The 56,812-nt window shown below is 65.6% G+C and carries 50 protein-coding genes (1 of these 50 cut by a window edge); 26 read left to right on the top strand and 24 right to left on the bottom strand.

The window, feature by feature from the left end:
• Both I6F21_RS33420 and I6F21_RS33415 read left to right on the top strand, forming a co-directional pair.
• Positions 1-37, top strand: partial view of an HWE histidine kinase domain-containing protein gene (locus tag I6F21_RS33420; protein WP_225141516.1) — the 3' portion only. 2,510 nt of this gene lie to the left of the window's left edge; the window shows 37 of its 2,547 coding nt (coding positions 2,511-2,547); its start codon lies off the left edge, out of view; its stop codon occupies positions 35-37.
• Between the two features lie 268 nt (positions 38-305).
• A complete protein-coding gene (locus I6F21_RS33415; protein ID WP_036037221.1) occupies positions 306-2,315 on the top strand; it encodes a methyl-accepting chemotaxis protein in 2,010 nt (669 codons plus the stop codon).
• A 54-nt stretch (positions 2,316-2,369) separates the two neighbouring features.
• On the opposite strand, the gene I6F21_RS33410 is transcribed toward I6F21_RS33415, so the two are convergent.
• From I6F21_RS33410 to I6F21_RS33400, 3 genes are all read right to left on the bottom strand, one after another.
• Positions 2,370-3,050 carry a glutathione S-transferase family protein gene (locus I6F21_RS33410; protein ID WP_225141518.1) on the bottom strand — a complete coding sequence of 227 codons (681 nt, stop codon included), beginning with the start codon at positions 3,048-3,050 and terminating at the stop codon, positions 2,370-2,372.
• A 128-nt stretch (positions 3,051-3,178) separates the two neighbouring features.
• Positions 3,179-3,505: a hypothetical protein gene (locus I6F21_RS33405; RefSeq protein ID WP_036024861.1), complete on the bottom strand. Its 327-nt coding sequence runs from the start codon at positions 3,503-3,505 to the stop codon at positions 3,179-3,181.
• A 190-nt stretch (positions 3,506-3,695) separates the two neighbouring features.
• Positions 3,696-4,826, bottom strand: a complete 1,131-nt coding sequence (locus I6F21_RS33400) for a site-specific DNA-methyltransferase (RefSeq protein ID WP_036024862.1) — start codon at positions 4,824-4,826, stop codon at positions 3,696-3,698.
• Positions 4,827-5,244: 418 nt separating this feature from the next.
• Between I6F21_RS33400 and I6F21_RS33395 the strand changes: the two genes are divergently transcribed.
• On the top strand, positions 5,245-6,186 hold the full coding sequence (locus I6F21_RS33395; RefSeq protein WP_036006315.1) for a neutral zinc metallopeptidase: 942 nt from the start codon (positions 5,245-5,247) through the stop codon (positions 6,184-6,186).
• A 35-nt stretch (positions 6,187-6,221) separates the two neighbouring features.
• The gene (gene moaB / locus I6F21_RS33390) at positions 6,222-6,785 is read left to right on the top strand and encodes a molybdenum cofactor biosynthesis protein B (protein WP_036037229.1); all 564 of its coding nucleotides are present in this window, start codon (positions 6,222-6,224) and stop codon (positions 6,783-6,785) included.
• A 191-nt stretch (positions 6,786-6,976) separates the two neighbouring features.
• Here the strand turns inward: moaB and I6F21_RS33385 are convergent, their stop codons facing one another.
• Positions 6,977-7,936, bottom strand: coding sequence for a helix-turn-helix domain-containing GNAT family N-acetyltransferase (locus tag I6F21_RS33385; protein WP_225141520.1), 960 nt, complete (start codon positions 7,934-7,936; stop codon positions 6,977-6,979).
• 63 nt (positions 7,937-7,999) lie between these two features.
• Positions 8,000-8,575, bottom strand: a complete 576-nt coding sequence (locus I6F21_RS33380; protein WP_128263049.1) for a glycosyl transferase — start codon at positions 8,573-8,575, stop codon at positions 8,000-8,002.
• Positions 8,576-8,827: 252 nt separating this feature from the next.
• On the opposite strand from I6F21_RS33380, the gene I6F21_RS33375 reads away from it, so the two are divergent.
• Positions 8,828-9,670, top strand: a complete 843-nt coding sequence (locus I6F21_RS33375; protein WP_036024879.1) for an RMD1 family protein — start codon at positions 8,828-8,830, stop codon at positions 9,668-9,670.
• Positions 9,671-9,758: 88 nt separating this feature from the next.
• Here the strand turns inward: I6F21_RS33375 and I6F21_RS33370 are convergent, their stop codons facing one another.
• Together I6F21_RS33370 and I6F21_RS33365 are read right to left on the bottom strand one after the other, a co-directional pair.
• Entirely contained in the window at positions 9,759-10,931 is a 1,173-nt protein-coding gene (locus I6F21_RS33370; RefSeq protein WP_225141522.1) for an acetate/propionate family kinase, read from the bottom strand.
• Positions 10,932-10,933: 2 nt separating this feature from the next.
• Positions 10,934-13,348, bottom strand: coding sequence for a phosphoketolase family protein (locus I6F21_RS33365; protein WP_225141524.1), 2,415 nt, complete (start codon positions 13,346-13,348; stop codon positions 10,934-10,936).
• Between the two features lie 210 nt (positions 13,349-13,558).
• Between I6F21_RS33365 and I6F21_RS33360 the strand changes: the two genes are divergently transcribed.
• From I6F21_RS33360 to I6F21_RS33345, 4 genes are all read left to right on the top strand, one after another.
• Positions 13,559-14,722, top strand: coding sequence for a PA0069 family radical SAM protein (locus tag I6F21_RS33360; protein WP_109144977.1), 1,164 nt, complete (start codon positions 13,559-13,561; stop codon positions 14,720-14,722).
• A gap of 24 nt (positions 14,723-14,746) precedes the next feature.
• On the top strand, positions 14,747-15,202 hold the full coding sequence (locus tag I6F21_RS33355; protein ID WP_225141526.1) for a VOC family protein: 456 nt from the start codon (positions 14,747-14,749) through the stop codon (positions 15,200-15,202).
• A gap of 77 nt (positions 15,203-15,279) precedes the next feature.
• Positions 15,280-16,137 carry a ribonuclease HII gene (locus I6F21_RS33350; RefSeq protein WP_109144975.1) on the top strand — a complete coding sequence of 286 codons (858 nt, stop codon included), beginning with the start codon at positions 15,280-15,282 and terminating at the stop codon, positions 16,135-16,137.
• Positions 16,138-16,382: 245 nt separating this feature from the next.
• Complete coding sequence (locus tag I6F21_RS33345) at positions 16,383-17,891, top strand: glycosyltransferase family 39 protein (protein ID WP_225141527.1); 1,509 nt, start codon at positions 16,383-16,385, stop codon at positions 17,889-17,891.
• 122 nt (positions 17,892-18,013) lie between these two features.
• Here the strand turns inward: I6F21_RS33345 and I6F21_RS33340 are convergent, their stop codons facing one another.
• The gene (locus I6F21_RS33340; RefSeq protein WP_225141528.1) at positions 18,014-18,829 is read right to left on the bottom strand and encodes a uracil-DNA glycosylase; all 816 of its coding nucleotides are present in this window, start codon (positions 18,827-18,829) and stop codon (positions 18,014-18,016) included.
• Positions 18,830-19,067: 238 nt separating this feature from the next.
• Between I6F21_RS33340 and I6F21_RS33335 the strand changes: the two genes are divergently transcribed.
• From I6F21_RS33335 to I6F21_RS33325, 3 genes are all read left to right on the top strand, one after another.
• On the top strand, positions 19,068-20,729 hold the full coding sequence (locus I6F21_RS33335; protein ID WP_109144973.1) for an electron transfer flavoprotein-ubiquinone oxidoreductase: 1,662 nt from the start codon (positions 19,068-19,070) through the stop codon (positions 20,727-20,729).
• A 287-nt stretch (positions 20,730-21,016) separates the two neighbouring features.
• Positions 21,017-22,813, top strand: a complete 1,797-nt coding sequence (locus I6F21_RS33330; protein WP_036006357.1) for a tetratricopeptide repeat protein — start codon at positions 21,017-21,019, stop codon at positions 22,811-22,813.
• 84 nt (positions 22,814-22,897) lie between these two features.
• Positions 22,898-23,782 (top strand): 4-(cytidine 5'-diphospho)-2-C-methyl-D-erythritol kinase, encoded by an 885-nt coding sequence (locus I6F21_RS33325; protein WP_225141529.1) that lies wholly within the window; start codon positions 22,898-22,900, stop codon positions 23,780-23,782.
• Here I6F21_RS33325 and I6F21_RS33320 read toward each other — a convergent pair.
• From I6F21_RS33320 to I6F21_RS33300, 5 genes are all read right to left on the bottom strand, one after another.
• The gene (locus I6F21_RS33320) at positions 23,779-24,654 is read right to left on the bottom strand and encodes an alpha/beta hydrolase (RefSeq protein WP_225141530.1); all 876 of its coding nucleotides are present in this window, start codon (positions 24,652-24,654) and stop codon (positions 23,779-23,781) included. The two genes, I6F21_RS33325 and I6F21_RS33320, sit on opposite strands and share 4 nt — an antisense overlap.
• A complete protein-coding gene (locus I6F21_RS33315; RefSeq protein WP_057026303.1) occupies positions 24,647-25,279 on the bottom strand; it encodes a LysE family translocator in 633 nt (210 codons plus the stop codon). Before I6F21_RS33315 ends, I6F21_RS33320 begins: the two co-directional genes overlap by 8 nt.
• A 44-nt stretch (positions 25,280-25,323) precedes the next feature.
• Positions 25,324-26,586 carry a beta-ketoacyl-ACP synthase II gene (gene fabF, locus I6F21_RS33310; RefSeq protein ID WP_036006365.1) on the bottom strand — a complete coding sequence of 421 codons (1,263 nt, stop codon included), beginning with the start codon at positions 26,584-26,586 and terminating at the stop codon, positions 25,324-25,326.
• Between the two features lies 1 nt (position 26,587).
• A complete protein-coding gene (locus I6F21_RS33305; RefSeq protein WP_225141531.1) occupies positions 26,588-27,103 on the bottom strand; it encodes a helix-turn-helix domain-containing protein in 516 nt (171 codons plus the stop codon).
• A 382-nt stretch (positions 27,104-27,485) separates the two neighbouring features.
• On the bottom strand, positions 27,486-28,493 hold the full coding sequence (locus I6F21_RS33300) for a polyprenyl synthetase family protein (protein ID WP_036006386.1): 1,008 nt from the start codon (positions 28,491-28,493) through the stop codon (positions 27,486-27,488).
• A gap of 133 nt (positions 28,494-28,626) precedes the next feature.
• Between I6F21_RS33300 and I6F21_RS33295 the strand changes: the two genes are divergently transcribed.
• The 6 genes from I6F21_RS33295 (at position 28,627) to glyS (ending at position 34,281) form a co-directional block, all read left to right on the top strand.
• Positions 28,627-28,854, top strand: coding sequence for a DUF2007 domain-containing protein (locus tag I6F21_RS33295; RefSeq protein ID WP_008562067.1), 228 nt, complete (start codon positions 28,627-28,629; stop codon positions 28,852-28,854).
• Complete coding sequence (locus tag I6F21_RS33290; RefSeq protein ID WP_036006371.1) at positions 28,847-29,611, top strand: methyltransferase; 765 nt, start codon at positions 28,847-28,849, stop codon at positions 29,609-29,611. The genes I6F21_RS33295 and I6F21_RS33290 overlap by 8 nt, the downstream gene beginning before the upstream one ends.
• 216 nt (positions 29,612-29,827) lie before the next feature.
• On the top strand, positions 29,828-30,736 hold the full coding sequence (locus I6F21_RS33285; protein WP_225141532.1) for a S49 family peptidase: 909 nt from the start codon (positions 29,828-29,830) through the stop codon (positions 30,734-30,736).
• Between the two features lie 104 nt (positions 30,737-30,840).
• Positions 30,841-31,032, top strand: coding sequence for a hypothetical protein (locus I6F21_RS33280; RefSeq protein WP_036006375.1), 192 nt, complete (start codon positions 30,841-30,843; stop codon positions 31,030-31,032).
• A 211-nt stretch (positions 31,033-31,243) separates the two neighbouring features.
• On the top strand, positions 31,244-32,182 hold the full coding sequence (locus I6F21_RS33275; RefSeq protein WP_225141533.1) for a glycine--tRNA ligase subunit alpha: 939 nt from the start codon (positions 31,244-31,246) through the stop codon (positions 32,180-32,182).
• Positions 32,182-34,281, top strand: coding sequence for a glycine--tRNA ligase subunit beta (glyS, locus tag I6F21_RS33270; RefSeq protein ID WP_225141534.1), 2,100 nt, complete (start codon positions 32,182-32,184; stop codon positions 34,279-34,281). The genes I6F21_RS33275 and glyS overlap by 1 nt, the downstream gene beginning before the upstream one ends.
• A gap of 275 nt (positions 34,282-34,556) precedes the next feature.
• On the opposite strand, the gene I6F21_RS33265 is transcribed toward glyS, so the two are convergent.
• On the bottom strand, positions 34,557-34,910 hold the full coding sequence (locus I6F21_RS33265; protein WP_036006381.1) for a DUF1236 domain-containing protein: 354 nt from the start codon (positions 34,908-34,910) through the stop codon (positions 34,557-34,559).
• Between the two features lie 223 nt (positions 34,911-35,133).
• Here I6F21_RS33265 and I6F21_RS33260 point away from each other — a divergent pair, with 223 nt between their 5' ends.
• Entirely contained in the window at positions 35,134-35,289 is a 156-nt protein-coding gene (locus I6F21_RS33260; protein ID WP_008562090.1) for a DUF3096 domain-containing protein, read from the top strand.
• Between the two features lie 96 nt (positions 35,290-35,385).
• The gene (ppdK, locus tag I6F21_RS33255) at positions 35,386-38,301 is read left to right on the top strand and encodes a pyruvate, phosphate dikinase (protein ID WP_036024905.1); all 2,916 of its coding nucleotides are present in this window, start codon (positions 35,386-35,388) and stop codon (positions 38,299-38,301) included.
• Between the two features lie 175 nt (positions 38,302-38,476).
• On the opposite strand, the gene I6F21_RS33250 is transcribed toward ppdK, so the two are convergent.
• Positions 38,477-39,751, bottom strand: coding sequence for a multidrug effflux MFS transporter (locus I6F21_RS33250; protein WP_036006385.1), 1,275 nt, complete (start codon positions 39,749-39,751; stop codon positions 38,477-38,479).
• Between the two features lie 232 nt (positions 39,752-39,983).
• A complete protein-coding gene (locus tag I6F21_RS33245; protein ID WP_225141535.1) occupies positions 39,984-41,813 on the bottom strand; it encodes an aminopeptidase P family protein in 1,830 nt (609 codons plus the stop codon).
• A gap of 187 nt (positions 41,814-42,000) precedes the next feature.
• Here I6F21_RS33245 and I6F21_RS33240 point away from each other — a divergent pair, with 187 nt between their 5' ends.
• Positions 42,001-42,180 (top strand): hypothetical protein, encoded by a 180-nt coding sequence (locus tag I6F21_RS33240; RefSeq protein ID WP_036006393.1) that lies wholly within the window; start codon positions 42,001-42,003, stop codon positions 42,178-42,180.
• A 39-nt stretch (positions 42,181-42,219) separates the two neighbouring features.
• On the opposite strand, the gene I6F21_RS33235 is transcribed toward I6F21_RS33240, so the two are convergent.
• Positions 42,220-43,107 (bottom strand): 50S ribosomal protein L11 methyltransferase, encoded by an 888-nt coding sequence (locus I6F21_RS33235; protein ID WP_225141551.1) that lies wholly within the window; start codon positions 43,105-43,107, stop codon positions 42,220-42,222.
• Positions 43,108-43,261: 154 nt separating this feature from the next.
• On the opposite strand from I6F21_RS33235, the gene I6F21_RS33230 reads away from it, so the two are divergent.
• Positions 43,262-43,426, top strand: coding sequence for a Flp family type IVb pilin (locus I6F21_RS33230; RefSeq protein WP_036006397.1), 165 nt, complete (start codon positions 43,262-43,264; stop codon positions 43,424-43,426).
• 274 nt (positions 43,427-43,700) lie between these two features.
• Here the strand turns inward: I6F21_RS33230 and I6F21_RS33225 are convergent, their stop codons facing one another.
• Positions 43,701-45,311: an NAD(P)/FAD-dependent oxidoreductase gene (locus tag I6F21_RS33225; protein WP_036006399.1), complete on the bottom strand. Its 1,611-nt coding sequence runs from the start codon at positions 45,309-45,311 to the stop codon at positions 43,701-43,703.
• 218 nt (positions 45,312-45,529) lie between these two features.
• Between I6F21_RS33225 and I6F21_RS33220 the strand changes: the two genes are divergently transcribed.
• Entirely contained in the window at positions 45,530-47,809 is a 2,280-nt protein-coding gene (locus tag I6F21_RS33220) for a fused MFS/spermidine synthase (RefSeq protein WP_225141553.1), read from the top strand.
• Between the two features lie 106 nt (positions 47,810-47,915).
• Here the strand turns inward: I6F21_RS33220 and I6F21_RS33215 are convergent, their stop codons facing one another.
• From I6F21_RS33215 to I6F21_RS33200, 4 genes are all read right to left on the bottom strand, one after another.
• Positions 47,916-48,911 (bottom strand): glycerophosphodiester phosphodiesterase, encoded by a 996-nt coding sequence (locus I6F21_RS33215; protein WP_128263074.1) that lies wholly within the window; start codon positions 48,909-48,911, stop codon positions 47,916-47,918.
• Positions 48,912-48,949: 38 nt separating this feature from the next.
• A complete protein-coding gene (locus I6F21_RS33210) occupies positions 48,950-49,759 on the bottom strand; it encodes a L,D-transpeptidase (RefSeq protein WP_225141554.1) in 810 nt (269 codons plus the stop codon).
• Positions 49,760-49,922: 163 nt separating this feature from the next.
• Positions 49,923-50,684 (bottom strand): ABC transporter permease, encoded by a 762-nt coding sequence (locus tag I6F21_RS33205; RefSeq protein WP_036006407.1) that lies wholly within the window; start codon positions 50,682-50,684, stop codon positions 49,923-49,925.
• Positions 50,681-51,604, bottom strand: coding sequence for an ABC transporter ATP-binding protein (locus I6F21_RS33200; RefSeq protein WP_036006409.1), 924 nt, complete (start codon positions 51,602-51,604; stop codon positions 50,681-50,683). Before I6F21_RS33200 ends, I6F21_RS33205 begins: the two co-directional genes overlap by 4 nt.
• A gap of 285 nt (positions 51,605-51,889) precedes the next feature.
• On the opposite strand from I6F21_RS33200, the gene I6F21_RS33195 reads away from it, so the two are divergent.
• The gene (locus I6F21_RS33195; protein ID WP_225114525.1) at positions 51,890-52,609 is read left to right on the top strand and encodes a hypothetical protein; all 720 of its coding nucleotides are present in this window, start codon (positions 51,890-51,892) and stop codon (positions 52,607-52,609) included.
• Between the two features lie 31 nt (positions 52,610-52,640).
• Here I6F21_RS33195 and I6F21_RS33190 read toward each other — a convergent pair whose 3' ends face one another.
• Both I6F21_RS33190 and I6F21_RS33185 read right to left on the bottom strand, forming a co-directional pair.
• Positions 52,641-53,819, bottom strand: coding sequence for a cytochrome P450 (locus I6F21_RS33190; RefSeq protein WP_225141556.1), 1,179 nt, complete (start codon positions 53,817-53,819; stop codon positions 52,641-52,643).
• Between the two features lie 16 nt (positions 53,820-53,835).
• Positions 53,836-55,044 (bottom strand): ABC transporter substrate-binding protein, encoded by a 1,209-nt coding sequence (locus tag I6F21_RS33185; protein ID WP_225141558.1) that lies wholly within the window; start codon positions 55,042-55,044, stop codon positions 53,836-53,838.
• Between the two features lie 170 nt (positions 55,045-55,214).
• On the opposite strand from I6F21_RS33185, the gene I6F21_RS33180 reads away from it, so the two are divergent.
• Together I6F21_RS33180 and I6F21_RS33175 are read left to right on the top strand one after the other, a co-directional pair.
• A complete protein-coding gene (locus I6F21_RS33180) occupies positions 55,215-55,631 on the top strand; it encodes a MarR family transcriptional regulator (protein WP_225175229.1) in 417 nt (138 codons plus the stop codon).
• A 173-nt stretch (positions 55,632-55,804) separates the two neighbouring features.
• On the top strand, positions 55,805-56,749 hold the full coding sequence (locus tag I6F21_RS33175; protein WP_036006428.1) for a LysM peptidoglycan-binding domain-containing protein: 945 nt from the start codon (positions 55,805-55,807) through the stop codon (positions 56,747-56,749).
• Positions 56,750-56,812: the final 63 nt, after the last annotated feature.

Below are 56,812 nucleotides of genomic sequence, written 5' to 3'. Positions count from 1 at the left end.
TGCCCTCGGCAAATTGCAGCAGGCCGGCGCCCAATAGGCATCCCCTGACGAACAGCATGCATCGGCGTGCATGGCACAGCGGATTCGCATGCGGCTTTGCATAGCTGCCGCCAAAATCGGCAGATTTGGTGCGGGTCGAGATCGGGCGCGCGAGGAATTTGAAGGTTCAATTAAGAAGTGTCCCCCATTGTGTCGCGGTGCAGCGTAGGCCGCCAGGGCGCGGCGTGCGGCTGTCGGAGTGGCCGTGACGATCGCCGGAGTCGTTCGGCCCCTTTAATTCACATGCATCTGGGTGGACAGTGGGAATGCCGAAATTTCGTTTGCGGATCAGGGGACGCCTGTACGCAGGCTTCATGGCCCTGGTGGCGGTGGGTGTCGTGATGGCGGTGGTTGCCGTCTGGAATTTGCGGGACGTGCAGGATCAGGTCGCAAGACAATCCGCCCTCTCGGACAGCACGGCGCGGGTGCTGGAAATATCGGCCCATCTGCAGGCTATTCAGCGGGCCAATTTGCGCTACGTCTACGACGGCAACGAGTCCGCAATGAAGGAAGCGCAAGAGCGCGAGACCGCGGCGAGCGAGCTGCTCCGGGTCGGCGCTCAGGGGGCGCTCTCCGAGGAGCGGCGCGCGCTCTACAACGGCCTGATCGACGAGATCGCGAAAATGCGACGCCTGCGTGACAATCTCGGCGACGCCGTCAACGAGACGAGAACGGGCAAGGCGACGCTGCTGCCGAGTGGCGAGGACCTGGCCACCAAGACGAACAAGCTCGTCGACGTGGCGCGCGCCGCCGTCGATGAAGATACCGCTTCCCTCGTCGCCGATCTCGAATCCCGAATCCTGCTCGTGAGGATCGTAAATTGGCGTTTTCTGGCCCTTCGCGATGCGCAGGGCCCTGCGACCTTCAGGGCGAGCATCGACAGGGCATTACAACGGCTCGGGGCACTCGAAAAGAGCCCGCAGGCGGCGGCGTTGCGCGCCACGCTGGCGCCGGTGAAGACCTCGCTTGAAACCTACAAGACGGCGTTCGAGACGACCTCCGCAGCGATGCTTAAAGCGGACGAGATCTACCACAAGAGCCTCGCGCCCCTCATCGTCGACAGCATCGGCAAGCTCAAGGTGGCGGAAACGACGCTGAAGGAGGACTACCAGGCATCGCGCACCACCGCCGAGGCCGTGATCGCGGGAACGACGACCGTGCAGGAGATCGCCGGCGGCCTTGCCATCCTGTTCGGAGGCATCGTCGCCTTCCTGATCGCCCGCAGCATCGTCGGTCCGCTGACCTCGATGACGCAGGCGATGGGGCGACTTGCCGGCGGCAATCTCGAGGTCGAGATTCCCGGCCGGGGCAGGGCCGACGAGATCGGCGACATGGCCAAGGCGATCCAGGTCTTCAAGGACAACATGATCGAGACCGAGAGCATGCGCGCCGAGCAGGCCGAACTCGAGGCGCGGCAGGCCGAGAACCGCAGGAAAGACATGGCCAGGCTCGCCGATCAGTTCGAGCAGGCCGTCGGCGAGATCGTCAACACGGTGTCGTCGGCATCGGGCGAGCTCGAAGCCTCCGCCGGCACGTTGACGACGACTGCCGCGCGCGCCCAGGACCTCTCGACGGAGGTCGCCAGCGCTTCGCAGGAGGCCTCGGCCAATGTGCAGGCGGTCGCCTCTGCGACCGAGGAGCTCTCCTCCTCGGTCTCCGAGATCGCCCGCCAGGTGCAGGAATCCGCCCGCATCGCCACCGAGGCTGTCGGTCAGGCGAGCCGGACCAACGAGCGCGTCGGCGCGCTCTCCAAGGCCGCCGCGCGGATCGGCGACGTGGTCGAGCTCATCAGCACCATTGCCGGCCAGACCAACCTCTTGGCGCTGAACGCCACGATCGAGGCGGCGCGCGCGGGCGAAGCCGGCCGCGGCTTTGCCGTGGTCGCTACCGAGGTCAAGGCGCTCGCCGAGCAGACGGCAAGGGCCACCGGCGAGATCGCCCAGCAGGTCTCCGGCATCCAGGCCGCGACCGAGGAGTCGGTCGGCTCGATCCGGGAGATCAGCGGCACCATCGAGCGGCTGTCGGAGATCGCCTCGACGGTCGCAGCGGCCGTGGAGCAGCAGGGCGCGGCGACGCAGGAGATCTCCCGCAACGTCCAGCAGGCGGCCCAGGGCACCCAGCTCGTCTCGTCCAACATCGGCGACGTGCAGCGCGGCGCCTCCGAGACCGGCTCGGCCTCCTCGCAGGTGTTGTCGGCGGCGCGCTCGCTCTCGGCCGACAGCAACCGGTTGAAGCAGGAAGTCGCCAAGTTCCTCAGCTCGGTCCACGCCGCCTGACGTCTTGAAAGCAAGAGGCCACGCGGATGCGCGTGGCCTCGAACAGCGGCGCGATCAAGCCACCTTGGTCGTCATGTGCTTGAACATGTTGGCTCGCGCTTCGTCGTCCATCTCGGCCTTGAAGGTGAACTTGTCCTTCAGGGCGACTGCGCGCGCCGCCGCCGGGCGCGCCGAGATCTCGTCGACCAGCCGCTTCACATTCGGGTATCGCGCAAAGGCGTCGTCGCCGAGCTTGAACGGCACCATCCGCGCCCAGCCCCACAGCGCCATGTCGACGATCGAATAGCTGTCGCCGACCATGTAGCGGCGGTCCTTCAGGTGAGCGTCGAGGATCTTGTAGTGGCGGTCGGTCTCGTACTGATAGCGGTTATGGGCGTAGTCGTGGTTCTGGTCCTTCGGTGCGAAATGCTTGAAGTGCACAGCCTGACCGGAAAAGGGCCCGACGCCGCTCGCGACGAACATCAGCCAGGACAAGAGCTCGGCGCGGTTGGAGGGGAGGAATTTGCCGGTCTTCTCGGCGAGATAGAGCAGGATGGCGTTCGAATCGAACACGATGGTGCCGCCATCGTCGATCGCCGGCACCTTGCCGTTCGGATTGATCTTGAGGAATTCCGGCGTGAATTGCTCGCCCTTGCGGGTGTCGATCTTCACCGGCTCGAACGGCAGGCCGGATTCTTCGAGATAGAGCGCGACCTTGGTCGGGTTCGGTGATCCATTGAAATAGAACTTGAGCATCAAGCATCTCCCCGGTGTCTATATTGCCCCGCGCGGCCGCGGCCTCGTTGGGCGAGCCTGTCTTGCCTGAACCTCGCCCGAGAGAGCAACCGGCGAGTTTGCCGGGCGGTGTCTGCGCGGTACGCAGATCAGGCGGCGTAACAGAGGCCGATTGCCGCCGCGAGGACCATGGCCGCGCCCACGGCCTCCAGCCGCAGGCCGAGCCGCGCGGCGAGATGCATGTCGGAGGCCCGTGCCGCGCGCTCCGACCCGCGCGCATAGCCGTGGACGATAACGTCGTGGTTGAAATTGTCGTGCGCCTCGTTGCTGCTGGCGAGCCCGACGCAGATCACGAGCACGCCGAACAGCGCCAGGCCGAAGAATCCGAGCAGCGCGATCAGGAACATCGGAAACATGCCGATCAGGAAGATCGGCAGCAGCGGCACCAGCAGCAATGTCTCGGACTGTCGTCGCATGGGAGCCCAACCGGTCAGGAGGGGGCTAGTCGGGCGAATCTAGTCCTGGTTGGCGCGGCTTTCAACTCACGCCGCTGTCATTCCGGGGCGCGCCTCTTGGCGCGAGCCCGGAATCCATTGGGCGGCATGGGACGTGGCTCGATGGATTCCGGGTTCTCGCTTCGCGAGCCCCGGAATGACGGTGGGAAAGCTACTCCGCCGCCATTCCCGCGCGGATCTCGGCGCGCAGCTCGTCGATCAGCTTGAGGCCCTTCCTGGTCTCGACGTGCCAGAAGGTCCAGCCGTTGCAGGCCTGCGCGCCTTGCGCCACCGCGCCGATCCGGTGGATCGAGCCGACCTTGTCGCCAAGCATGATGGCGCCGTCGGCGCGCACCAGCGCCCCTAACTTCTTCTTGGCGTCGAACAGCTTGGTGCCGGGCATGATCATGCCGCGCTCGATCAGCTCGGAGAACGCAACGCGCGGCGCCTCGCGCGCGGTCATGAACGGGGCAAGGCTTTCTTCCGGCAACGGTTCGACCTTGGCGATGCGCGCCTCGGCCGCCTTGGCGTAGGTCTTGTCGCGCTCGAAGCCGACATAGGAGCGGCCGAGGCGCTTGGCGACCGCGCCGGTGGTGCCGGTGCCGTTGAACGGGTCGATGACGAGATCGCCGGGCTTGGACGAGGACAGCAGCACGCGCGCCAGCAGGCCTTCCGGCTTCTGCGTCGGATGCACTTTCTTGCCGTCGGCGCCCTTGAGGCGCTCCTCGCCGGTGCAGAGCGGGATCAGCCAGTCGGACCGCGCCTGCACGTCCTCGTTGGCCGCTTTCAGCGCCTCGTAGTTGAACGTGTAGCCCTTGGCTTTTTCGTCACGCGCGGCCCAGATCATGGTTTCGTGCGCGTTGGTGAAGCGGCGGCCGCGGAAATTCGGCATCGGATTGGTCTTGCGCCAGACGATGTCGTTCAGCAGCCAGAAGCCGAGGTCCTGCATGATGGCGCCGACGCGGAAGATGTTGTGATAGGAGCCGATCACCCAGATCGTCGCCGACGGCTTCATGGCGCGGCGTGCGGCGAGCAGCCAGGCGCGGGTGAAGTCGTCGTAGGCGGCAAACGAATCGAACTTGTCCCAGTCGTCGTTGACGGCATCGACATGGGATTCGTCGGGGCGCTTGAGGTCGCCCTTGAGCTGCAGATTGTAGGGCGGATCGGCGAACACCAGGTCGACGCTGCCTGCCTGCAGCTTCGACATCTCGGCGACGCAATCACCGACGATGATGCGATGCGAAGGGGACTCAAAATTTGTGCGGGGCGCCCTTGCAGACGCCCCGCGACGCGACTCTACCATGACTCAAGAACTCTGACTCAGGCGACGCTGTCGGCGACGCGGGACCAAACAACCGACTGCCCGTTACATTGAAGGGGCAAAGTAAAAATCGACTTAACCCGCCGCTTTCGTGAGCACTCCCCGCATGATCGTTCGCGCACAAATTGTTGCGCGCATTCGCCTTGTTTTACAGTGTATTTCGCGATTGCGCGGCTCGCGGGATCGATCGTGGCGGGAAAAAGGCTGTAAATTTCTCTCGGAAAAAACTGCTCGGCCCTCGGAAAAATTTGCTGGCATCGACAGGCTGTCGCACTAGGCAATTTTTGCCGGCCACGATATTGATAAAAGCAACGGAAATTTTACGTATGTGGCGCGTTGAGCTTTCGCGTTTCTGTGCGCCGTCGAAACTTAAATCAGGGACCCCAGAGGAAAGGCCGCCATGCGCTACGATGACTTCCGCCGCAGCGACGACATCGAGGATCGTCGCGACGAAGGTGGTGGCTTTGGCGGAGGCGGAGGCGGCGGGTTCGGCCTGCCGATGGGCGGTGGCGGGCTTGGCATCGGCACCATCATCATCCTCGGCCTGGTCGGCTACGCCTTCGGCATCGATCCCCGCATCCTGATCGGCGGCGCCGAGATCCTCTCCGGCGGCGGCCATGCGCCGACCTATCAGACCGATCGTCAGGCCTCCTCCGGCAAGCGCGGCGCGCCGACCGACGAGATGGGCAGCATGATCTCCGGCATCCTCGGCGAGCTCGACGATCGCTGGAGCGAGATCTTCCAGGCCAACGGCCAGTCGTACACCGGTCCGAAGATCGTGCTGTTCCGCAACGCCACCAATGGCGGTCGCTGCGGCATGGCGCAGTCGGCCATGGGGCCGTTCTATTGTCCGCCCGACCGGACCATCTTCCTGGACACCGCCTTCTTCCGCGAGGTCGAGACCCGCTTTCGCGGCTGCTCCGGCAAGTCGGCGTGCAATTTCACCACCGCCTACATCATCGCGCACGAGGTCGGCCATCACATCCAGAACCTGCTCGGCATCATTCCGCGCGTGACGCGGCTGCAGCAGCAGGTCGGCTCGAAGGCCGAGGCCAATGCGCTCCAGGTCAAGGTGGAGTTGCAGGCCGATTGTCTGTCCGGCGTCTGGGTCAACCGTGAGGCGAAGAAGCGTCCGAACTTCCTCGAGCCCGGCGACATCGAGGCGGCGCTGACCACGGCGAGCGCGATCGGCGACGACACGCTGCAACGCCAGGCCACCGGCCGCGTGGTACCCGACTCCTTCACCCACGGCTCGGCGGCGCAACGCAAGCAATGGTTCATGATCGGCTACCAGCAGGGCACGGTCCAGGCCTGCAACACGTTCGGTGCGGGGGCGTTGTAACGCGTCAGCCCCGGAACGACGAGCGAGGGTGAAGAATGGCCTCCATCGACGAATCCAAACAATTCATCCCGCTCAACATTGCGGTGCTCACGGTGTCCGACACGCGCGCGCTTGCGGACGACAAGTCCGGTCAGACCCTCGCCGATCGTCTCACCGCTGCGGGTCATCATCTCGCCGCGCGCGAGATCGTCACCGATGATGTCGAGGCGATCCGCGCCGTGATCCGCCGCTGGATCGCCGATAGCGGCATCGACGTCGTCATCACCACCGGCGGCACCGGCTTTACCGGGCGCGACGTCACGCCCGAGGCGATCGAGCCGCTGTTCGAGAAGCGCATGGACGGCTTCTCGATCGCCTTCCACATGCTGAGCCATGCCAAGATCGGGGCGTCGACGATCCAGAGTCGCGCCACCGCCGGCGTGGCGGGCGCGACCTACATCTTCTGCCTGCCGGGCTCGCCCGGCGCCTGCCGCGACGGCTGGGACGGCATCCTGGCGGCTCAGCTCGACTACCGCACGCGCCCCTGCAATTTCGTCGAGATCATGCCGCGGCTGGACGAGCATCTGCGCCGGCCGAAAGCGCAGGGCGCGACGGTGTGAGTTCTTGCTTTTCTTCCCTTCACCCCTTGTGGGAGAAGGTGGCGCGAAGCGCCGGATGAGGGGTTCTCTCCGCGCGCACCAATGCTTGTGGAGACATACCCCTCACCCAAGCGAGCTTGCGTTTGCTAGTTGACATGCCCTCTCCCGCAAGGGGAGAGGGCGCAGCCACGCGCATCTCGCTCGCTGCGAGATCAGAGATCCAGCTCCCACGTCTCGCCGACCAGGTCGGCACCGAAGCTGTGATGCGGCTCCGTCGCGACCAGCTTGAATCCCGCGCTTTGATAAATCCCGCGCGCAGCCACCAAAATGCTCTGCGTCCACAGCGTCATCTTGCTGTAGCCGCGCTCGCGGGCGCCCTGGATGCATTGCTCGACGAGGGCGCGGCCGACGCCGAGGCCCCGTGCTTTCTTCTCAACCTGCAACAGGCGGAGTTTGGCGATCTCGTCCGTGGCCTTGACCAGGAACACCGAGCCGACCGGCTCGCCACCGACCTCCGCGATCCAGCAGTGCTCGCGCGCGGCGTCGTAATTCCTGATGAACTGTGCGCAGATCTCGGCGACCAGCGCCTCGTAACTGATGTCCCAATTGTAGTCCGCAGCATAGGCGGCGCCCTGGCGGGAGATCACCCAGCCCATGTCGCCGACGCGATGGCTGCGCAGCATGAAAGAAGCGGGCGGGCTTCGGCGTTGCTCCAGCACGGCCTCGATCGTGGCCATCGCCTGCGTGAGCCGGGTCGCATCGCCAGGCGAAAGCTGAGCCAGCATCGCGGCGACCTCGTTTTGCGAGTTCAGGTTCAGCTTGGCGAAAGCCTGCCGGCCTTTGGCGGTCAGGCTGAGCTGGTACTGCCTGCGGTCCGCGGGCAGCGGCTTTCGCGTGATCAGCCCCTTCTCGTCGAAGCTCTGGACGATGCGGCTGAGATAGCCGGGATCGAGACCGAGCTCGTGTCCGATCTCTTTTGCGGCAAGGTCGTCGCGATGGGCGAGCTCGTAGAGCACCCGCGCCTCGCTGAGCGAGAACGGACTCTTGCCGAGGTGCTGGTCGAGCACACCGAGCTTGCGGGTGTAAAAGCGGTTGAAGGCGCGAACCGCCGCGACGGGGTCGCCGGCAGCCTGTTCGGCCACGGCGCTTGACGGCAAAGCTTTCGATAGCATGGGATCACCTCGATATTTGCCATTGTCAATTAATTGATTGACGTTGGCAAGTATCTCGGCGCTTCAGCCGACCATGACAATCCGGCTGCGCAGCATGGTCCGGGACGACCGGCCGAGCCGCCGGAGCAGCCGCGCCTCGGAATGCCGGGCGTGGGGCGGGTATCCGCCGATCCGGTCGTAATGATCGCGCGCGATCAGCAGCCCTTGATCGCCGAGCGGGCCGACGAGCCTGCGCGCCACCGCCCAGAGGACGTCGCGCACTGCGGTATTTGCGTAAGGCGAGCGGGCATAGCGGAACACCGCGGCACGATCCCGGCCGCTGGTGGCGACGGCCTGGATGAACTGGGTGGTTTCCTCGATCCAGCCGGTTTCCAGCACAGCGCCGGCAGGCAGGAACATCAGCCAGGGCGATCGGGCCTGGAGCGCGCCGGCGGCGAGCGCAGCGCCTTGCGAATGCCCTTCGAAGCCGATGAAACGGCAGCCCGCGACGTCGGCAACGCGCTCGATAACGCCGTTGCGCGTGCCGTCGACCAGAAGCACTTCCCGGATTACGCCGGCTGTGGCGCCGGGCACCAGCGCGGCCAGGGTTGCGACCGCCGTCTGCTCGACACCTTCGGTCGGAATGATGACGCTCAGCATGATTGAGGCTTCAGTTTCCGCACTTCGGGAGAAGCGTAGCGTTGCATGATGTTGTCATAAACCCGTCGCGCTGCCGAGTGCAACTTTCGGAAGGGGCTTCGGCGTGCGATGGTAAACTGCCGCGAGTTCATCGCGGCCAGATGTGCCAGGCGCGGCTGGTAATATTGCCGAATGTTTCGGCACAAGCCGATCCTGACGGTATTAACCCCGAATGCTTCGTGGCGACGTTTCGCTGCCCGGGAGAGACTTTGCATGAACGCCGATCACCTCGCCGTTGGCACCGCGCCAACATCGCCGAAGCAGGAGGCCGCGCCGACCTTGCGGATCCGGGCGCTGATGCTGGGCGACCGCATCAACGCGTCTGGCCTCGAGATCGGCACGCTGGTGTCCTCGACGCCGGCCGCCTTCCGCGTTCATGCCGGCCTTGCCGTGATCTTTCGCTACGGCGTCGTCGTGCTGATCGGGCTGTTGCCGTCGGAGGAGAAGGTCCTCGTCGACAACCTGAGATCGCGCGTGACCGGAGAGTTCAGCCCCTACGAGGAGGAGATCGCGCAGGCGCAGCTCTGCAACGAGGAAGCCGGCGAGACGATCCAGCCGGGCGGGCCGATCTGCCTCGCCAAGTTCTCCGACGACCGGCTGCTGCTGGTTGCGGACGCACTCGCCAAGAGCACGTCGCTGGCGCGCGACGAGCGGCGCGTCGCCGCGGTCTTCGACGTCATCGAGCCGTTTGCACGGGAGCTCGCCGAGCGCGGTCGCACGCCGCAACGGCGCAAGGGTATCCTGCAATTGATCGGCAACGCGCTGCTGGTGCAGCAGCGGGTCGCCGGCCGCGTCGCCGTCGCCGAGAAGCCCGACGTGCTCTGGGAGAAGCCCGAGCTCGACCGGCTCTATTCGCGCCTGGAGGACGAATACGAACTGAAGGAGCGCCTCGACACGCTCGAGCGCAAGCTTGCCGCGGTGTCGGAGACCGCCAACGCGCTGACCGATATCATCGATACCCAGCGCTCGCTCCGCCTGGAGATCGCCGTCGTGGTGCTGATCCTGATCGAGGTCGCGATGGGGACTTTTCAGCTCCTGACCGGCCGCGGTCACTAAGCATGATGAGATCAGGTTTGATTGCTATAACGTAAGTGCACTCCCTCTCCCGCTTGCGGAGAGGGTGTTTTCGCAACGGGATAACGCCCTAGATCAGAGCCGCGCAATGGCGCGCGATCATCATCTCTTCGTTGGTGGGAATGACGAAGACCTCGACCATGCTGCCGCTGCCGTTGATGCGCTCGCGCGCGGCATCGTTGCTTGCGGCGTCGATGCGCACGCCCATCCAGGCGAGACGCTCGCCGATCGCGCCGCGGATCTCCTTGGCATGTTCGCCGATGCCGCCGGTGAAGATCAGGCAGTCCAGGCCGCCGAGCGTGGCCGCCATCATCGCGACCTGCTGCGCCGCACGGAAGGTGAAGAGATCCACGGCTTCACGCGCCGCAGCCTCGCGGCTCGCCAGCAGCGTGCGCATGTCGGCGGATATCCCTGAGACGCCGAACAGGCCTGACTCGTGATAGAGCAGGTGCTGGACATCCTCGACCGACATGTTCTCGTGCTGTTGCAGATAGAGCAGCACGCCCGGATCGATCGTACCGCAACGCGTGCCCATCACGAGGCCGTCGAGCGGCGTCAGCCCCATCGTGGTGTCGATGCTGTGGCCATCGCGCAGGGCGCAGAGGCTGGCGCCATTGCCGAGATGCGCGATGACAGTGCGCTTGGCCACGAGCTCCGGCGCGATCTCGGCCAGGCGTCCCGCGACATATTCGAACGAGAGGCCGTGAAAGCCGTACCGCCTGACGCCACGCGCCTCGAATCGCCGGGGAATGGCGAAGCGGCTCGCCGGCGGCGCGAGGCCGTGGTGGAAGGCGGTGTCGAAGCACGCGATCTGCGTCAGCTCGGGCCGGATCGCCGCGAGCGTTCGCGCCGGCGCGAGGCAGCGCGGCTGGTGCAGCGGCGCCAGCGGCGTCAAGGCCTCCAGTTTCGCAATGATGTCGTCTGTCAGGACCTCCGGGCCTGAATAATCCGGCCCGCCGTGGACGATGCGATGGCCGATGGCCCGCAGGCTGCGTCCACCGAACCGGTCCTCGATGAAGGTGAGTACGTCCGCGAACAGATGGCCGCCGGCTGCCGCCGGCGCCTGCTTGCTTGTCTCGAACAGGTCTTCGCCCCTGGGGCCCTTCACCACCAGCCGGGGTTTGGCCTCGTGCTCGTCCAGCAGGCCCTTGCAGAGCAGGGCGGGCTCGGCCGCCGCGACATCGAACAGGCCGAACTTGATGCTCGACGATCCCGAGTTGAGGACGAGGACCGTGTCCGACATCGCTAATCGCCGGCCTCGGCCGGCGTGTTGCCGCCGGCGCTGTTTTGCCAGACCCAGTCACGAATCTCAGGCATGTCTTCACCGTGCTCGCGGACATAACGGGAGTGTTCGATCAGTCTGTCGCGGAATTGCTGCTTCACCTGAGCGGCCTTGGTCGCCAGTCCCGGCACGCGTTCGATCGCCTCGATCGCGAGGTGGTAGCGGTCGAGTTCGTTGAGCACGACCATGTCGAAGGGCGTCGTCGTGGTGCCCTCCTCGGCAAAGCCGCGCACATGCATGCCGGCATGGTTGGTGCGATTATAGGTCAGCCGGTGAATGAGATAGGGATAGCCGTGATAGGCAAAGATCACAGGCTTGTCGCGCGTGAACAGGCTGTCGAAGTCGCGGTCGGACAGGCCGTGCGGATGCTGCTCCCTCGGCTGCAGCGTCATGAGGTCGACGACGTTGACGACGCGGATCTTCAAGTCCGGCAGCGCCTTGCGTAGGAGGTCGACGGCAGCGAGCGTCTCCAGCGTCGGCACGTCGCCGGCGCAGGCCATGACGACGTCGGGCTCGCCCTTTCCGTCCTCCGTGCCCGCCCAGGTCCAGATGCCGATGCCGGCATCGCAATGCGTCGCCGCGTCCTGCATCGACAGCCATTGCGGCGCCGGCTGCTTGCCGGCGACGATTACGTTGATGCGGTTATAGGTGCGCAGGCAGTGGTCGGCGATCCAGAGCAGCGTGTTGGCATCCGGCGGGAAGTAGATGCGGACGATGTCGGCCTTCTTGTTGGCGACGAGATCGACGAAACCGGGGTCCTGATGGCTGAAGCCGTTATGGTCCTGGCGCCAGACATGCGAGGTCAGCAGATAATTGAGCGAGGCGATCGGACGCCGCCACGGCAGCTCCCGCGTCACCTTCAGCCATTTGGCGTGCTGGTTGAACATGGAATCCACGATGTGGATGAAGGCCTCGTAGCAGGAGAAGAAGCCGTGCCGTCCGGTGAGCAGATAGCCCTCCAGCCAGCCCTGGCAGAGATGCTCGCTCAGCACCTCCATGACGCGGCCGTCCTGGGCGAGGTGCACGTCGTAAGGCTCGGTGGGCTCCATCCAGACGCGTTCGGTGGCTTCGAACACTGCGTCGAGCCGGTTCGATGCCGTCTCGTCCGGGCCCATGATGCGGAAGTTGCGCTCCTTCGCGTTGAGGCGGATGACATCGCGCAGGAATTTGCCGAGCTCGCGCGTCGCTTCCGCAACGACTTCGCCGGGCTGCGTCACCTCGATCGCGAAGCTGCGGAAGTCGGGCAGCTTCAGCTCCTTCTTCAGCACGCCGCCATTGGCATGCGGATTGGCGCCCATGCGCCTGACGCCTTCGGGCGCAAGCGCCTGAAGCTCGGCAACGAGCGCGCCGTTGCCATCGAACAGCTTTTCCGGCTCGTAACTGCGCATCCAGTCTTCGAGCACCTTGAGATGCTCCGGGTTCTCGCGGCAGCCTGCGACTGGCACCTGATGCGCGCGCCAGAAGCCCTCCACCTTCTTGCCGTCGACCTCCTTCGGGCCGGTCCAGCCCTTGGGGCTGCGCAGCACGATCATCGGCCAGCGCGGCCGCTCGACGGTTGTGCGGCCGTCGCGGGCATGTTGCTGGATCGAGCGGATGCTGGCGAATGCAACGTCGAGCGCATCGGCCATGGCCTGGTGCATCAATTTGGGATCGTCGCCGCTGACGAACAGCGGCTCGTGGCCGAACCCGCGCAAGAGGTCGCGGATCTCCGCGTCCTGCATCCGCCCAAGCACGGTGGGGCCCGCGATCTTGTAGCCGTTGAGATGCAGGATCGGCAGCACCGCCCCGTCATGGGCAGGGTTCAGGAACTTGTTGGAGTGCCAGGACGCAGCGAGCGGGCCGGTCTCGGCCTCGCCGTCGCCGACCACGCAGGCGACAATCAAATCCGGGTTGTCGAATGCGGCGCCATAGGCGTGCACCAGCGCATAGCCGAGCTCGCCGCCCTCGTGGATCGAGCCCGGCGTTTCCGGCGCCGCGTGGCTCGGGATGCCGCCGGGGAAGGAGAACTGCCGAAACAGCTTGCGCAATCCGTCCGCGTCGCGCGCAATATCGGGATAGATCTCGCTGTAGCTGCCTTCGAGATAAGTGTTGGCGACCATGCCCGGACCGCCATGGCCGGGACCGCAGACATAGATCACGCTGACATCGAGCGCGCGGATGACGCGGTTGAGATGGGCATAGATGAAGTTCAGCCCCGGCGTCGTGCCCCAATGTCCGAGCAGACGCGGCTTGATGTGCTCGGGCCGCAGCGGCTCGCGCAGCAGCGGATTGTCGAGCAGGTAGATTTGCCCGACCGAGAGGTAGTTGGCGGCGCGCCAATAGCGATCGAGCAGATCGAGGTCGCTGCTCGCTTCGGCCGTTTTTTGTTGGATTGTCATGTTCCTGCCGACCTTCACTTCGCGATCGTCACCAACCCGGTTCCGGGGCGATCGATCCGTCGGGCATGAAACGGGATGGTCGTGACGGCCGTGTTGCGTGAGGTCAAAGGCAGGCGCGCGAAGTTTGGGCAGCTCTACTGTGCATGGGGTTGTTTTCACGTTTTTGGTTTGTGTTCTTGATTTGTTCCTATGTCGTGCTATCTTGGCTGCATGAGTCCAGCATCCTCTCATGCTCTCAAGCACCCGCCGGTCACGGCGCCCTCCGAGCCGGCGGGTGCGCCTTCAGATTTCCCCGAGCTTGGCGTCGCCATCGACCGCGCCCGACGGCGAGGGCGGGGCGCGCAGTCCAACGCCAGCGGCCGTTACGAGGCCGAGGCGCGCGTCGCTTTCGACGACGGCTGGCAGAGCCTCGACGAGCTGCCGCCGTTCAAGACGAGTGTCGCCATCGACACCTCGCGCAAGGTGATCACCCGCAACGATTCCCCCGACATCGGTTTCGACCGCTCGATCAATCCCTATCGCGGCTGCGAGCACGGCTGCGTCTATTGCTTCGCGCGGCCGACCCACGCCTATCTCGGTCTGTCGCCGGGGCTCGACTTCGAGTCGAAACTGTTCGTGAAGCCCGAGGCGCCTTCGCTGCTCGAGAAGGAGCTTGCGGCTCCCGGCTACGAGCCGCGGATGATCGCGATCGGCACCAACACCGATCCCTACCAGCCGATCGAGCGCGAGCGCAAAATCATGCGCGGCATTCTGGAAGTGCTGGAGCGCGCAGGGCATCCCGTCGGCATCGTCACCAAGTCGGCGCTGGTGCTGCGCGACATCGACATTCTCCAGCGGATGGCCAAGCGCAACCTCGCCAAGGTCGCGATCTCGGTCACCTCGCTCGATCCGAAGCTGGCGCGCACCATGGAGCCGCGGGCCTCGACGCCGCCGAAACGGCTGGAGGCGCTCAAGCAGCTCTCGGACGCCGGCATTCCCACCACGGTGATGGTCGCGCCCGTGATCCCGGCACTGAACGATTCCGAGATCGAGCGCATCCTCGACGCCGCCGCCCATGCCGGGGTCAAGGAAGCCGCCTATGTGCTGCTGCGGCTGCCACTGGAGGTGCGCGATCTCTTCCGCGAATGGCTGATGGCGAACTATCCGGACCGCTATCGCCACGTCTTCACCCTGATCCGAGACATGCGCGGCGGGCGCGACTACGACGCCAAATGGGGCGAGCGGATGAAGGGCACCGGACCGATGGCTTGGACCATCGGCCGCCGCTTCGAGATCGCCTGCGAGAGGCTCGGCCTCAACAAGCGGCGCTCCAAGCTGACCATTGATCACTTTGCGCGGCCGAAGCGGAACGGTGATCAGCTCAGCCTGTTTTGAGCGGACACGTGCAAGAGGTGTCGCATGCTCAAGGAACTCGCGGTGCCGGTGCCGCGGCTGACCGTCATCACGCTCGGTGTGAACGACATCCGCGCCAGCATCGCCTTCTACGACGCGCTCGGTTTCTCGCGCCGGCTGAAGGAGACCGGCGAGGCGGTTGCGTTCTACGACACCGGCGGTCCGGTGCTAGCGCTTTATCACTGGGATCGGCTCGCCGCAGACGCGTCCTTGGAGGACCAGCCGAGGCCCACGACCTTTCGCGGCATGACGCTTGCCTGGAATTGCGTGACCCGCGAGGAGGTCGACGAGGTGCTGGCATTCGCCGTCGAGAAGGGGGCCACCTTGCTGAAGGCGGCGCACGCGACCGATTACGGCGGCTATTGCGGCTATTTTGCCGATCCCGATGCACATGTCTGGGAAGTCGTGGTCGCACCCGGCATCGAGGTGGGCGAGGACCGGCGGGTGCATCTGGCGGAGTAGGGCGGGCGGCCTGAATAACGGGAATATCGTGGGTTCCCGGTTGCGCTGGCGAAGCCCCCTGGCGCACGATCCCGGCCATGATTCGGGACCCCTCCGCCAAGACCCCAGCCAAAGCCGCGCCGAAGAAAAAGGCCGCGCCGAAGGCTGTGCCCGCCAAGGCGGCAAAGATATCTGCGGCCGATGCTGCGAAGGTCCCTGCCGGTAGGAAAGGCATCATTGCCGTTGCTGCCCCCAGCTTCCGCCGCGAGCGCGTGCTGATCAAGCGCGGCGTCTGGCCGGTCGCGGGCTGCGACGAGGCTGGCCGCGGCCCGCTCGCAGGCCCCGTGGTGGCCGCCGCGGTGATTCTCGATCCCGACCGGATTCCCCGCGGCATCGACGATTCCAAGCGCCTGACCGCCGAGGAGCGCGAAAAGCTGTTCGACAAGATCTGCGCCACCGCGCAGGTCTCGGTCGCCGTCGCCTCGCCGGCGCGAATCGACCGCGACAACATCCTGCGCGCCTCGCTGTGGGCGCTGAAGCGCGCCGTGGTGGCCCTGCCCGAGGCGCCCAGGCACGTCTTCGTCGACGGCCGCGACCGGCTCGACACCGCATGCGACTGCGAGGCCGTGATCGGCGGCGACGGTATCGTGCTCTCGATCGCGGCGGCCTCCATCGTCGCCAAGGTCACCCGGGACCGGCTGATGTGCGCACTGGCGCAGGACTGCCCGGGCTACGGCTTCGAGCAGCACAAGGGCTACGCCGTCCCCGAGCATCTCGACGCGCTTGATCGCCTCGGCCCTTCCATCCACCACCGCAGCTTCTTCGCTCCCGTCGCCGCCGCCCGCGCCAAGCACATGCCCTGGACCGTCGAGCCGGTGCAGGATCTGTTCTCGGTCACCGAGGTCGAGGTGCAGGTGGAGGCGAGCGTCGAGATCGACGCTTCCGTAAATCTCTAGCGATCCTCCTACAGCTTTCCCATCCGTCATGGCCGGGCTTGACCCGGCCACCCACGTCTTACCAGCGGCACGAAGAACGTGGATGCCCGCGCCTTCGCCGCGCCGAAGCGGCTTCGGCCGCGCAGGCGGGACAAGCCCGGGCATGACGAACTGCGGCGGTTGCCACAACCCGTGACGCCCTTTATCAAAACAGACGTGAGCGAATAGGGCCGGCTGGACGGGTTGGCTGCACCTTCGGACGTTGCATGCGGTTTACCTCCCTGGTCATCGAGCTCATTCGCGCCCGGCCGCGGCTGATCGTTTGGATTGCGGTGCTGCTGCAGGCTGCGATGTGGCTGTTCGTGGCGCTGGTGTTCTACCGCAGCCCGCCCGGCACTCTCGCGACCCTTCTGGCCTTCGGCAGGGAATACCAGGTCGGCACCGATCTCGGCCCGCCGCTTGCCATCTGGCTCGCCGACATCGCCTATCGCGCCGCCGGCGGCCACATGCTCGGCGTCTATGTGCTCGCCCAGCTCTGCGAGATCGCGACCTTCATCGCGCTCTATCATCTCTCCCGTGCCGTGGTCGGCTCGCAGCAGGCGGTGCTCGCCGTGCTCCTGACCATGACGGTGCTGGCCTTCTCCTCGTCCGCGCTGGACTTCGGTCCGCTGATCCTGGCGCGGCCGCTCTGGGCGCTCTTGCTGCTGCACTCCTGGCAGATCATCGGCCAGCGCCGAGGCAATGCCTGGTTCGCCTGGTCGATCGAAGCCGGCCTCCTGCTGCTGACGACGCCCGCCGCGATCTTCCTGCTGCTGCTGATCGTCGTCTTCGCGGTCTCGACCGCCGGCGGCCGCCGGACGCTGCGCGGACTCGATCCGCTGTTCGCGCTAATCGTCGTCGCCGTGCTGGCGCTGCCCTATGCGGTCTTTCTGATGCGGGCCGAGACGCCGACGCTGCCGGCCTTGCCGCCAGTCGCCGAGCTCAACGACCGCGCGCTGCATGCGGTCTGGCTGCTCGGCGGCCTCGTGCTCGGGGCGGCGGCGATCCCGGCGCTGACCTTTCTCAACACCGGAATGTTCGCCGGCAAGGGCGAGGAGCCGCCGATCATCTACCGCCCGCCGGTCGAGCCGCTCGCGCGCAACTTCGTCTATTTCTTCGCGTTCGCTCTGCCGCTCGGCGCAGTGCTGATCTCCGGCCTGCTGGGGCTCGATTCCGTCGTCGGCGGCCCCGGCGTCGTGCTGATCATGACGGGGCTCGCCGTGGTCGTCGCGGCCGGCGATCTCATCGCGATGCGCCGCGCGCGCATGCTGCGCATGGTCTGGGCCGCCGCCGTTGCCGCGCCCGCCGCCGGCGTGGTGCTCGGCGTCTTGTTCCTGCCCTGGACGGGCACTAGCGAAATTGCGACCTCGATGCCGGCGCGCGCGATCTCGGACTTCTTCGACGAGAGCTTCGCCCGCCGCACCAACCATCGCCTGCGCGCCGTCGCCGGCGAGACCCAGCTCGCTAGCCTGATCGCGCTGCATTCCGGCCGGCCGCATTTGTTCATCGACGCCGCCCCCGCGCGGACGCCGTGGATGAGCCAGACCAAGTTCAGCGAGACCGGCGGCGTCGTGGTCTGGCGCGCCTCCGATACCGCGGGCACGCCGCCGCCGGAGATCCTCAAGCGCTTTCCCGGCATCGTGCCGGAAGTCCCGCGCGCCTTCGAATGGCTGGTGACCGGCCGCCAGCAGCTGTTGCGCATCGGCTGGGCCATCGTGCGGCCGAAGGGGACGTAGGTCGGTGTCATTCCGGGGCGCGGCGAAGCCGCGAGCCCGGAATCCATTCATCCACCAACTCTGCCGCTCGATGGATTCCGGGCTCTCGCTTCGCGAGCCCCGGAATGACGGCGTGGGCGTCGTTACACGGCGCCCTGCGCCAGCGCCTTCGCAATCGCCCGCAGATCCTGCCAGGCCAGCCGCTTGTAGGCCGGCGAGCGCAAGAGATAGGCCGGGTGAAACGTCGGCAGCGCGCGGATCACGCGCTGGCCGGTGTCGTAGTCGAACCAGCGCCCGCGCGTGCGCATGATGCCTTCGCGCGTCGACAGCAGCGTCTGCGTCGAAGGGTTGCCGAGCGTCACCAGCACGTCGGGGTTCACCAGCTCGATCTGGCGCTGGATGAAGGGCAGGCAGATTTGCGTCTCCTGCGGCGTCGGCGTGCGGTTGCCGGGCGGCCGCCAGGGAATGACGTTGGCGATGTAGGCGGTGGTGCGGTTGAGGCCGATGGCTCCGATCATCAGATCGAGCAGCTTGCCGCTGCGCCCGACGAAAGGCAGTCCCTCGATGTCCTCGTCGCGGCCCGGCGCCTCGCCGACGAACATGATGCGCGCCTGCGGGTTGCCATCGGCAAACACCAGCCGCGTCGCGGTGTGCTTCAACGCGCAGCCCTCGAAATTCTGCATCAGCTCGCGCAGCGCCTCCAGGGTCGGCGCGGTGCGTGCAGCCTCGCGTGCCGAGGCGATGGCGACGTCCGGTGCAGGCGCGGCTTCGCCGCGCATGACCGCGGGCGCGGCGACCGGCCGCGGCGCTTCGGCTGGCGGGGCCGCGCGCGGGCTGGGTGGCGGCGCATCGATTTCCGCCAGGCGGTCTATCGGTTCCTCCGCGAGCGCGCAGTCGACACCGGCCTCCAGATAGAAGGCGAGCAGCTCTCGGACGGTGGGTGCGGGTTCGGGGATCATGGGAAAGTCTGACTTTTATAGCATAGCGTTTTCAAGCGAGGTGGACACCGGTTCGCGTGAAGAAAACGCGTTAAGAAATGATCGGGACCTCCCCGGTTCTGGCGTACCAGAACCGGGGGTGGTCCCGTTTGGGCGGCCTTGCATCCCGGCGGAACGCGATTCCGAGGTTGTCCTACCCGGAAAAATCGGAAACAAGAGGGCGCAAACGACCAAGGACCGTCTCAAGGGCTGAGATCAGATGAGCACCGAAGAACTTCCCCCGCGCGAATCCATGGAATTCGACGTCGTCATCGTCGGCGCCGGCCCGTCGGGTCTGTCGGCCGCGATCCGGCTCAAGCAGCTCAACGCCGAGCTCAACGTCGTCGTGGTGGAGAAGGGCTCCGAGGTTGGTGCGCACATCCTCTCGGGCGCCGTGATCGATCCCGCGGGCCTCGACAAGCTGATCCCGGACTGGCGCGAGGATGCCGACTGCCCGCTGAAGACGCAGGTCAAGGACGACCGCTTCTACTGGATGACCGGCGGCGGCGCGATCAAGCTGCCGAATTTCATGATGCCGCCGCTGATGAACAATCATCACTGCTACATCGGCTCGCTCGGCAATGTCTGCCGCTGGCTGGCGCGCAAGGCCGAGGCGCTTGGCGTCGAGATCTATCCGGGCTTTGCGGCGGCCGAGGTGCTCTATGACGAGGAGGGCAAGGTCAAGGGCATCGCCACCGGCGACATGGGCATCGGCCGCGACGGCAAGCCGAAGGATTCCTTCACCCGCGGCATGGAATTGCTCGGCAAGTACACGCTGTTCGCCGAAGGCGCCCGCGGCAGCCTGACCAAGCAGCTCATCAACAAGTTCGCGCTCGACGCCAAGAGCGAGCCGCCGAAGTTCGGCATCGGCCTCAAGGAGGTCTGGCAGATCGATCCCGCCAAGCACCAGAAGGGCTTGATCCAGCATTCATTCGGCTGGCCGCTTGACCTCAAGACCGGTGGCGGCTCGTTCCTTTATCACTACGACGACAATCTCGTCGCCGTCGGCTTCGTCGTGCATCTGAACTACGACGATCCCTATCTGTCCCCATTCGACGAATTCCAGCGCTTCAAGACCCATCCCTCGATCCGCGGCACCTTCGAAGGCGCCAAGCGGCTCGCCTACGGCGCGCGCGCGATCACCGAGGGTGGCTATCAGTCGGTGCCGAAGCTGAGCTTCCCCGGCGGCGCGCTGATCGGCTGCGCGGCCGGCTTCGTCAACGTGCCGCGCATCAAGGGCGTGCACAATGCGATGGGCACTGGCATGCTGGCTGCCGAACATGTTGCGGCCGCGCTCGCCGCCGACCGCGCCAATGACGAGCTCGTCGAATACGAGAACGCCTGGCGTTCCTCATCGGTCGGCAAGGACCTGTTCCTGGTCCGCAACGTCAAGCCATTGTGGTCGAAGTTCGGCACCGTGCTCGGCGTCGCGCTGGGCGGCTTCGACATGTGGTGCAATACGCTGTTCGGCGCCTCACTGTTTGGCACGCAGTCGCACGTCAAGCCCGACCGCGCCACGCTCGATTCGGCCAAGAGCCACGCGCCCAGGAACTACCCGAAGCCCGACGGCAAGATCACGTTCGACAAGCTGTCCTCGGTGTTTTTGTCCAACACCAATCACGAGGAGGACCAGCCGATCCATCTGAAGGTCACGGACATGAACCTCCAGAAGACGTCCGAGCACGACGTCTATGCCGGCCCCTCGAACCGCTATTGCCCGGCTGGCGTCTATGAATGGATCGAGGAGGGCTCCGGCCCGCGCTTCCAGATCAACGCCCAGAACTGCGTCCACTGCAAGACCTGCGACGTGAAGGATCCCAACGGCAACATCACCTGGGTTCCCCCGGAGGGCGGCGGCGGCCCGAACTACGAGGCGATGTGAGGACATCGCAGGTGACCAGGCGCACGTTCCCGTGAGGACGAGGCTGCGGCGACCCGCCGCGGCCACGATAAGGCCATAGTGGCGGCGTCTTGGGGCGCTGGCGCGGTTTCAATGGGCCGGTTTGGGCGTGCGGAGGGGATCTTCCCGGGTCCGAATCCTTGCGGCGAAGCGCCAAAAGCGGCATTGTCGGCCTGACGGTTCCGGGCCCGGATGTCACCGGCCGCGTTCGCTTGCGATACGGTCTTCTGCTGCAAACCCAGGCACCACCCAACTCAAGGCGAGCCCTGATGTTTTCAAATCGTTTCAACCGCTGGACTGCTGCCGCCATCGCCCTCATGGGCACCGCGATCGCGACGGTCCCCGGCGCGGTCCTGGCGCAGACGCCGGATCATCCGGAAAACACGGCGGCGCAATTTCCGACGCGAAACGATCTGAAGTCGCTCACCGGCGCCGGCAGCTATCTCGCCGCCCGCCATGCTAGCGTTGAGCGCGACGCGACCTCGGCCGCCGCATTCTACCGTTCGGCGCTCCGCACCGATCCCAAGAACAACGAGCTGCTCGACCGTGCCTTCATCTCGTCGGTCGCCGACGGCGACATCGAGGAGGCGGTCAAGCTCGCCGAGCGCATCCTCACCATCGACAAGACCAACCGCGTCGCCCGTCTCGTCGTCGGCGTGCACGATCTCAAGCTGAAGAAGTACGTCGCGGCGCAGACCAACATCAACCAGTCGATCCGTGGTCCGATCACCGATCTCGTCGCCACGCTGCTGTCGGGCTGGGCCGCCTATGGTGCGGGCGATGCCAAGGGTGGTGTCGCCACCATCGACAAGCTGACAGGTCCGGAATGGTATCCACTGTTCAAGGATCTCCACACCGGCATGATCCTGGAGCTCTCCGGCAAGGAGAAGGACGCCGGCACGCGCTTCGAGCGCGCCTACAAGCTCGACGATTCCATGCTGCGCGTGACCGAGGCCTATGCGCGCTGGCTGTCGCGCAACAAGGATTCCGCCGCGGCGACCAATATCTACCAGGCCTTTGACAAGAAGCTGGCACGCCATCCGCTGATCCAGGAAGGCCTGCGCGAAACCAAGGCCGGCAAGAAGATGCCGCCGCTGGTCGATTCCGCGCAGGCCGGCGCCGCCGAAGCGCTCTACGGCATCGGCGCGACGCTGACCCGCCGCGGTGGCGAGGATCTGGCGCTGGTCTATCTCCAGCTCTCGCTCTACCTGCAGCCGACGCATCCGCTGGCACTGCTGTCGCTCGCCGATCTCTACGAATCGGTCAAGCGGCCGAAGATGGCGATCAAGGTCTACGAGCGCGTGCCCGCCAACTCGCCGCTCAAGCGCAACGCGCAGATTCAGCTCGCCATCGATCTCGATTCCGCCGACCGCACCGACGAGGCGATCAAGATCCTCAAGGGCGTCACCTCGGAGGATCCCAAGGACCTCGAAGCCATCATGGCGCTCGGCAACATCGAGCGCGGCCGCAAGCGGTTCGGCGATTGCGGCGCGACCTATTCACGAGGCATCGAGGTGCTGCCGCCCGGCAACGACAAGGCCAACAGCGTCTGGTACTATTATCGCGGCATCTGCCAGGAGCGCTCCAAGCAATGGGCCAAGGCCGAGGCCGACATGAAGAAGGCGCTGGAGCTGCAGCCCGATCAGCCGCACGTCCTCAACTATCTCGGCTATTCCTGGATCGACCAGGGCGTGAATCTCGACGAAGGCATGAAGATGATCAAGCGGGCCGTCGAGCAGCGTCCCGACGACGGCTACATCGTCGATTCCCTCGGCTGGGCCTATTACCGCATCGGCAATTTCGAGGAGGCAGTGAAGAACCTCGAACGCGCGATCGATCTCAAGCCCGAGGATCCGACCATCAACGACCACCTCGGCGACGCCTATTGGCGCGTCGGCCGCACGCTGGAGGCAAAATTCCAGTGGTCGCATGCGCGCGATCTCAAGCCCGAGCCGGAAGAGCTGCCGAAGATCGAGGCCAAGATCGCCAACGGCCTTCCCGACGACAATTCGAACTCTTCTGCGGCGCAGGCCGAAAAGAAGAAGGACGACGGCAGGGGCGGCTAAGCTAGGCGCATGATCCGGAAAAGTGTGGAGCGGTTTTCCGATCAGATCATGCGCAAACAAGTGAGTCTTGGGGGCTGATCGCCAATGTCGGCGTTGATTGAAGAGGGACGGGCGAAGGTCAATTTGAGCCTTCGCGTCGTCGGCCGTCGTGCCGATGGTTATCATGATCTCGAAAGCGTGGTCGCGTTTGCCGACTGCGCCGACCGGCTCACCTTGGAGCCGGGCGGGGAGCTGAAGCTCACCACGACTGGGCCGCTGGCTGCCGCCTGCGGCCACACAGCCGACAATCTCGTGCTCAAGGCCGCCAAGCTCCTTGCCGAGGCGATCCCTGGCCTGCAGCTGGGCGCCTTCGCGCTCGACAAGGTGCTCCCTGTTGCAGCCGGCATCGGCGGCGGCTCGGCGGATGCCGCGGCCGCGCTGCGGCTCCTGGCGCGTCTCAACGATCTGTCGCTCGATGATCCCCGCATTCAGAAGGTCGCGCTCGCAACCGGCGCCGACGTGCCGGTGTGCCTCCTCTCGCGCGCCTGCGACATGACCGGCGTCGGCGAGCAGCTGCTGCCGCTCGCGCTGCCGAGCATGCCTTGCGTCATGGTCAATCCGCGTGTGCCTGTCGCCACCAAGGACGTGTTCCAGGCGCTGGGCCTGCGCAACGGCGAGCTCCTGGTCGGCGTCACCGACGTCATCCGCGCTCCGGCCTGGCCGGAGGAGGGTGCCTCGATTTCCGATTGGGTCGAGGTTCTCGAGACCGTCGCCAACGATCTCGAAGCGCCCGCGCTGCGGATCGAGCCTGTGATCGGCGAGGTGCTGGACGCCTTGCGCGATTCCGCCGGCGTCAAGCTCGCCCGCATGTCCGGCTCGGGCGCGACGTGCTTTGCGATCTACGGCGCATCTGAGGAGGCACATGCCGCGGCCGAAACGATCCGGCGCGATCACCCGGCCTGGTGGGTGCATGCGGGCACGTTGAGCTAGCCTTCGTCCTCATTGAGCTCGAGAAACCGCCGGATCTCACCCAACACCTCCTGCGGCTTGTCGTGCTGCAGCCAGTGTCCCGCCCCGGCAATAGTCTTAACGCTCGCGTTCTGGAAGTATCGCTCCAGGCCGGCGGAGCGAGCGCCCGCTAGAAAGCTTTCGCCGGCATTGAGCAGCAGCGTCGGGCACGTGATCCGCGACCACAGCTCGATGTGATCGTCGGGCCAGAGCCGATGTGGCGCGGAGGCGCGCTGATAGGGATCGAATTTCCAGCTGTAGCTGCCGTCCTCGTTCTGCCGCGCGCCATGCCTGGCGAGATGCAGCGCGAGGTCCCGTGACAGGCGCTTGTTGTGAAGCACCATCTGCGCGGCCGCGTCCTCGAGGCTCGGATAGCGGCGCGGGGTGCGGTCGTGGAGCTTGTCGAGCTGGCTAACCCATCTGCCGATGCGCTCATGCGCCGGCGGCTTCGGTGTGTCCGGCAACATGGTCACGCCGTCGAGGACGACGAGCCTCGTGACCTGTTCGGGGAATGCGCCCGAAAAGATCAGGCTCACCATGCCCCCCATCGAATGGCCGATGAGAGTGACCTGAGGCGTGGCTAAGGTGCGAACCAGCTGCGCGACATCGTAGACATATTCGGTGAGTGCGTAGCTGCCGCCTTTCGTCCAGTCGGAATCGCCGTGACCACGGAGGTCGGGCGCGACGACGCGAAAATGCGGTTGCAGCGAGCGCGCGATGTGATCCCAGCTGCGGCAATGATCGCGGCCGCCGTGCACCAGGATGGCGACCGGTGCACCCTCGTTGCCCCAGTCGGCGTAGTGCAGCCGCAGGCCGTGCGATTCATAGAAGCGGCTTTGCGGGGCGCTAGCCATTGGCCGGCCGCCGCGCCAGGGCGAGCGAGAGGCCGAGGCCCGCGATGAAGACGCCGGAGCCCTGCGTGAGGCGACGCATCAGAAGCGGCCGTCCGGTCAGCTGCGCGCGCGTCGCGGAGGCCATCAGCACCACCACGACATCGGCGAGCGTGTTCAGGGCCACGGAGATCGCACCGAGCAGGATGAATTGCAGCGTTGGGTTCGAGTCCGACGGATCGAGAAACTGTGGAATGAAGGCGAGGAAGAATGCCGCGGTCTTCGGATTGAGCGCTTCGACCAGCACGCCGTCGCGAAATGCGCGCTTGTCGCCGATCGGCTCGCTCCCGAGCGACAGGTTGTTGCCGGCGCTGCGAAACGTCTTGATGCCGAGCCAGACCAGATAGAGCGCGCCGACGAATTTCACGGCGGCAAACAGCTCCGCGCTGGCCAGGATGATGGCGGAGATGCCGAGGCTGCCCGCGACCACATGAACCAGTCCGCCCAGCGCCGTGCCCGCGGTCGAGGCGAAGCCGCTGCCACGCCCCTCCGACAAGGTTCGCGCCGCGACGTAAAAAATGCCAGGGCCGGGAACGGCGGCAATGAGGAGAGCTGCGGCCAGGAACAGCCAGAAATTCGTTTCGATCATGCCGTTTTCGTAGCGGAGCGGGCGGCGATTGCAAGGCCTCTCGCTTATCCCAGCCGGCGCAAGATCACGCTGGCATTGACCCCGCCGAAGCCGAACCCGTTGGAGATGGCATGCTGCATCGGCATCGGCCGCGCGCTGCCTGCGACGATATCGATGCCTTCGGCGCCCGCATCGGGGTTTTCGAGATTGAGCGTGGGCGGCGCGATCTGGTCGCGCAACGCGAGCACGGTGAAAACCGCTTCCAGCCCGCCGGCGGCGCCGAGCAGGTGACCCGTGGCCGATTTGGTCGCGCTCACGGCAATGCCGCGGTTGCGGCCGAACAGCGCGCCGATGGCGCCTAGCTCGCTTTCGTCGCCGGCCGGTGTCGAGGTCGCGTGCGCGTTCAGGTGCTGCACATCCGCGGGCGCAAGCTTGGCCTGCCGAAGCGCGATCTCCATGGCGCGGCGGGCACCATCGCCATCCGGCGGCCCCGAGGTCATGTGATAGGCGTCCGCGGTCGTGCCGTAGCCGACGATCTCGGCGATCGGCGTCGCGCCGCGCGCCTGCGCATGCTCCAGCGCCTCGATCACCAGGATGCCGGCGCCTTCGCCCATCACGAAACCGTCGCGGTTGCGATCGAACGGACGCGAGGCGCGCGCGGGCTCGTCGTTGAAGCCGCTCGACAGTGCGCGCGCCGCCGCAAAGCCGCCGACGCTGACGATGTCGATGCAGGCCTCCGCGCCGCCGCAGATCGCAACGTCAACTTCGCCTGATCGGATCATGCGTGCGGCATCGCCGATCGCCTGCACGCCGGCGGCGCAGGCCGTGACGGGCGTGCCCAGCGCGCCCTTGTAGCCGTATTTGATCGAGATGTGGCCGGCGGCGAGATTGGCGAGGAACGAGGGGATCGTGAACGGCGACAGCCGGCGCGCGCCGCGCTGCGCGGTGATGCGCACCGCCTCCGCCATCGCAGGAAAGCCGCCGACGCCGGAGGCGATGATCGTCGCGGTGCGCTCGAGCGCGCCAGCATCCTGCGGTGTCCATTTGGCTTGCGCGACGGCTTCTGCCGTCGCGAGCAGCGCGAACAGGATGAAGCGGTCCATCTTGCGCTGATCCTTGGGCGCGGCAGCCTGCGCCGGATCAAAACCGCCTTCGGCATCATCGGTCTTATCGGGCACGAGGCCTGCAATGCGCGCCGGCAGCGCCTCTGCCCATTCCGGCAACGGGCGCAGCCCGCTTTGCCCGGCGAGCAGCCGCCGCCACGTCAATTCGACGCCGCAGCCAAGCGGCGACACCGCGCCCATTCCCGTCACGACGATACGACGCATGTCAGTCTCCAGCCGGCGCGACGGCCGGGTTCATGGCCTTGAGCGAAGCAAGCCGTGCGCGCATGCCGCGGCTGGCGCGGGGACCTGCGACGACGACCGCATTGGCGAGCGTGATCGGGCGCTTGTCGGCGGCATCGACCACAATCGGCTCGAGCGGGCGGATGTCGCTCCGGTTCGCCAGCAGGATGGATTCGCCTTTCGGCGCCAGATGCTTGTTGCCCCAGGCGAGCAGCGTAGCGATCACGGGGAAGAAATCCCGCGCCTTGTCCGTCAGCACATATTCGTAGCGCGGCGGGCGCTCCTGATAGCGGCGACGCACGAACATGCCGCTTTCGGTCAGATGCGCCAGCCGCCGCGACAGGATGTTCGGCGCAATGCCGAGGCTTTGCGAGAACTCGTCGAACCTCGTCGCCCCCTGAAACGCATCGCGCAGAATCAGGATACTCCACCATTCGCCGACCGTCTCTACCGCGCGGCCGACCGGGCATTCCAGGATCGAAGGGGATTTGGGTTGCATGCGGGCAAGGTAGGTCAGTCACTTGCAAAATGCAAGTAACTGCGCGGGGAGGCATGTGGAGTGAGGGAGGCTGGATTCTGCTGGTGAGATGAAGCGCGCTCTCGTGCCCCGGACGCAGCGCAGCGCCCCCTAGCGGTGCGCTGCAGAGCCGGGACCCATATTGATCATGATTGCGGATGTCGCATGGGTCCCGGCTCTGCGCAGCAGCGTTTCACGCTGCAGCGCGTCCGGGACACGAGAGCAAGCGGTGCCGTCGCGGCGTACTCCGTCATTGCGAACGCAGCGAGGCAATCCAGACTGTTTCCGCGGCGGGATTCTGGATTGCTTCGCTGCGCTCGCAATGACGGGTGCAGGGAGCGCGCAAAGCGTGAGCGTCAGTCGCCTAATGCGATCTTGCCAAGCAGAACGCCACGACCTGCTCCAGCGCGCTCTTCATCGGCGAGGGCGGGAACAGCGCCAGCGCATCCACGGCCATGGCGCCGTAGTGCTGGGCGCGGATCAGCGTGTCCTCGAGCGCGCGGTGCTTGTTCATCAGGCCGATGGCGTGATCGAGATCGGAATCGCCGATCTCGCCGCGCTCGAGCGCCCGGATCCAGAAGGCGCGCTCGGTGTCGTTGCCGCGGCGGAAGGCGAGCACGACGGGCAGCGTGATCTTGCCTTCGCGGAAATCGTCGCCGGTGTTCTTGCCGAGCTTGGCGCTCTTGCCGCCGTAGTCGAGCACGTCGTCGACGAGCTGGAAGGCGATGCCGAGATTCATGCCGACCGAGCGGCAGGCAGTCTGCTCCGCCTTCGGGCGGTTCGCGATCACGGGGCCGACCTCGCAGGCGGCGGCGAACAATTCGGCGGTCTTGCCGCGGATCACGGCGAGATATTCGTCCTCGGTGGTCGCGGTGTTCTTGGCGGCGGCGAGCTGCATCACCTCGCCCTCGGCGATGGTGGCGGCCGCCGCGGAGAGGATGTCGAGCGCGCGCAGCGAGCCGACCTCGACCATCATGCGGAAGGCCTGGCCGAGCAGGAAGTCGCCGACCAGCACGCTTGCCTCGTTGCCCCAGAGCATGCGCGCCGACAGCTTGCCGCGGCGCATCTCGCTCTCGTCGACCACGTCGTCGTGGAGCAGGGTGGCGGTGTGCATGAACTCGACGCTGGCAGCTAACTTGATGTGGCCGTCACCGGTGTAGCCGGCGAGGTTGGCCATGGCGAGCGTCAGCATCGGGCGCAGGCGCTTGCCGCCCGAGGAGATCAAGTGGTTGGCCACTTCAGGGATCATGGTCACGTCGGAGCCCGTCCGCGACAGGATCGTGGCATTGACGCGCTCCATATCGGGAGCGACAAGGGCAACCAGCTCTTCGATCGACGCGCCGGGGGTTTCGAAAGGTACGATGACGGCCACGCCGGTCTCCAATATTTGCCCCGGAAGGGCTATTCTGATGGAAATACAATAGAAACTGGCGGCGGATGCGGCAAGGGCCGCGGAACCATTGACATTTGCCGCGTTAGCCACTTTCAGGCAGGAGACCTCCGTTTTGCGTGAACTGGTTCGGACCAACGATATGGTGCTGGTGTCGGCGATTGGCGCGCTGCTCGACGGCGCCAACATCCATCATCTGGTGCTGGACCAGAACATGAGCATCATCGAGGGGTCTCTCGGCATTCTGCCGCGGCGGATCCTGGTTCATGAGGACGACGCCGAGGAAGCCAGGGCGCTCCTCACCGAGGCAGGCCTCAGCCACGAACTGCGCGGCGATGATTGAGGCCGCGGATATTACCGAGGACGCGTTTCTCGGCGGGCAGTTGCGCTTGATGCAGAAGCGGTCAGGCCACCGCGCCGGGCACGACGCCATCCTGCTGGCAGCAGCGACCGACGCTAAGGCGGGTGACCGCGTGGTCGAGCTTGGCGCCGGCGTCGGCACGGCGGGCCTTGCGCTGGCGCGGCGCGTCGCGGGGATCAGGCTCAGCCTGGTCGAGATCGATCCGGAACTGGCGCAGCTCGCGCGGGCCAACGCCGCCGCGAACGCGATTCCTGCCGAGGTCATCGTGCTCGACGTCACCGCCGACGCGCAGGCGTTTGCAGCGAACGGACTTCTGCCCGACGGTTCCGACGCCGTATTGATGAACCCGCCCTTCAACGACCCCGCACGCCATCGCGGCTCGCCGGATCAGGCGCGCCACACCGCGCATGTGGCGAGGGAGGAGACGCTGCATGCGTGGGTGCATGCAGCCCGGCGCATTCTCCGATCGAGCGGCGTGCTGACCCTGATCTGGCGCGCGGACGGAATTGGCGACGTCGTGGCAGCGCTGTCACGCGGCTTCGGCAGCCTCGCGATCCTGCCGGTTCATGGCGAAGCGGGAAAGCCTGCCATCCGGGTGCTGGTGCGCGCAGTCAAAGGCGGCCGGGCACCGACGCAATTGCTGCCGGGCCTCATGCTCAACGAGGAGTCAAACGTGCCGAAGAAAGAGGTGAAGGATATTCTGGAGGGGAGGGCGGCGTTGCCGCTGGCGAGGCCGTGACGGCTTATTGCGGAAGCGATTCCGTCTGCTGCTCTTGCGGCGACGTAAAGTGAAGCGCCGTGAAAAGCGCACCGATCAGCAGCAACAGCAGATAGATCTTCATGGCGTTTCCTTCCGCTGCCTATTGCAGCTTCCCAACGCGGATTCTGCAAAACACGTTCCTGGCACTTTCAATGACACTCGCGTGATAAGAAATGGTTAATCAGAGGTAAGGCCATGGCCGAACAATTGAACGATCGTGAGAGTTCCGGCCTGGCCGACAAGCTCATGCAATATCTGCCGGCGCGCTTTCGTCCCGGCACGGCGGTCGTGCCGGTGGTGCGGCTGTCCGGTGTGATCGGTGCGGTGACGCCGCTGCGTCCGGGCCTGACGCTTGCCGGCGTCGCGCGGGTGCTCGAGCGCGCGTTTTCCTATCGGCACGCCAAGGCCGTGGCGCTGGTGATCAACTCGCCCGGCGGTTCGCCGGTGCAGTCGCGCCAGATCTACTTGCGCATCAAGCAGCTCGCCTCGGAGAAGAAGCTGCCGGTGCTCGTGTTCGTCGAGGACGTTGCGGCCTCCGGTGGTTACATGATCGCCTGCGCGGGCAACGAGATCATCTGCGATCCCTCCTCGATCCTCGGCTCGATCGGCGTGGTCGGCGGCAGTTTCGGTTTTCAGGAGGCGATCAGGCGGCTCGGCATCGAGCGGCGCCTCTACACCTCGGGCGAGCACAAGGCGATGCTCGACCCGTTTCTTCCGGAAAACCCGGATGACGTCATGAGGCTGAAGGCGATCCAGCGCGAGATCCACCAGATCTTCATCGCGCTGGTCAAGGAAAGCCGCGGCGCCCGGCTGAAGGGAGCGGACGATACGCTGTTCACGGGCGAATACTGGGCGGGGGACAGCGCGATCGCGCTGGGGCTCGCCGACAGCATCGGCGATCTCCGCTCAACTCTTCGTGCCCGTTATGGTGAGAAGGTTCTCACCCCCGTGATTGCGCAGCCGACCGGGCTGCTCTCCGGCCTTTTGGGCCGGAAATCGCCCGGCGCGGGGCAGCTTTCGGCCTTGGAATCAATGGCCGGGCTGCCGGACGAGCTGATCTCGGCGGTCGAGACGCGGGCGATTTGGGCGAAATTCGGGTTCTAGGTCTCGCGCTCCCGCGCCATTTCGCCCAGGCGGCGCCGATTGCGGCGCAGGTCCATCTGCGCAACAATGCGTGTGGGGGCTGAGCATGAGACGAGGATCGACCGATGCCGCCGTTCGTCGCTTTCGCGGGCGTCCTGGGCGGGCTTGCCGTGGTCCGCTGGGCCTACAAGACCGCCATCCGGATCAACCAGGAGCTGGAGGAGATGCGCCTGTCGCGCGTCACCGAGGCCGCCCGCATGGGGGATATCCAGACGCTGAAGCGTGACCCCGTGACCGGAGCTTACCGGCCGGGTTAGGGCACACCTCCACGCGTTCGTCATTCCGGGGCTCGCGAAGCGAGAACCCGGAATCCATCGAACCACGGAGTGAGCGGCGCAATGGATTCCGGGCTCGCCCTGCGGGCGCCCCGGAGTGACGCCCGAATCCGGCCCCTTCGCCTTGATTCCCATCCCCGCCGTCGATACGGTCCCGCGCGATTCAAACCCCCCGCGAGAGCCCGATCTGACGATGGACGCCTCATTGCCCGCCCATATGCACCCGGAACGCTCGTTCCAGGGCTTCATCCTCGCGCTCCAGCGGTTCTGGGCCGAGCAGGGCTGCGTGATCCTGCAGCCCTACGACATGGAAATGGGCGCGGGCACCTTCCATCCGGCGACCACGCTGCGCGCGCTCGGGCCAAAGCCGTGGAACGCCGCCTATGTGCAGCCCTCGCGCCGGCCCAAAGACGGCCGTTACGGCGAGAACCCGAACCGGATGCAGCACTATTACCAGTTCCAGGTGATCATGAAGCCGTCGCCGCCGAACCTTCAGGAGCTGTACCTGAAGTCGCTCGCCGCGATCGGCATCGATTCCGCCGTGCACGACATCCGCTTCGTCGAGGACGATTGGGAGAGTCCGACGCTCGGCGCCTGGGGCCTCGGTTGGGAGTGCTGGTGCGACGGCATGGAAGTCAGCCAGTTCACTTATTTTCAGCAGGTCGCCGGCTTCGAATGCGCGCCGGTCGCGGGCGAGCTCACCTACGGCCTCGAGCGCCTCGCGATGTATGTGCAGGGCGTCGACCGCGTCTACGACCTCAATTTCAACGGACGCGACGGTGATCAGAAGGTCACCTATGGCGACGTGTTCCTGCAGGCCGAGCAGGAATATTCGCGGCACAATTTCGAGTATGCCGACACCGCGATGCTGTTCGAGCAGTTCAGGATGGCGGAGGCGGCCTGCAAAAAATATCTCGACGCGGGCTGGCGCGACGGCGGCAACCGGAAACAGCATCTGATGGCGCTGCCGGCCTACGACCAGTGCATCAAGGCGAGCCACGTCTTCAACCTGCTCGATGCCCGCGGCGTGATCTCCGTGACCGAGCGGCAGAGCTACATTCTGCGCGTGCGCGAGCTGGCAAAAGCGTGTGGCGAGGCCTGGACCCACACTGAAGCGGGCGGAGCGGCCTGATGCCCGATCTTTTGCTTGAACTGTTTTCCGAAGAAATTCCCGCGCGCATGCAGGCGAAGGCGGCGGACGATCTGCGCCGCATGGTCACCGACAAGCTGGTTGCCGAAGGCCTAGTCTATGAGGGCGCAAAGGCGTTCGCGACGCCACGCCGCCTTGCGCTCACCGTGCACGGCATCCCAGCGCGCCAGCCTGATCTGAAGACCGAGCGTCGCGGCCCGAAGGTCGGCGCGCCCGATGCGGCCGTGCAGGGCTTTCTCAAGGCAACCGGTTTGAAGTCGTTGGACGAAGCCAAAATCCAGCGCGACCCCAAGGGTGATTTCTACATCGGCTTGATCGAGAAGCCCGGCCGCGACGCGATCGACGTGCTCGCCGAGATCCTGCCTGTCATCATCCGCACCTTCCCCTGGCCCAAATCGATGCGCTGGGGCGCGCGCTCGGGCAAGCCCGGCTCGCTGAACTGGGTGCGTCCGCTGCACGCGATCACCGCGACCTTCGGCCCCGAGACCGAAGAGCCCGATGTCGTGAAATTCGAGGTCGACGGCATCGAGAGCGGCCAGACCACTTACGGTCATCGCTTCCTTGCGCCGGCGCCGATCTCCGTGCGCCGCTTCGAGGACTACGAGGCTAAGCTTCTTGCAGCAAAAGTCGTGCTCGACCCCGAGCGCCGCAAGGACGCCATCCTCACCGACGCCAAGCAGCTGGCCTTCGCGCAAGGTTTTGAGCTGGTCGAGGACCAGAATCTGCTCGACGAGGTCGCCGGCCTCGTCGAATGGCCGGTCGTGCTGATGGGCTCGTTCGAGCCGGAGTTCTTGAAGACGCCCGACGAAGTCATCCGCGCCACCATCCGCAACAACCAGAAGTGTTTTGTGGTGCGCGACCCCAAGACGGGCAAGCTCGCGAGCAAGTTCATCCTGGTCGCCAATATCGAGGCGACCGACGGTGGCAAAACCATCATTGCCGGCAACGAGCGCGTGATCCGCGCGCGGCTGTCGGATGCGAAGTTCTTCTACGAGACCGACCTCAAGACCAAGCTCGAGGGCCGGCTGCCGAAGTTCGATCAGATCGTGTTTCACGAGAAGCTCGGGACGCAGGCGGAACGCATCAAGCGCATCGAGCGCCTGGCCGCCGAGATCGCGCCGCTGGTCGGCGCCGATGTCGCCAAGGCGACGCGCGCGGCGCATCTGGCAAAGGCAGATCTGCTGACGGAAGTCGTCGGCGAATTCCCGGAAGTGCAGGGCCTGATGGGCAAATACTATGCGCTGGCTCAGGGCGAAGACGCCTCCGTCGCCGCGGCCTGCGAGGAGCACTACAAGCCGCAAGGGCCTGCTGATCGCGTTCCGACCGATCCGGTCAGCGTCGTGGTGGCGCTCGCGGACAAGATCGATACCCTGGTTGGGTTCTGGGCGATCGACGAGAAGCCGACGGGCAGCAAGGACCCCTATGCGCTGCGTCGTGCGGCGCTGGGCGTGATCAGGCTGATCGCCGAGAACGCGCTGCGTCTGTCGCTCATAAAGGTGGCGGGATCAGCGCTCGCCGGCTTGTCGGTGAAGCCGGCCGATGCCTCGAAGCTTCCGAGCGATCTGCTCGCCTTCTTCGCCGATCGCCTCAAGGTCCAACTCCGCGAGCAGGGCGCGCGCCACGATCTCGTCGATGCCGTGTTCGCGCTCGGCGGCCAGGACGATCTCCTGATGATCGTCCGCCGCGTCGAGGCGCTCGGAAAATTCCTCGACTCTGACGACGGCAAGAACCTGCTCGCCGGCACCAAGCGCGCCAGCAACATCCTCAGCATCGAGGAGAAGAAGGACAAGCGCAGCTTCGACGGCGCGCCGGATGCTGCGCTCTACAGCCTCGCTGAGGAGAAGGCGCTGGCCAAGGCGATCGGTGAGGTCAAGGCGGAAGCCAGCGCTGCGGTGGCCAAGGAAGACTTCGCCGCCGCGATGAGTGCGATGGCAAAGCTGCGTCCGCCGGTCGATGCCTTCTTCGACAAGGTGCGCGTCAATGACGACGATCCCAAGGTACGCGAGAACCGCCTAAAGCTCCTCAACGAGATCCGCAGCGCCACGCGCGCGGTAGCGGACTTCTCGAAGATCCAGGATTGAGGCGCGGTTTGCGGCAAACACCGCTGTCATTCCGGGGCGCGCGTAGCGCGAGCCCGGAATCCATAACCACGATCGTGAGTATGGATTCTCAGGTGCGCAATTGCGCACCATAGCCCACGCCTCCGGCGTGTCCCGGAATGACGGCTGCTGATGTGGCTTGCCCAAAGAAGCCCCGCCCGGCGGGGGGAGGACCGGGCGGGGCCTGATGTCCGATTTAACACTGCTCGCGCCAACCTGATGTGACGCGCCGGACATCGAATGGAGCGGCTGCGTCTTTAGTCCAGCACCTCGACGATGCGGCGCGAGCGCGGCTCGACCAGCACGGTTTCGCCGTTCACGACGGTGTAGCGATAGGTCGTGGCGCCGAAACGTTGCGGCACGTCATAATAGGTGACGCCTGCCTCGGGTAAGGTGGTGCCGACCACCACGCGATCCGGAATGCGGAAGGGCGGCACACGTTGTTCAACGACATATTCGCGGAAGGCGGGCCGTTGTTCGACGGCAATCGTCGGCGCGCCGTCGACCATGGCGGGCGCGCGTCCAATCGTGACATCGCTTTGCGCCTGCGCCGCAAGGGGCGCGCCGGTTGCGGCCGCGAGCGCTGCGAGAGCAAAAATCCTGTTCCGCATGGACAACTCCTTCGACGTGATTCTGCGGGCGCGCGAGCGGCGCGACCGGTTGCCAATGCGTGCCTCAAGCCAATGTTCCGGGAAAAGGCATGCCGCATTCGCGGCAATTTCGGGCAGTTTTCGTGAGGCCGGAACTCGCAGCAGCCCTTGCGCATCTCTACTCCCGGAACCCATCCGGTTATGATCCGCGCGCGATTCGCCTCACCTCACAGAAAGATAGTTCATGCACATCACCGTCGCCCACATTTCGCCGATCCTGTCGTTGATTGCGGGCGTGCTCATCCTGATCATGCCGCGGCTTCTCAACCTCATCGTCGCGATCTTCCTCATCGTCAACGGCGCGATCGGGCTCGGGCTCCTGAAGTGGCTCCGCTTCTAGGCGTTCACTTTTCGGAACTGTCCGTCTTGCGCGGGCCCGCCCAAAGTGGTGTAAGGCCCGCGATTTCCCATTCCTCTCGCAGGTTGTGTGCAAGCTATGGCCAAAGCCGCCTCGAAGCCTTCTAAAACTGCAGCGAAATCAAAGCCCTCCGCCAAGGCGAAGGCCGCGCCGGCGGCCCGCAAGGCGCTGGCCAAGAGCGCGCCGAAGCCGGTCGCCAAACCCACTGCAAAGCCGGTGGCAAAGGCAATGACCAAGGCGGCTTCGCCGAAGGTTGCCGCGAAGCCTGCGCCGAAGAAGGTTGTGCCTGCCAAGGCGGCGCCGGCAGCGGCGAAGGCCGGCAAATGGGTCTACACGTTCGGTGACGGCAAGGCCGAGGGCCGGACGGAAATGCGCGACCTGCTCGGCGGCAAGGGCGCCAACCTCGCTGAGATGGCCAATCTCGGCCTGCCGGTGCCTCCGGGCTTCACCATCCCGACCTCGGTCTGCACCTATTTCTACGAGCACGACAAGACCTACCCGAAGGAACTGAAGCCGCAGGTTGAGAAGGCGCTCGACTATGTCGGCAAGTTGACCGGCAAGGTGTTCGGCGACACCAGGAACCCGCTGCTCGTCTCGGTGCGCTCCGGCGCGCGCGCCTCGATGCCGGGCATGATGGACACCGTGCTCAATCTCGGCCTCAACGACCAGACCGTGGAAGCGCTGGCCGAGCTGTCGGGCGACCGCCGTTTCGCCTATGACAGCTATCGCCGCTTCATCACGATGTATTCCGACGTGGTGCTCGGCTTCGAGCATCATCACTTCGAGGAGATCCTCGACACCTTCAAGGACAGCCAGGGCTACACGCTCGACACCGATCTGTCGGCTGAGGATTGGGTCGAACTGGTCGGCAAGTACAAGGACGCGGTCGCGCGCGAGACCGGCAAGGAATTCCCGCAGGATCCGCACGACCAGCTCTGGGGCGCGATCGGCGCGGTGTTCTCATCCTGGATGAACGCGCGCGCGGTGACCTACCGCAAGCTGCACGACATTCCGGAATCCTGGGGCACCGCGGTCAACGTGCAGGCCATGGTGTTCGGCAACATGGGCGAGACATCGGCCACGGGCGTTGCCTTCACCCGCAACCCCTCGACCGGCGAGAGCAAGCTCTACGGCGAGTTCCTGATCAACGCACAAGGCGAGGACGTGGTCGCGGGCATCCGCACGCCGCAGGACATCACCGAGGAGGCGCGGAAGGAGTCGGGCTCCGACAAGGCGTCGATGGAAGCGGCGATGCCGGAAGCCTTCAAGGAGCTGACGCGGATCTACACGCTGCTCGAGAAGCACTACCGCGACATGCAGGACATGGAGTTCACCGTCGAGCAGGGTAAGCTCTGGATGCTCCAAACCCGCGGCGGCAAGCGCACCGCCAAGGCGGCGCTGCGTATCGCGGTCGAGCTCGCCAATGAGGGCCTGATCTCGAAGAAGGAAGCGGTGACGCGGATCGATCCGGCCTCGCTCGACCAGCTCCTGCATCCAACCATCGATCCCAACGCCAAGCGCGACGTGATCGCAACCGGCCTGCCGGCTTCGCCGGGTGCGGCCTCCGGCGAGATCGTGTTCTCCTCGGACGAGGCGGCCAAGCTTCAGGGCGACGGACGCAAGGTGATTTTGGTCCGCATCGAGACCAGCCCGGAAGACATCCACGGCATGCACGCCGCCGAAGGCATCCTGACCACGCGCGGCGGCATGACCTCGCACGCGGCGGTGGTCGCGCGCGGCATGGGCAAGCCCTGCGTCTCCGGCTGCGGCACAATCCGCGTCGATTACGGCCGCGGCACCATGAGCATCGGCTCGCGCACCTTCAAGACCGGTGATGTCATCACCATCGACGGCTCGCTCGGCCAGGTGCTCGCCGGCCGCATGCCGATGATCGAGCCGGAGCTGTCCGGCGAGTTCGGCACGCTGATGAATTGGGCCGACCAGGTCCGCAAGATCGGCGTCCGGGTCAACGGCGACACGCCTGACGACGCGCGCACGGCGATCAAGTTCGGCGCGGAAGGGATCGGCCTCTGCCGCACCGAGCACATGTTCTTCGAGGAGACGCGCATCCGCACTGTGCGCGAGATGATCCTCTCCGAGGATGAGCAGTCGCGCCGCGCCGCGCTGGCAAAACTGCTGCCGATGCAGCGCGCCGACTTCGTCGAGCTGTTCGAGATCATGAAGGGCCTGCCCGTCACGATCCGGCTTCTGGATCCTCCCCTTCATGAATTTCTGCCGCACACCCATGCCGAGGTCGAGGAAGTGGCGCGCGCCATGAACACCGACCCGCGGCGCCTCGCCGACCGCGCCCGGGAGCTCTCGGAGTTCAACCCGATGCTCGGCTTCCGCGGCTGCCGCATCGCCATCGCCTATCCCGAGATCGCCGAGATGCAGGCCCGCGCGATCTTCGAGGCGGCGGTCGAGGCGCAGAAGCGCACCGGCAAGGCCGTCGGCCTCGAGGTGATGGTGCCGCTGATCGCGACCAAGGCCGAGCTCGACCTGGTCAAGGCACGGATCGATGCCACCGCACAGGCCGTGATGCGCGAGACCAACACCAAGCTGGCCTATCAGGTCGGCACCATGATCGAGCTGCCGCGCGCCTGCCTGCTCGCGGGCGAGATCGCGCAGTCGGCCGAGTTCTTCTCGTTCGGCACCAACGACCTGACGCAGACGACCTACGGCATCAGCCGCGACGACGCGGCGAGCTTCCTCGGTCCCTATGTGGCGAAGGGCATCCTCACGGTCGATCCCTTCATCTCGCTCGATCAGGAAGGCGTCGGCGAGCTGGTCAAGATCGGCGTCGCCCGCGGCCGCAAGACCCGCACTTCGCTCAAGGTCGGCATCTGCGGCGAGCACGGCGGCGATCCCGCCTCCGTCGCCTTCTGCCACCATATCGGTCTCGACTACGTCTCCTGCTCGCCCTACCGCGTGCCGATCGCGCGGCTTGCAGCGGCGCAGGCCGCGCTCGGCAAGGCGATCGCGAGCCAGGCGTAAGCCGAAACACAGACTTGAATTGAGAGAGGCGGGGCCCAGCCCCGCCTCTCATTTTTGGCACTGCTCTCTCCGCGTCGTCATTGCGAGCCACCGGGTCCGCGCAAAGCGCGGCCCGATGACAGGCTCCACGAAGCAATCCAGAGTCGTTCCGCAGAGGGACTCTACTCGGCGCCCCTCACATCATCCCCGTCTCGTCCTCCTCGGCCTGCCCGATCAGCGCCTCGCTCGCTACCGCCTCGCGGCGGGGCACGACGAACATCATCACGCAGGCGCAAAGGATCGAGATCGCGAGGACCGCTGAGGTCAGCGGCAGCGTCGTTGCGGAGTGGCCGCCGAGATAGGCGCCGAACTGCGACATCAGCGCGCCAACGCCTTGCTGCAGGAAGCCCATCGCGCCCGAGGCGGTGCCGGCCGCTTCGGGACGGATGCTGATGGCGCCGGCGGCGGAATTCGCCATCACGAAGGCATTGCCGGCCATCACGATCATATGGGTGCCGAACAGCCAGGCGGGCGCCTCGTTCCAGCCGACGAAGCTCCAGAGCAGGTTCGCAAGGCTGCCGCAGAGTTGCAGGGCGAGCCCGAACCAGATCAGCTTCTCCAGCGAGTGGCGCGGCGCAAAGCGCACGCAGAGCAGGTTGCCGACCAGAAACGCAAAGCCCGTCGTTGCGAACCAGGCGCCGTATTCGGCGCTGCTGCGGCCCATCTGCGTCACCACGATGTAGGGCCCGCCGCCGGCGAAGGTGAAGATGATCTGGGACGCCAGCACCTGGCACATCACATAGCCGACGAAGGCGCGGTTGCGGATGAGCATGCCGATATCGCCGCGGAATCCGCTGCCGGCGGCGCGGCTGCGGCGGGTCTCAGGCAGCGCCAAGGCGATCCCGACGGCAACGACGATGGCGGCGATGGTGATGGCATAAAAGATCGCGCGCCATCCCAACGCGGTCTCGATCAGGCCGCCGGTGAGCGGCGAGACCATCTGCCCGATCATCAGCGCCGCGACCACGAGGCTGATCATCGAGGCGACGCGGTCGCGCTCGTAGATGTCGCGGATGATGGCCCGGCTGATCACCATGCCGGATGCGCCGCCGAGCGCCTGGAAGAAGCGTGCGGCGATCAATTGCGGCAGGGTCTCGGCGAAAATGCAGGCGACGCTGGCCGCCACCATCAGTGCAAGTCCTCCGAGCAGCACCGGACGCCGCCCGAACCGGTCCGACAGCGGGCCCATGATCAGCTGCGACAGCGCGATGCCGACCATGTAGAGCGACACCGTCATCTGCGCGATCGAGATGTCGCTGCCGAAATCCGTCGCCAGCACCGGCAGCGCCGGAACCAGGATGTAGAGCGAGATCGGTGCGACCCCGGTCATCACCACCAGCAGCAGCAACACCAGACGCGAGGTCGCGAGGTTGCCGGCCGCTTCGGGCGGCTTGCTGATGATGCCGTGCATCGCCGGACACTAGCCGCATCGCGTTGCGAGCGAATACGCTCATTTCGGCATACGGCTATGCGCGAGGCGTCAAGGCGCTGGGCCTGTAGGGTGGGCAAAGACGCGCTCTTTGCGCGGCGTGCCCACCATTGCTGCCGTCACCCGGAGATGGATGGTGGGCACGCATCCGCCTCCGCTCTTCGAGCGGCAGCGGATGCTTTGCCCACCCTACGCAGGCAGTCTTATGACGGAGTTAGAGCTTCAGCTCCGCCGTGGCCTGATCGAGCCAGGTCTTCGTCGCCTCGTCCAGCGCCGGCCGCACGTCGTCCCTGACGCGCGCATGGTACGCGTTCAGCCAATCGAGCTCGTCGCGGCTCAGCATCGCGACATCGATCAGACGGCGGTCGATCGGCGCCAGGGTCAGCGTCTCGAACGCGTTCATCGGCTTCTCGGCACCCTTGATGTCGGCGGCGACGACCAGCTCGAGATTCTCGATGCGGATGCCGAAGCCATCGGTCTTGTAGTAGCCGGGCTCGTTCGACAGGATCATGCCGCGCTTCAACGGCGTGGTGCCGAGCTTCGAAATTCGTGCCGGTCCTTCGTGCACCGAGAGATAGCTGCCGACGCCGTGGCCGGTGCCGTGCTCGAAATCGAGCCCGACGGCCCAGAGATATTGCCGCGCCAGCGTGTCGAGTTGCGCGCCCGTGGTGCCGTCCGGAAAGACGGCGCGCGCGATCGCGATGTGGCCGCGCAGCACGCGGGTGAAGCGGTCGCGCATCTCATCCGTCGGCTCGCCTATCGCCATGGTGCGGGTGACGTCGGTGGTGCCGTCTTCATATTGCGCGCCGGAATCGATCAGCAGGAGATCGCCGGGCGCGATCCGCCGGTTGCTCTTGCGGGTGACGCGGTAATGCACGATGGCGCCGTTTGAGCCGGTGCCGGAGATGGTCGGGAACGAGACGTCCCTGAGCGCGCCGGTGTCGCGGCGGAAGGTTTCCAGCGCCTCGACCGCGTCGATCTCGGTGAGCTTGCCGCTTGGCGCCTCGCGATCGATCCATGCGAGGAAGCGCGCCAGCGCCACGGCGTCGCGCAAATGAGCCGTCTTGGTGCCCTTGATCTCGGTCGCGTTCTTGACCGCCTTGAGCAGTGCAACCGGATCGCTGCCGCGCACCGGCTTGCCGCCGGCCCCGCTGATCAGGCGGCTGAGTGCGTCGGCCGCTGTGGCATTGTCAAGCGCAATGGCCGCACCGCTCTTGGCCAGCGCCATCAGCGTCGGCGCCATGGCGTCCGGTTCGCGCACGTCAGCGGACTGCTCGAGATGGTCGCGTGTGAGGTTGGAGAGCTTGCGGTGGTCGATGAAGATGGTGGGACGGCCGTCCTTCGGCACCAGCGCGTAGGACAGGGGCAGCGGCGTATGGGCGACGTCGGCGCCGCGGATGTTGAAGGTCCAGGCCACCGCGTGACTGTCCGACAGCACCAAGGCATCGGTGCCGAGCTTGGCGATCTCGGCCCTGATCTGGGTCAGCTTCTCCGCTTCAGTGATACCGGCGTGCTGAAGGCTGTGCACCGCGACGGGGGCGAGCGGCGGCTGCGGCCGGTCCTGCCAGATCGCGTCGATCGGATTGCTGTCGACCGCGACCAGCTCGGCCCCGGCCTTGGCGCAGGCGGCGGACAGCCGTTCTGCTGCCGAAAAAGTGTGCAGCCACGGATCAAATCCGAGGCGGTCGCCGGCTTTCAGATGCGCCGCCACCCAGCTCTCCGGCGGCGGATCGATCAGCGATTCCACCGCCCATGCCTTGGCATCGACCTGCTTGGCCGCCTGCAGCGTGTAGCGGCCGTCGACGAACAGCGCAGCCTCCTGCGGCAGAACCACTGCTAGTCCCGCCGAGCCGGTAAAGCCGGTCAGCCAGGCGAGCCGCTCTTCCGATGGCGGCACATATTCGTTCTGCTGCTGGTCGGCACGTGGCACGACGAAGCCGGTCAACTTGCGACGGGCAAGTTCTTCGCGAAGTGCGGCCAGCCGTGCCGCCAACGCGACGCCGGCCTCCGGCTCCTCGAATGTCTGGAAGTGCGCTTCGAACATGGTGGATCACTTTAGGATCATGGAGATCAGTCCGCAATGTAGACGCATTTGCGTCGCATCTGGCATGGACCGTGCTTGAAATAGTTCCATTCGAATTGAGTGGAGTAAAGGATGCGGCAGTTGCGCTTCGTCCGGATAACAGGGAAATTCGAGCAGGTGGTTCATCTCAACGGCGAGGGGACACACGATGCCAGCGTTCACCTTTGAGAAGATTTCGCCGCCGGCGCGCCGCGCTCCGGCTGCAACGACACCGAAGAAGCCGCGCGGCCTCATCAGCCAGATGATCGAGCGTTTCGCCGAGCGCCGCGCCAGGCGCGCTTTGCAGGGGCAGGGCGCGTCACGCCGCAACAAGAAGCCGGCGGAATAGCGCGGCGAGGGAGCGCACCGCCGTCGCGACGCGGTTAGTTCATCCCACCTTCCTCAGCAGCAGACTGCTCCACCCCTCGATGCGCAGATGCTTCACCGGCGCGAGGCCGCGGGCGCGGTAGGCGGCGATCACGGCGGGCGCCTGGTGCGTCAAGAGGCCGGAGAGGATGACGCGGGCGCCAGGCGCAAGGTGCCGCGTCATCGGGCTTGCCAATTGCCGCAACGGATTGGCAAGGATATTGGCGAGCACCAGGTCGAACGGGCCTGCACGCGCAAAATCTGGCGCGGCAAAGCCGGTCGCGCGGATCACCCGCACATGGTTGCCAACTTCGTTCAGCGTGGCGTTCTCGGCGGCCACCCGGACCGATGGCGGATCAATGTCGGAAGCGAGCACCGCGCGATGCAGCGCCTTCGCCGCCGCGATCGCCAGCACGCCCGTGCCGGTGCCGAGATCGAGCAGGCTCCTTGGGCGGGAGCTCTTCAGGACATGGTCAAGCAGAAGTAAACAGCCGCGCGTCGTGCCATGGTGACCGGTGCCGAAGGCGAGCGCCGCCTCGATCTCGATGGCAAGCTTGTTCGGCGCCACACGGTCGCGATCGTGGCTGCCGTGCACGACGAAGCGGCCGGCCGGCACCGGGACGAGATCTTCAAGGCTGGCTTTGACCCAGTCCTTGGCTTCGACAGTGTCGAAGACGAGCGTCGCCGCGATCTCATTTCCTGCTGAAGTTGCAACGAGTTCGCGCAGCCATGCCTGATCGGGCGCTGCGGCGAAATGCAACGTGACGTCCCAGCGTCCGTCAGGCCGTTCGAACGCGGCGACCGCCGCATCGCCGTCGAAAAAGACCTCGGTGAGCACGTCGACGACGCGCTTGGCGTCGGCTTCGCTGCCGGTCGAAAAGCTGGCGCGATAGGTCGGGGAAGGCTGCATTCAGGGTTCCGTCGCGTTCAATTTTTGGAACTTTTGCTGCCCAGTTTTCGGACAAGTTGAGGTTCCCGCATTAACGCGCCTGTAGGGCGTGCCGCGTATATTTTCGGATGTAGAAGCAAGTCAACGCAGCTTGGAATTGAAACGGAGGCGAGTCTTGAAGCGCATGATTCAGAAGTTCTGGTCGGATGAGTCCGGTGCAACCGCGATCGAATACGGCCTGATCGCCGCGGGTATCGCCCTGGCGATCATTACCGTGGTGAACGGCCTGGGCACCACCATGAACGAGAAGTTCACTTCGATTAGCACCTCCTTGAAGTAATTTCCGCCGCCATTTTCCAGCGGGGGCTATTTTCTTCAAAGGCTGTTTCTGATCACCGCCCGCTAGGGGTCTCCCCTGGCGGGCGAGGTCGTTTTTGCCGCCCGACTTCACAGCTTATCCGCCTGCTTGTCCGGACTTTGTCCACCACTTTTCCCCTGATCGCCCCGCCGATTTCCCACCGGCTTTCCCCAGGATCGCTCCTGGCCGTATCGCCCAGGCCTCCTCTGGCCGCTCACAGGCCTTTCGACAGCCTGTCCACAACCAATCCACAGCCCTATCCACGGCTTCCGAACAGGGCGCGGTGATCCCGCAGGATGGCCTGCGCGGCGTTATGGCCGGGGGCGCCGGTGACGCCGCCGCCGGGATGGGCGCCGGATCCGCAATGGTAGAGGCCTCTCAGCGGCCCGCGATAATCGGCGTGGCCCAGCATCGGCCGCGCCGAGAACAGCTGGTTCAATGTCAGCGCGCCGTGGAAGATGTCGCCGCCAAGCAGCCCGAACTGCCGCTCGAGATCGAGCGGAGACAGGATCTGACGGCCGAGCACGCTTGCCGCAAATCCCGGCGCGTACTTATCCACCGTCGCGATCATGAGATCGGCGACCTCGTGGCGATGGTCATCCCACGACTTTCCATCGGGAAGCCCTGGTGCGACATGCTGGCAGAACAGGCTCGCGACATGCTTGCCGGCCGGGGCCAGCGTGTCGTCGAGCGTCGAGGGGATCAGCATCTCCACCACGGGCTCGCGGCTCCAGCCCTGCGCGCGCGCGTCGAGCCAGGCACGGTCCATATAGCCAAGGCTCGGCGCCAGGATGATGCCGGAGGTGAGGTGATCGCCCTCGCCTGAGAGCGCCGTGAAGGAGGGCAGGCGGTCCAGCGCCACATTCATCCGGAAGGTGCCGGAGCCGTTCTTCCAATGCCGCATTCGGGCGAGGAAGTCCGCAGGCAGAGCATCGGCCGCGATCAGCCGCGTGTAGAGCAGCTTTGGATTGACATTGGCCGCGACATATTTCGCGCGGATCGCAGAGCCGTTCTCCAGCACGATTCCGACGGCGCGGTCGCGCTCGACGATGACCTCGCGCACACCGGCATCCGTGTCGATCACGACGCCACGGTCGCGTGCCGCGCGCGCCATCGCCTGCGTGATCGCGCCCATGCCGCCGATGGCGTGGCCCCACACGCCCTTCTTGCCGTTCACCTCCCCGAACGCGTGATGCAGCATCACATAGGCCGAGCCGGCGGCGTAGGGGCTGGCATAATTGCCGACGATGGCGTCGAAGCCGAACAGCGCCTTGACCAGATCGTGCTCGAAACGTTCGTCCAGCATCTCGCCGGCCGAGCGCGTGAACAGATCGAGCAGGCTGCGGCTTTGTTCCAGCGTCAGGCCGCGCAGAATGTTGGCGCTCTGCAAAGCGTTCACGGCCTCGCGGACCGCGTTGGTGCCAAAGCTGTCGAGCAGGTTCGGCGGCGCGCGGAGCACGAACCGCCTGAGCACGTCGGCAATGCCTTCCAGCTCGCGCGCGAAGCCGTCGAGCGCTTCCGCATCATGCGCGCTGAGCCGCGCCACCGAGGCTTTCGTTCGTCCCTCGCCGGTGAGGAGATAGCTGCCGTCCGGCGCGGGCAGAAAATTCTGCGCACGCCGCTCGACGATGCGCAGGCCCTGCTCGGCAAGCTTGAGGTCACGGATCACCTGCGGATTGAGCAGGCTCACGGTGTAGGCGGCGACAGAATTGCGAAAGCCGGGGTGAAACTCCTCCGTCACCGCGGCACCGCCGACCACCTTGCGCCGCTCGACCACGCGCACGCGCAGGCCCGCCATCGCCAGATAGGTCGCGCAGGTGAGGCCGTTATGGCCCGCGCCGATGATGATGACGTCGGTATCTGTCATGAAGAATGCGAGGCCCGGTCTACTGTCATTCCGGGGCTCGCGAAGCGAGAACCCGGAATCTCGAGGTTCCGGGTTCGATGCTTTGCATCGCCCGGAACGACCCTCTTATATCAAGCATTCCTTGCTGCAACATCACGCCACACTTTATTGCCCGTCCAGGCGCCTTGTGCTCCATTGCGCGCGATCCGGCGCCCGCCGGGGTTTGAGCCGGAGCATTCATGGATTCGATCGTGCAACCCGCCGCCACGGAGCAGCCGTCGTCGTCGCGCAACCGGCTGCTGCTGACGGTCTACACCGCTGCGATCTTCGTCAGCGCGCTGCTGCTGTTCTCGGTGCAGCCTCTGTTCACCAAGATGGTGCTGCCGCGGCTCGGCGGCTCGCCGGCGGTGTGGTCGGTGGCCATGGTGTTCTTCCAGTCGCTGCTGCTGGCCGGCTATGCCTATGCGCATCTGCTGATGCAGGCGCGGAACCGGATCGTCCCCGTCGCGGTACATCTGGTGCTGCTGTTCGCCGCCTTCGCCACGCTGCCGCTCGGCATCGCCTCCGCCTATGGCGAGCCGCCGGCTTCGGGCTACGCAGTCTGGCTGCTCGCCCTGTTCGCGGTCTCGATCGGGCTGCCGTTCTTTGCGCTCGCCGCGAACAATCCGCTGCTGCAGGCCTGGTTCGTCCGCACCGGCCATCCGGCCGGGCACGATCCCTATTTCCTCTACGCCTCCTCCAATGTCGGCAGCTTCCTCGCGCTGTTGTCCTATCCGTTCCTGCTGGAGCCGATGTTCACGCTGCAGATGCAGAACCGGTTCTGGACCGGTGGCTATGGCCTGCTGATCCTCCTCATCGGCGCCTGCGGCGTGCTGTTGTTGCGTTCGCCGAAGTTGGCGGTGACCGACACGCGGGCCGAGGACGTGAATGCACCCGCGCCCGGCCTCTTGACGCGGCTGCGCTGGATCTTCCTCGCCGCCGTGCCATCGGGCCTGCTCATCGCCGTCACCGCGCACATCTCGACCGACGTCGCGGCGGCGCCGCTTTTGTGGGTGCTGCCGCTGTCGCTTTACCTCTTGACCTGGGTCGTCGTGTTCCAGTCGCGGCCGCTGCTGCCGCACAAATGGATGCTGATGCTCCAGCCGGTCGCGATTGCGGGCGTCGTCGTCCTGCTGGCTTTCGGCGGCGAGCAGAACCTGCTGCTGACCCTCGGCGGACATCAACTCTGCTTCTTCGTCATCGCCATGGCCTGCCACGGCGAGCTGGCGCGGACGCGGCCTGCCGCCAAATATCTCACCGGCTTCTATGTCGCGTTGTCGTTCGGTGGCATGGTCGGCGGCTTGTTCGCGGGGCTCGTTGCGCCCTTCACCTTCTCGTGGATCGCCGAATATCCGATCCTGATCGCGCTTGCCGCGCTGTGCCGTCCGTCCGGGAGTGAGCGGCTGGCCGCAATCGTCAAATGGTACTGGCTGGCGCTCGCCGCGCTCGCGGTGGCGCTCATCGCGCCGTCATATACGACCGGTGGCCTCTCGACCTGGTTCGAGGATTATCGTGTCTGGGTCGCCGGCGCCGTCGGCGTGCTCGCCGCGCTGCTCGCGCTGATCCTCAATGCCGGGCGCTGGAAGATCTTTGCCACCGTCGTGCTGGCGCTGGCGTTGATCCGCGTCTATCCCGCGGACGAGGGCCGCGTCACGACCGTGCGCAGCTTCTTCGGCGTGCACAAGATCGTGGTGACGCCGGGCGGTTATTTCCACGTGCTGATGCACGGCACCACCATTCATGGCGCCGAGCGTTTCCGCAACAATGACGGCACGCCTGTTGCCGGCCGGCCCGAGCCGATCACCTATTATCACAAGGACGGCGGCATCGGTCAGGCCGTCAGCGCGATCCGCGAGCGCAAGGGCGCGCCGCTGAAGGTCGCCGCGATCGGCGTCGGCTCCGGCACGCTCGCCTGCGCCGCCGAGCGGGGGGAGGACTGGACCTTTTTCGAGATCGATCAGTCCATGGTCGACGCGGCACGCGACCCGAGGAATTTCCGCTACATCTCGAGCTGCATGCCCGACATGAAGCCCGTCATCGGCGATGCGCGCCTCACCTTCGCCAAGGAGCCCGACGGCGCCTATGATCTCGTCATCGTCGACGCCTATTCGTCCGACGCGATCCCGATCCATCTTGCGACCGAAGAGGCGATGAAGATCTACAAGGACAAGCTCGCGCCGCACGGTGCCGTGGTGATGCACGTCTCCAACCGGCATCTGGACCTCGAAACCGTCGTCGTCGGTATCGCGGACGCCAATGATCTCAAGAGCTGGGTCTTCAACGAGGATTCCGGGCGCGATGGTGACTACATCTTCTCCACCGACGTCGTCATCTCCGCGCGCGAGGAGGCCGACATCGGCAGGCTCGCGTCCTCCAAGCAATGGGAACAGACCGAAGCCGACGACAGGGTGCGGGTCTGGACCGACGATTATTCCAACATCCTTGGCGCGCTATATCGGCGTTGGAAGGACGGCGAGTAGGGCTCTCTTCGTAGCCCGGATGGAGCGAAGCGCAATCCGGGGGCGCTCCCGGCGTGGTACTGTCCCGGATTTCGCTACGCTCCATCCGGGCTACGAGGCATCGCAACTACGGCGCCACGGGCGTCCCCACCGGCAGCGCAATTCCCTTAGCGCCGGCCACCTCTCGCAATAGATCCGGCCTGTCCGAGATGATGCCGTCGACGCCGAGCTCGATCATGCGCGTCATGTCCTCGCGCTTGTTCACCGTCCACACCACGACGCGCAGTCCGAGCGCGTGGGCCTCCGAGACCAGAGGCGCGGTCACGTCGCCGAAATAGGGCGACCAGATCGCGCCGCCCGCAGCCTTGATCGTGCGCGGCAGCGAGCCGGCGTGATCGGCCGGGTTGAACCCCGCCGTCCAGTTTGTCGCCTTGTCGAGCGCTACCGTCGGAGCCAGGCCGCGCTGGATCGTCAGGTACGCGGTCGGGATGTTCGGCGCCTGCTGCTGGACGCGACGCAAGGTTCGCCAGTCGAACGACTGGATCATGACGCGATCGGAGACTCCCTCGGTCTCGATCACCCCGAGCAGCTTCGCGACGAATTCTTGCGGATCAAGCGTTTCATCGGGACGGTTCGGATCGATCTTGGTCTCGATGTTGAAGCGCACTTGCCTGTTGCCGGACTTGCGCACCAGCGCGAACAGCTCGCGCAAGGTGGGAATGCGAGTGCCCGGGACGGCACGCTGGCCCGGAAATTGTTTCGCATAGGCACTGTCCGGCCGAATCTGGCCGACGTCATAGGTCCTGATCTCGTCGAGCCGCAATTTCACGAACGGCGTGCCGGGCGGAGCGATGTAGGCGCCATCGGGCCGCCGTGCGAGATCGGGATTGAGCCCGCGCTCATGCGCGACGATGACTTCACCGTCGGCGGTGACGCCGACGTCGAGCTCCAGCGTGTCCACGCCCATCGTCAGCGAATGGGCGAAGGCGGGCAGGGTGTTCTCCGGCAGCAGCGCCCGCCCGCCGCGATGCGCCTCGAGGTCGAAGGCCAAATCAGATCCCATGGCTTGTCCGGCAGTGAGCAGCGAGAGCAGCACCGGGATTGTCGTGGCACGTGATGGCATGGTGCCTCGACGGTCAAGGGCGGTTGATGGTCGCCGGGTCAGTTCTGATAGTAGTAGCCGCGCGGCTGATAAACCTGCCGCGGCTGCGGCTGATAGTAATAGCCCTGCTGGCCGTAGCCCTGGTCGTAATAAGGCCGCGGCTGCTGCTGATAGACCTGCGCGTCGTAGAGCGGGCGGGTGGCCGAGCGCGGCGCCGGATAGCGCGCGCCGGTGTCGCTGCCGTCGGCCGGGTAGATGTAATTGTCGTCCTGCGGCATGTAGCGCCGCGCGGGCTGCGCCGGCGGGGTCAGGTCCACGGGGGCGCCGGTGGTGGCGTATTGGTCTTCGGCCGGCTGCGGGGCGCGGGCCACCGCAGTGTTGTTGCGGCCGCGCGGATTGCGCGCCAGCGCCACCTGTGCCGAGCCGGTCAGCGTCACCGTGGTGTTGAGCACGCCCTGCTGCTGCACCAGCGCATAGAGCGTCGAGGCATTCTGGCGCGACAGGCGCACGCAGCCATGGGATGCCGGCGAGCCGAGCCGGCCGACCGAGTCCGTGCCGTGGATGGCGTGCCCGACCTTGGTGAAGAAGATCGCGTGCGGCATCGGTGCGTCGTCGAATTCCTTGGAGTAGTGATCCTCTTCCATGCGGAAGGCCCGGAAGGCGCCGTTCGGCGTCTCGCGCGAGGGGAGGCCGGTCGACACCGGCCAGCGGTAGCGCGCGACCCCGTCGACGGCGACGGTCATCTGCTGATTGTCCTTGTAGACGGTGATCTCGACCTTGGCCTGCGCGGTGCCCGCGCTCAAAAGCATCAGGGATGTGAGAGCAATAAAAAACGAACGCATCTGACTTCTGGCCTCCGGCCTGTTCATGCTTAGCGCCGCGGCTCTCCGTCCCCCGGCGTGCATTATGCCTGCAGCCCGGCGTTGGTTCCAGCGGCCAGCCTGTCCATCGTTAACGTGATGGCAGGCGTAAGCAAGGCCGCTTTGTGCCGCGCCGGCCGGCGGCGCTGACATTTTCGCGAGCGCCGCGTGGTCAGTTCTTGAGCCGGTATCCGGTTCGGAAAATCCACCAGATCACGACCAGGCAGATCACCAGGAAGGCCAACGTCATGCCGATGCTGACGGACACGCTGACGTCGGCGATCTCGTAAAAGCTCCAGCGGAAGCCGGAGATCAGATAGACGACCGGGTTGAGCAGCGCGACCGTGCGCCATGTCGGCGGCAGCATGTCGATGGAATAGAAGCTGCCGCCGAGGAAGGTGAGCGGCGTCACCACCAGCATCGGAATCATCTGCAGCTTCTCGAATCCGTCGGCCCAGATGCCGATGATGAAGCCGAACAGGCTGAACGTCACCGCCGTCAGCACCAGGAAGGCCAGCATCCAGACCGGATGCTGGATATGCAATGGAACGAAGAGCCCGGCGGTCGCCAGGATGATCAGGCCCAGGATGATCGACTTGGTGGCGGCGGCGCCGACATAGCCGAGCACGATCTCGAAATAGGAGATCGGCGCCGACAGGATCTCGTAGATCGTGCCGGTGAATTTCGGGAAGTAGATGCCGAACGAGGCGTTGGCGATGCTCTGCGTCAGCACCGAAAGCATGATCAGGCCCGGCACGATGAAGGTGCCGTAGCTGACGCCCTCGACCTCGCTGATGCGCGAGCCGATCGCAGCGCCGAACACCACGAAATAGAGCGAGGTCGAGACCACCGGCGAGACGATGCTTTGCAGCAGGGTCCGCCAGGTACGCGCCATTTCGAACAGGTAGATGGCGCGGATGGCGCGGTGGTTCATGACGTCCTCACGAGGTCGACGAAGATGTCCTCGAGCGACGATTGCGTCGTGTCGAGGTCGTTGAAGCGGATGCCGGCGGCGCGCAAATCGCCGAGCAGGCTGGTGATGCCGGTGCGCTCGCCCTGGGTGTCGTAATCGTAGACCAGCGTCGCGCCGCCGTCGCAGAGCTCGAGCTCGTATTGGCTGAGGCTTTCCGGCAACGCCGTCACCTTGTTCTGCAGATGCAGCGTCAGCCGCTTCTTGCCCAGCTTCTGCATCAAGGTGGTCTTGTCCTCGACCAGCACGATCTCGCCCTTGTTGATGACGCCGATGCGGTCGGCCATCTCCTCGGCTTCCTCGATGTAATGCGTGGTGAGAATGATGGTGACGCCGGATTGCTGAAGCCCGCGTACCACCTCCCACATGCCCTTGCGCAGCTCGACGTCGACGCCGGCGGTCGGCTCGTCCAGGAACAGGATCTGCGGCTCGTGCGACAATGCCTTGGCGATCATCACGCGGCGCTTCATGCCGCCGGAGAGCGTGATGATCTTGTTGTCCTTCTTGTCCCACAGCGAGAGGGCCTTCAGCACCTTCTCGATGTGATCGGGGTTCTTCGGCTTGCCGAACAGGCCGCGGGAGAAGCTCACGGTCGCCCACACGCTTTCGAACGCGTCGGTGTGCAATTCCTGCGGCACGAGGCCGATCAGCGAGCGCGCCTTGCGGTAGGAGGTCTGGATGTCCTCGCCGCCGACCAGGACCCGGCCCTCGCTCGGATTGGCGATGCCGCAAATGATCGAGATCAGCGTGGTCTTGCCGGCGCCGTTGGGGCCGAGCAGCGCAAAAATCTCGCCGCGCTTGATGTCGAGGTTGACGTTCTTGAGCGCCTTGAAGCCGGACCCATAGGTCTTCGACAGATTGGCGACGGAGATGATGGAAGACATGATGGCCGCGAGGCTGAGGAGCAAAGGCTGGGGAGGGGGCCGGACCATCCAGGAGGACAGGTCGGCGGAGCCCTGAAATAGGAACGCCATTGTCCCTCCGCAATTCCCCGGAGAAAAATGGTCTCAAAACAGGCGCTTTAGTGGCATGTTCCGGGCAAGTGTTGCGCGATGGTCACGGCTTGCTGCTAAGATTGGCGCTCACGCGCCTCTTTGTTGCGTCTGCGAGCGCGCCGTGGCTACGATTTTGGCCAATCGCGAAGCGTATTGTCTCCAGGGAAAAGATCGATGAGACCGAACGGCCGTCACACCGCCGGCGCAAGCCAATTGTCCACCCTCCGTGCGTGGGCGATGGGTCTGCTCCTGCTGTCAGCTGTTGCCATCAGCCCGACCACCGCCAAGGCCGCGCCGAGCCAGGCCGCGGTGGCGACCACGCATGTCTATCTGCTACGCGGCGTGCTCAACATCTTCTCGCTCGGCCTCGACACGATCGGCGCCCGCCTCCAGGCGCAGGGCATCCCGGTGACCGTCGCCAATTTCGTGTCCTGGTCCTCGCTCGCCGATGAAGCGGCGGCTGCCTACAAGGCCGGTCGGCTCAAGACCATCATCCTGGTCGGCCATTCCTCGGGTGCGACCGCGCTGCCCGACATGATCGCCAAGCTCAACCAGCTCGGCGTGCCCGTGAAGCTCGCGATCGGCCTCGACTCCGTGTTCAAGACCAAGCTCTCGACTGGCGCGGAACGCTACATCAACATCTATATCGGCGATGGCCCCGGCGAGCCGGTGCGGGCCGCGGCCGGGTTCCGCGGCAAGCTCGACAATGTCGACATCCGCGGCAGTGGCGTCGGCCACATCTCGATCGACAAGAACGAGGCGATCCAGCGCCGCGTCATCGCCGAGATCGACGCCGCCATCATGCGCTCGCGCGCCCCGGCTGCGCGAGTCGCCGAACCCGCTGCGCCGCGGCCCGCACGCGCGGCGGCGGCAACGGATCCGGCGAGGAATTGAGCCGTCGCGCATCCTGCAGCGTGATGCCCGCCTAAGCTGGCGTCACGCGAACCGGCATGCTCTCCAGCCCGCGCAGGGAATTGTTGAGCCTGCGCTTCGGCTCCGCCGTGAGCTCGATCGTCTTCACGCGCCTTGCGAGCTCGCCGAAGATCAATTCGCCCTCCAGACGCGCGATCATCTGGCCGACGCAGGCGTGTATGCCTGCGCCGAAGCCGACATGGCCGGTCGCAACCCGCTCCACGTCGAAACGGGCCGGCTTGTCCCAGCGCGCGGGATCGCGATTGGCGGAGGCCATGAACAGCAGCACCTTGCGGTGCGCCGGGATCATGCCGCCGCCGATCTCGGCATCGCGCGAGGTGGTACGAAAAAACGTCTGCACCGGTGAATCGTAGCGCAGACCTTCCTCGAAGGCGTTGCGTGCCAGCTCTGGTTTCTCGTGCAGCTTGCGATATTCGTCCGGATGGGTGGCGAGCGCGAGCAGGGTATTGCCGATGCCATTGACGGTGGTGTCGATCCCGGCCGTGAGGAACGGCCGCACCAGATGCGTCGCCTCGTGCTCGGTGATCTCGCCCTCATCGGCCGCCTGGTAGATCATCATGCCGAGGCTGTCGGGCCGTAGCGCATCGCGCGCACAACATTCCATGATCCAGCTCTGCGCCGCGAGGCCGTCCTTCCGCGACGCCGCGAGGATCTCGTTCTCCGGGCCGAAGCTGTTGAATACGAACGTGCTCCAGGCGAGCAGCTTCTCGCGCCCATCGGGGCGGATGCCGATCGCGTCCGGAAACACCTTCATCGGATAGGCTTCCGCAAGATCGGTCACGGCATCGAACGTGCCTTTGTCGATCAGCTCCGAGACCTTCCTCTCTGCTTCGCGCTGGAACGTCTCGCGCAGCTTCCTTGTGACGCCCGGAGACAGCGTGCGGCCGAGCACGCGGCGGCCCTTGTCGTGGTCGGGCGGATCGATCTGCAGGGTCAGCGGCTTTGGCAGCGCCGGGTTCATCCCGTTCAGCCCGACGCCCTCGCCACTGATGAACGTTTTCCAGTCCTTCAGGGCCGCTTCGACCTCGGCATTGCGCGCCATGGCCCACACGCCGTAGCGCTCCACTTCGAACACCGGCCCGATTGCGCGCAGCGCCTCATAGGCGGGATAGGGATCCGTCAGAAAGCCGGGCGCGAACGGATCGACCGGACTGGATGCAATGCCGCTCATGGTCAGCTCCGAACCGCTATTGCTTTGCGAGCGGGCACTGACCGTCACTCTCGGACCGGAACGCGTCCTCGCCCTTGATCGTGGCAACGACCTTCAGCAGATCCCAGGACGAATTCGATTCCTCGGGGGCCTTGACCTGCAACAGGTAGAGCGGATGGATCTTGCGGCCGTCCTTGCGGATGTAGCCCTTGCCGAACAACTGATCGTCGGTCGGCATCTGCTTCATCGTCGCGACCACGGCCTTGCCGTCCTTGGCGCCGCCGGCCTTGTCGACCGCCTTGAGGTAGTGGATGACCGAGGCATAGACGCCGGCCTGCATGTCGTTCGGATAGGCCTTCGAGGGAATGCGTTCGGCGAAGCGCTTCGCGAAAGCACGCGTGCCGTCGGTCAGATCCCAGTAGAACGGATTCATGATCTGCGCGCCCTGCGCAAACTTGAGCCCAAGCGCGGGAAGGCCGTTCATGCCGAGGATCAATCCGACCAGCTTGTGATCCTTCGTCAGCCCGAACTCGGCGGCCTGCTTCATCGAGGTGATGGTATCGTCCCCCGCATTGGCGAATGCGATGACGCTCGCGCCCGACGCCTGGGCCTGGAGCAGGAATGAGGCGTAATCAGCCGTGCCCAACGGATGCCGCACGCTGCCGAGCACCTCACCGCCGGACGCTTTCACGGCTTCCGCGGCCTGCTTTTCCAGATCATGGCCGAACGCGTAATCCGCGGTGATGAAGAACCATTTCTTGCCGCCCTGCTGCACGATGGCCTTGCCGAGGCCGCGCCCGTAGGAATAGGTGTCGTAGGTCCAGTGCACGGTGTTTGGCGTGCACTTCTCCCCGGTCAGAAGCACCGTGCCGGCGCCCGAGCCCACGAAGACCTTGTTCTTCTCGGCGCTCATGCCGGCCACGGCGAGCGCAATCGACGAGTTCGGAATGTCGAAGATCGCATCGACGCTCTCGTTCTCGTACCAGCGCCGGGCGATGCCGATGCCGATGTCCGTCTTGTTCTGATGGTCCGCCGCAACGACTTCCACCGGCTTGCCGGCGGCCTTTCCGCCATAGTCCTCGACGGCGATCTTGGCGGCGACGACCGAGCCGATGCCCTGATAGCTCGCGAACGGCCCCGATTGATCGTTCAGGATGCCGATCTTCACGACGTCCTGGGCCAAGGCCGGTGCGGCGGTCAGCACCGCGGCCACCATGCACAGTTTATGCAGGAATTTGCTGTTCATTGTGTCCCTCCCATGGGCGGTCTTGGTGCCGCTCTATAATAGTTATATTTTATAGCTATTTTTGAGAGTGTCAATTCGGCCGACTTGTGGCCGCCGGATCCAGGATCATGAGCCCGAAAGCAGTCAGACCCGGAGCGAAGCCCCCTCAACCGTCGGAGACGTCACTGGACTTGCGCGCGCTGCAGCGCACGCCCGGCTTCATGCTGCGGCTCGCGCAGCTGAAGTTCTTCGAAGGCTTCTACGAGGAGTTCGCCGCACTGGGCCTGACGCCGGCGACCTACGCGATCTTCGTCGTCATTCGCGACAATCCGGGCGTTCCCCCCAGCAGCCTTGCCAGCCTGCTCCGCCTGCGCCTGCCGAACCTGATCAAGATCCTGAACGAGCTGGAATCGTCCGGCTTCATCAAGCGTAACCGCTCGAAATCCGACCGCCGCGCCGTCGAGTTGATGCTTACGCCGAAGGGCGCCAAGCTCATTCAGGACGGGGCAAGCCTGACGGGGCTCTATAACCGGAAGATGCTGGCCCCGCTCACCGAGGCGGAGCAACGCACCCTGCTCGAATTGCTCAATCGGCTGCTGCCGCTTTAGCCCGGGAGAGGCCCGCCTGAGGCCGACGGTCGCAGCCACGTCCAGCGGCGCGGCAGCCGGAGAGGGCGCCGGACGAGAGATGGTCGGTTCCCGTGCCCCAAAATCCACCCAATCGATGGTCACTAAGCCGGTCAGGGGAGGCCCCTGCCTCCCGTGGTGGGACTGCTGGACTGATGATTCATTCGAGGCGACTCCTCGCGCTGGCAGCAGTGGTGCTGCTCGCCTTGAGCAGTGGCATGGCCGCTGCTACTCCCCCCAAGTCCAAGACCAACGCGACCGCCCCCGCCGCGCCGCCGCCGCCTCCGCCGTTCGAGCCGTTGCCGCCGCCAAAAATCTACCTGTTCCGCGGCGCCATGGGCCCGATCTTCTCGACCGGCATGGATCGGCTCGAAGAGAAGCTAACGAAGGCCGGCTTCTCGGCCAACGTCTACGAATTCACCATCTGCCGGTGGATCGGCGATCGCGCCATCTCCAGCTATAAGGAATCGCCGGCGCCGATCGTGCTGATGGGCCATTCCATGGGCGGGCTGTGCTCGATCGTCATCTCCGAGATGGCGGCCAAGGAGAACATCCCGATCAGCCTCGTCATCGCCATCGATCCCGCGCAAGCGACCGGCGATGTTCCCCTCAACGTCGAGCGCTTCATCAACATCTTCCTGTCCGACAGCGTGCTCGGCGGCGGCGACGTCGTGGCTGTTCCCGGCTTTCGCGGCCATTACGCCAGCTATGACCTCAAGCGGAACGCGCGCGTCACCCACATCAACATCGAGAAGTCCGACGATATCCATCGTCAGATCGTCGAGATGGTGACGCAGCTGCCGCGCATTCCGCCGCAAACGCAGGCCGATGCCGTGCCGCTGCGCTATCTCGTGCCGGCGGACACGCTGGTCGAATTGTGGGACAGCGGCGTGCGGGTGCCGGTGCGCCGCGGCGACACCATGGAGAGCATCGCAGCAGCAAACCGCGTGCCGCTGTGGACGCTGGCGCAGAGCAACTCGCTGCCCGAGAACGCGCAGCTGACGCCGGGCCAGACCATCATCGTCCCCCGCCATCTGACACCGCCCGAGCCGGCCGCCGCGATGGCCACGCCGCCGGCGTCACCGGCGGCGCGGAGGTAGGGGCCGTTATCTTGCGGCAGAAGGCGGTGCGCTCCCTCTCCCGCTTGCGGGGGAGGGTTGGGG

It is taken from the genome of Bradyrhizobium sp. NBAIM03 (assembly GCF_020194055.1).
GTDB classification, from domain to species: Bacteria; Pseudomonadota; Alphaproteobacteria; order Rhizobiales; family Xanthobacteraceae; genus Bradyrhizobium; species Bradyrhizobium yuanmingense.
This window is presented reverse-complemented; position numbering and strand designations above follow the sequence as displayed.

Coding starts and splice junctions, on each gene's coding strand:
- I6F21_RS33415 (WP_036037221.1), top strand. CDS start 306: ATGCCGAAATTTCGTTTGCGGATCAGGGGACGCCTGTACGCAGGCTTC.
- I6F21_RS33410 (WP_225141518.1), bottom strand. CDS start 3,050: ATGCTCAAGTTCTATTTCAATGGATCACCGAACCCGACCAAGGTCGCG.
- I6F21_RS33405 (WP_036024861.1), bottom strand. CDS start 3,505: ATGCGACGACAGTCCGAGACATTGCTGCTGGTGCCGCTGCTGCCGATC.
- I6F21_RS33400 (WP_036024862.1), bottom strand. CDS start 4,826: ATGGTAGAGTCGCGTCGCGGGGCGTCTGCAAGGGCGCCCCGCACAAAT.
- I6F21_RS33395 (WP_036006315.1), top strand. CDS start 5,245: ATGCGCTACGATGACTTCCGCCGCAGCGACGACATCGAGGATCGTCGC.
- moaB (WP_036037229.1), top strand. CDS start 6,222: ATGGCCTCCATCGACGAATCCAAACAATTCATCCCGCTCAACATTGCG.
- I6F21_RS33385 (WP_225141520.1), bottom strand. CDS start 7,936: ATGCTATCGAAAGCTTTGCCGTCAAGCGCCGTGGCCGAACAGGCTGCC.
- I6F21_RS33380 (WP_128263049.1), bottom strand. CDS start 8,575: ATGCTGAGCGTCATCATTCCGACCGAAGGTGTCGAGCAGACGGCGGTC.
- I6F21_RS33375 (WP_036024879.1), top strand. CDS start 8,828: ATGAACGCCGATCACCTCGCCGTTGGCACCGCGCCAACATCGCCGAAG.
- I6F21_RS33370 (WP_225141522.1), bottom strand. CDS start 10,931: ATGTCGGACACGGTCCTCGTCCTCAACTCGGGATCGTCGAGCATCAAG.
- I6F21_RS33365 (WP_225141524.1), bottom strand. CDS start 13,348: ATGACAATCCAACAAAAAACGGCCGAAGCGAGCAGCGACCTCGATCTG.
- I6F21_RS33360 (WP_109144977.1), top strand. CDS start 13,559: ATGAGTCCAGCATCCTCTCATGCTCTCAAGCACCCGCCGGTCACGGCG.
- I6F21_RS33355 (WP_225141526.1), top strand. CDS start 14,747: ATGCTCAAGGAACTCGCGGTGCCGGTGCCGCGGCTGACCGTCATCACG.
- I6F21_RS33350 (WP_109144975.1), top strand. CDS start 15,280: ATGATTCGGGACCCCTCCGCCAAGACCCCAGCCAAAGCCGCGCCGAAG.
- I6F21_RS33345 (WP_225141527.1), top strand. CDS start 16,383: ATGCGGTTTACCTCCCTGGTCATCGAGCTCATTCGCGCCCGGCCGCGG.
- I6F21_RS33340 (WP_225141528.1), bottom strand. CDS start 18,829: ATGATCCCCGAACCCGCACCCACCGTCCGAGAGCTGCTCGCCTTCTAT.
- I6F21_RS33335 (WP_109144973.1), top strand. CDS start 19,068: ATGAGCACCGAAGAACTTCCCCCGCGCGAATCCATGGAATTCGACGTC.
- I6F21_RS33330 (WP_036006357.1), top strand. CDS start 21,017: ATGTTTTCAAATCGTTTCAACCGCTGGACTGCTGCCGCCATCGCCCTC.
- I6F21_RS33325 (WP_225141529.1), top strand. CDS start 22,898: ATGTCGGCGTTGATTGAAGAGGGACGGGCGAAGGTCAATTTGAGCCTT.
- I6F21_RS33320 (WP_225141530.1), bottom strand. CDS start 24,654: ATGGCTAGCGCCCCGCAAAGCCGCTTCTATGAATCGCACGGCCTGCGG.
- I6F21_RS33315 (WP_057026303.1), bottom strand. CDS start 25,279: ATGATCGAAACGAATTTCTGGCTGTTCCTGGCCGCAGCTCTCCTCATT.
- fabF (WP_036006365.1), bottom strand. CDS start 26,586: ATGCGTCGTATCGTCGTGACGGGAATGGGCGCGGTGTCGCCGCTTGGC.
- I6F21_RS33305 (WP_225141531.1), bottom strand. CDS start 27,103: ATGCAACCCAAATCCCCTTCGATCCTGGAATGCCCGGTCGGCCGCGCG.
- I6F21_RS33290 (WP_036006371.1), top strand. CDS start 28,847: ATGATTGAGGCCGCGGATATTACCGAGGACGCGTTTCTCGGCGGGCAG.
- I6F21_RS33285 (WP_225141532.1), top strand. CDS start 29,828: ATGGCCGAACAATTGAACGATCGTGAGAGTTCCGGCCTGGCCGACAAG.
- I6F21_RS33280 (WP_036006375.1), top strand. CDS start 30,841: ATGCCGCCGTTCGTCGCTTTCGCGGGCGTCCTGGGCGGGCTTGCCGTG.
- I6F21_RS33275 (WP_225141533.1), top strand. CDS start 31,244: ATGGACGCCTCATTGCCCGCCCATATGCACCCGGAACGCTCGTTCCAG.
- glyS (WP_225141534.1), top strand. CDS start 32,182: ATGCCCGATCTTTTGCTTGAACTGTTTTCCGAAGAAATTCCCGCGCGC.
- I6F21_RS33265 (WP_036006381.1), bottom strand. CDS start 34,910: ATGCGGAACAGGATTTTTGCTCTCGCAGCGCTCGCGGCCGCAACCGGC.
- I6F21_RS33260 (WP_008562090.1), top strand. CDS start 35,134: ATGCACATCACCGTCGCCCACATTTCGCCGATCCTGTCGTTGATTGCG.
- ppdK (WP_036024905.1), top strand. CDS start 35,386: ATGGCCAAAGCCGCCTCGAAGCCTTCTAAAACTGCAGCGAAATCAAAG.
- I6F21_RS33250 (WP_036006385.1), bottom strand. CDS start 39,751: ATGCACGGCATCATCAGCAAGCCGCCCGAAGCGGCCGGCAACCTCGCG.
- I6F21_RS33245 (WP_225141535.1), bottom strand. CDS start 41,813: ATGTTCGAAGCGCACTTCCAGACATTCGAGGAGCCGGAGGCCGGCGTC.
- I6F21_RS33240 (WP_036006393.1), top strand. CDS start 42,001: ATGCCAGCGTTCACCTTTGAGAAGATTTCGCCGCCGGCGCGCCGCGCT.
- I6F21_RS33235 (WP_225141551.1), bottom strand. CDS start 43,107: ATGCAGCCTTCCCCGACCTATCGCGCCAGCTTTTCGACCGGCAGCGAA.
- I6F21_RS33225 (WP_036006399.1), bottom strand. CDS start 45,311: ATGACAGATACCGACGTCATCATCATCGGCGCGGGCCATAACGGCCTC.
- I6F21_RS33220 (WP_225141553.1), top strand. CDS start 45,530: ATGGATTCGATCGTGCAACCCGCCGCCACGGAGCAGCCGTCGTCGTCG.
- I6F21_RS33215 (WP_128263074.1), bottom strand. CDS start 48,911: ATGCCATCACGTGCCACGACAATCCCGGTGCTGCTCTCGCTGCTCACT.
- I6F21_RS33210 (WP_225141554.1), bottom strand. CDS start 49,759: ATGAACAGGCCGGAGGCCAGAAGTCAGATGCGTTCGTTTTTTATTGCT.
- I6F21_RS33205 (WP_036006407.1), bottom strand. CDS start 50,684: ATGAACCACCGCGCCATCCGCGCCATCTACCTGTTCGAAATGGCGCGT.
- I6F21_RS33200 (WP_036006409.1), bottom strand. CDS start 51,604: ATGTCTTCCATCATCTCCGTCGCCAATCTGTCGAAGACCTATGGGTCC.
- I6F21_RS33195 (WP_225114525.1), top strand. CDS start 51,890: ATGAGACCGAACGGCCGTCACACCGCCGGCGCAAGCCAATTGTCCACC.
- I6F21_RS33190 (WP_225141556.1), bottom strand. CDS start 53,819: ATGAGCGGCATTGCATCCAGTCCGGTCGATCCGTTCGCGCCCGGCTTT.
- I6F21_RS33185 (WP_225141558.1), bottom strand. CDS start 55,044: ATGAACAGCAAATTCCTGCATAAACTGTGCATGGTGGCCGCGGTGCTG.
- I6F21_RS33175 (WP_036006428.1), top strand. CDS start 55,805: ATGATTCATTCGAGGCGACTCCTCGCGCTGGCAGCAGTGGTGCTGCTC.